Source organism: Aureitalea sp. L0-47, assembly GCF_026126405.1.
GTDB lineage: Bacteria > Bacteroidota > Bacteroidia > Flavobacteriales > Flavobacteriaceae > Pukyongia.
On sequence record NZ_JAFMTQ010000013.1, the window covers coordinates 1 to 57,671 of the forward strand.

Consider the following 57,671-nt stretch of genomic DNA (forward strand, 5'->3'; position numbering starts at 1 on the left):
ATCACTTCCGACAATGGTCTATTAATAAAGAATAACAATAAAGAATAATTAATCAACACCCGACATCCACATCTTCCGAAGCAAACGAAGTTTGCGAAGGGAGACCGACACCCAACATCAATTCCACGATTCATCTCAAACTACAATACTAAATAACTGATATAAAGCACTTTGATGAATATTTTGTATATTTAAGTACAAACAACCACTAATCATGAAAACAAAATACCTCCTGCTGCTACTCACATTATTTTTTGCAACCTCAAACATCTCATCACAGGATATCCTTGGCGGAATACAACAGGTCGCCGCGATGGAGAACGAGGAAAGCGGAGTAGAAAATTCGAATGAAGGTTCCGATGAAGTGCAACAACAGGCTGAAGACTGGTGGGACCAGGAAGTAGATGAAAATGCAGCATTTCTTGCAGGTTTAGAAGACCCGGATGAAAAATGCATTGCTATGTTGATGATCTGGGCTCACGGATATCAGAAATTGAAAAACGAGACGCATGATACCGCAGATTGTAAAAGGAGATACGATCTCTATGGCATGCAGATTTTATCACTTACCGCTGGAAATACCATGATTTACTGCACGGAAGACCTCTACAACTATGGGGAAGATGACTTAGGAGTCATAGCAGAAAAGTTCTTTGATAATTATTTCGAAAACATTGGAGAATATATTGCCAGTAGCACTCCTGATGCCGAGTTGCGCTACGACGGTTATGGGAATAAGGCCTTCTTCGCTAAAAAGTTACACTGGGTATTGGACAATTTTAACGACCGTTCGGTTAAGAATAATAATCTCTCTCATTCAACTTCGCTTTACCTCGGAGCAACTCTTATGGATATCCTCAATTATCTCGAACCCTATAATTATATACATAACGTTGCTCTTTTAGGACGCGCTATGGACGAATTAGGCTGCGGAGGGTAAAGCGACGCTAATCTCAAATTCCAAATCTCAAATAACGAATTCCAAAAATTCAGTTTTCAGTTGTGGGTTATCGGTTAGCGTGATAGGTATGTTCGTATGCCTGCACTGAGCATAGTCGAAGGGTGCGTATGTTCGTATGTTTAAAGGTATCAAAATACCAGTAGTGCAGCGACTCACAATTAAAGACTACATTAGATCGCTGCGCTGTTAGGTTTTTAGATATTAGATTTTAGACTAAAGCCTTCTAACTTCAATCTTCCGACTCACTACTCACCCTTCACCTCTCACTACTGGAAAGTAGCGCTTCGCTCTTAGTATTTTAAATTCTTGGATTCTTAGACTACTTACACCCGGACATCCGACAACTAAAAGTTGGTGAGTTTAAAAGTTTAGGTGTTTAAAAAGTAATGCTCACACTTTGATCATGCCAAGGTATCACTTCCGACAATGGTCTATTAATAAAGAATAACAATAAAGAATAATTAATCAACACCCGACTCTCGACTTCGAACTCCCGACTCCCGACTTTAGACTTTAGACTTTAGACCCTGGTATAATAGTATCGCTTCGCTGTTGGTATCTTAGAATGTTGGAAAAAGACATCGGTCATCCGACATCGGACACCCGACACCCGACACCTAACCCAAAAACTTATCAACAAAGCACATATAATTTGGAATATTTCCATATATTTGGAATAATTCCAATATGTTTATTAATACACACACATATTATAGTCTGCGATACGGTACCATAGCCGTGAAGGAACTGCTGCAACTGGCAAAGGATAAAGGCATTCGTACCCTCGCAGTCACCGATGTCAACAACACCTCGGCCTGCCTGGAGATGCTGCGGGTGGCGCCTGAGTTCGATATCCGGATCGTGATAGGCGTAGATTTCAGGAACGGTGCGCAGCAACAGTTCGTTATGCTGGCCAGGAACAACGAAGGTTTCCTGAATATCAATCGTTACCTCTCCGCTTTCCTGCACGATGATGGAACTATTCCAAACCGGGTCGAAACACTCCCCCACACCTTTGTGATCTATCCCTTCGGAAGTTTTGAAGGCGATGAACTACAGGAACACGAATTCATCGGCGTGCGAAAGGAAGAGCTCAACAAGCTGAAATTCTCTCCCTGGAACAAGCGTCGGGAGAAACTGGTCGTGCTGCAAACCGTCACACATATCAGCAAAAAAGGGTTCAATACCCACCGGCTGCTTCGGGCGATAGACAATAACACCCTGCTCAGCAAGCTCCCGGTTTCCGAACAAGGCAACGAATACGACAGGCTCTGTTCCGAAGAAGAACTCAAAGAGGCCTTCACCGAATTCCCAGAACTGATCAAGAATACAGAAAAGCTACTTCAGTCCTGCTCCATCGAATTCGATTTCTCCAAGGAAACCCCTAACAACCAAAGGTCGTACACAGATAATGAGGAACTGGACTACAGATTGCTAAAGAAACTCGTCTACGAAGGCCTGCCCTATCGTTACGAAACCTCTACCGATACCATCTTGGACCGTATTAAGAAGGAACTGGACATAATTCGGGAGAAGGGGTTTGTCTCCTACTTCCTCATCAACTGGAAGATCCTGAAATATGCCCGCAGCAAAGGTTATTTCTACGTGGGCCGTGGCAGCGGTGCCAATAGCATAGTCGCCTACCTGCTACGCATCACTGATGTGGATCCTATAGAGCTCGACCTCTATTTTGAGCGATTCATCAATCTCTACAGGAAGAACCCGCCGGATTTCGATATCGACTTCTCCTGGTCAGACCGGGACGACATCACCGAGTTTATGTTCCGAAGGTTTAAGAATACTGCCCTGCTCACGGTGTACAACACTTTTAAATACAGGGCGTCCATTCGCGAGCTGGGGAAGGTTTTTGGACTCCCAAAAGAAGAACTGGACAGGCTTTCCAAAGGAGATTACGATTTCCGCAGGCTGGACAAGTTGTCTCAGCTGGTGATCATGTACAGCAGGCGCATACAGGGGTTCCCGAATTACCTGGGGATACATGCAGGCGGCATTCTTATTTCTGAAAAGCCCATCCACTATTACACCGCCACCTTCATGCCCCCAAAGGGATTCCCCACCACTCAGTTCGACATGATCGTAGCCGAAGATATCGGGCTGTACAAGTTCGATATACTGAGTCAGCGAGGCCTCGGGAAGATCAAGGATGCCGTGGAAATAGTGAAATACAACCACCCGAACGATCCGCCTATCGACATACACGATATCAAGCGGTTCAAGGAGGATGAGCGTATCAAATACCTCCTTCGGAACGCAAAAGCAATTGGCTGTTTTTATGTGGAGTCACCAGCCATGAGGATGCTACTGAGAAAACTCCGGGTAGACAACTACCTGGGGTTGGTAGCAGCCAGTTCGGTAATACGGCCGGGGGTATCTCAATCGGGAATGATGCGGGAATACATCCTGCGATACCGCTTTCCCGAAAGACGTAAGGAAGCCCACCCTGTGATGATGGACATCATGCCCGAAACCTATGGGGTGATGGTCTACCAGGAAGATGTGATCAAAGTGGCCCACTACTTTGGCGGACTTACCCTGGGCGAAGCCGATATGCTGCGCAGGGGGATGTCCGGGAAGTTCCGGTCTCGGGACGAATTTGCCAAAGTGAAAGACCGGTTCTTCAGCAATTGTAAGGAAACGGGGAAATCGGAAGAGCTCACCAAGGAGATCTGGCGACAGATAGAGAGCTTTGCAGGCTACGCCTTTGCCAAGGGGCATTCGGCCTCTTATGCAGTGGAAAGCTACCAGAGCCTCTTCCTGAAAGCCTATTACCCTTTGGAATATATGGTCGCCACGGTAAACAATGGCGGCGGATTTTACAGACCTGAACTATACGTACACGAAGCCCGTATGCACGGTGCCAGGATACTGGCGCCCTGTGTGAATTACAGTCGGGCGGAAACGGTGATCTACGGAAAGGATATTTACCTGGGATTTGTATTCCTCCACTCGCTGGAGCGTAAAGTGATCAAGACCATCCTGAAGAACAGGGAAGCTGAAGGGTTCTTTATGAGCCTGGATGACTTCCTGGACCGGGTACCGATCTCCATGGAACAGATCTCCATACTCATTAAGATAAATGCCTTTCGGTTTACCAAGAGAAACAAACGCGAACTTTTATGGGAAGCACATATGAAAATCAATAAAACAACATTCGACGAGAACATTCAGACACTTTTTCAGACTGAAAAAATAAGTTTTAAGACCCCTGAACTGCCCAGCACACCGCTGGAAGAAGCCTTTGACGAGATGGAACTCATTGGGTTCCCACTCTCTAATCCTTTCAAACTGTTACTGGCGCCATCGCGTAGTAAGATACGGGCCAGGCATTTGCCCGATTATGTTGGAAAAACCATCACTATCGAGGGTTACCTGGTAACCGTAAAGAATACGGCTACTTCGGGCGGGAAGCGCATGCATTTCGGGACCTTCGTGGACCGGGATGGTGATTTTTTAGACACGGTACATTTCCCCCCGGTGGCGGCGAGGTATCGTTTCCGGGGAAAAGGGATCTATGGGATCACGGGCAAAGTAGTAGAGGAATTCGACTGCATCACTATCGAAGTAACCAAGATGGTGCGCTATCCTATCATTGAGGACCCGCGCTATTCAGCGAATGATTCCACTGCGAAGTTGCATTCGAAGCGGTATAAGAATAGAGTGTGAATTAATCAATTTCTTTTTGTTTCTCTTCTTTTTTGCATTGCCCAAAAAAGAAGCAAAAAACTCTAGCGCTGCAGAGCACTTGTTCACCCGCCATGTCTTTACCTCGCAACTAAAGGAACTCACCACCTTCGGTGGTTCAAACAGCCTTTAGTTGTCCTCTCGGTTGCATCCGGCGGGTCCCGAAGTCGTCTCTGAGGCGCAGTTTTTAGCTCTGGCCATAGTTAAAACCCTTTTCGTCAGTATAGATGAGTAATTTCCGTGAAGAAATCGCGAAGCCTTGTAGTGATTTTAGGAAATTATGAATGGTTTTGGACCGAAGGACCAAAAATACCTACGAAAAGGCGCCGTTTTCTTTGGTTCGTTTCTTTTGGGCGAGCAAAAGAAATGAACGGAAACTAATTACTGGAAAAAATAAGAATGTTCAATACCCGCAACATAGTCCACATGGACCTCGACACTTTCTTCGTATCCTGCGAGCGCTTGCTCGACAGCCGACTGGAAGGAAAACCCGTGCTTATTGGCGGCACCAGCGACCGTGGGGTCGTGGCGTCCTGCAGCTACGAGGCACGCTCTTTCGGAATACACTCTGCCATGCCCATGCGCCTGGCAAAACAACTATGTCCGGAAGCTATAGTGCTTAGGGGGAATTCAGGGATATACAGTAAATTCTCCAATTCCGTTACCGACATCATCAAGGAAAGTGTTCCACTCTACGAAAAAACCTCGGTAGATGAATTTTACATCGACCTCACCGGGATGGATAAGTTCTTTGGCTGTCATAAACTGGCCAGTGAGATCCGCAAGCGTATCATCAAAGAAACCGGGCTTCCTATCTCCTTCGGATTGTCCATCAATAAAACCGTTTCCAAGATCGCCACCGGAGAGGCCAAACCCAATAACCAGATACAGGTAGTGCACGGCCATGAAAAACCCTTCCTCTCCCCGCTTTCGGTGAGCAAGATCCCCATGGTGGGAAAAGTGACCTATCGCCAGCTGTGCGACCTGGGGATCAAGCGCATCAGGACCATACAGGAAATGCCAGTCGAAATGATGACAAAGGTCTTCGGGAAGAATGGCCAGCTGATCTGGAAGAAGGCCAATGGCATCGACAACAGTCCGGTAGTTCAGTACAACGAACGCAAGTCCATCTCCACCGAACGCACTTTCGACCGTGACACTACCGACGTAAAAAAACTAGAGAGTATCATCATAGGCATGGCCGAAAACCTGATCTATCAGCTTAGGCGGGGCAACAAACTAACCGCTTGTGTTACTTTTAAAATTCGCTATTCCGATTTTCAGACCTACACCCAGCAAAGGCGTATTCCCTACAGTTCGGCAGATCATAAGATCATGCCTGTTGTAATGGAGCTCTACAAGAACCTCTACCAGCGCAGACTATTGGTTCGATTGGTGGGTGTGCGGTTCAGTCATTTGGTAGAAGGAGGCCAGCAGATCGACCTGTTTGAAGACAATGAAAAGATCATTAACCTCTACCAGGCTATGGACCGTATGCGGGAGCGCTACGGCGACCGGGCAGTGATAAAAGCAGCAGGCATGGGAGCCAAAAGTATAAGCAGGTGGAATCCCTTTACTGGTGAACCTCCCCCACTACTGGCGAACAGGCGGCGATAAGACCGTCAGTTCGAGTGATCCGCCAAAGGCGGATTGTATCGAGAACCACCTCTCGATACGTTCTTTTACGCTTCGCTACAAAGAACACTCGAAGTGACAAATTATTTCTAATACGTTTGCATAAAATCTTACATTTACCCAGCAAAACAACCATATGGAAAGCATTAGCGTATTCGATATGCTCAAAATAGGTGTGGGTCCTTCCAGTTCCCATACCCTTGGTCCGTGGCGTGCGGCAAACCGCTGGGTTAAGGAACTAAAAAAAAGCGACCAACTAAAGAACATCAATTCTGTTCAGGTGCAGCTCTACGGTTCACTATCTCTCACAGGAAAAGGACATGCTACCGATATCGCTTCCATCTTGGGCCTCATGGGAACAGATCCCGTAACCTACCCAATTGAGAACATCACTTCGGAAATAGAACTTGTTCGACTCTATAAACGACTTAATCTAGGGGGTGAACACATGATAGAATTTAACCTCGAGGAAAACATTAGGTTCAACCGAAAGTTTCTACCCTTTCATCCCAATGGAATAACTTTCACCGCCATTTTAAAAGATGGTTCAAAAAGGTCCCAAACCTATTATTCAATAGGTGGTGGGTTTGTGGTTCAGAAAGAACGAAAACGCAAGAAAATAAAAATGGAGCAATTCAGTCATTTCCCATACCGCGTTGAATCGGCAACCGAACTGCTCCGTTTTTGTTCAGAAACCAACAAACCAATTAGTGAAATTGTAATGGAAAACGAACTTTCCATGCGTTCAAAAGACGAGATCGAGGCCGGATTAAAATCCATTTGGGATGTGATGCTCAATTCCATGTACACCGGCTGTCATACCGAAGGAACGCTGCCTGGCGGATTGAATGTAAAACGAAGAGCTTTCGAAATTCACAAAAACCTAATCGGTTCCACTCTATATAGCGACCCCTACGAATGGATTCCAGTAATTAGAAATACTGAAGTTAAGTTCAGACAGATACTCAAATGGGTAAGTTGTTTTGCCTTATCGGTTAACGAGGTAAACGCATCGCTGGGCCGAGTTGTTACCGCCCCTACCAATGGAAGTGCGGGAGTAATTCCAGCCGTGCTCATGTATTACCTGGTCATTGAAAATCACGATGGAAACTTCGATGACATCTTCAGATTTCTTCTCGTAGCAAGCGAAATAGGCAGCCTGTTTAAGAAGGGGGCTACAATATCTGCTGCCATGGGAGGATGCCAGGCCGAAATAGGAGTTTCTTCCGCCATGGCCGCAGGAGCACTTGCAGAAATTATGGGCGGCTCTCCGGAGCAAGTGTTGATGGCCGCCGAGATTGCTATGGAACATCACCTAGGACTAACCTGCGATCCGATCGCCGGACTCGTTCAGATCCCGTGTATTGAACGAAATGCCATGGGTGCTATAAAGGCTATCAACGCCTGTGAAATGGCCCTGGATTCCGATCCTAGTCATGCCAAGATCCCACTGGACAAGGTAATCGCCACCATGTGGGCGACTGCTCAGGATATGGGTAAAAAATATAAAGAAACAAGTGAGGGAGGCCTGGCAGTACAGGTAAATATTTCCGACTGCTAAACCTTATTCAGTCTTGCAACTACTTCTTCTGCGAGAGTCGATAAGATGTACGATCTTCCAGCCGTCGTTGGTTTTCGCAAGTGTAAATGCGTTCGCACCACAATGCCTAAAGGATCCGTTTAGCCAAAACTCATAAGGCGTCCATACATGCGCGAGGTTACCATCGATCTGTACTTTATAGTCAAGCAAACGCTCTTCCCATTTTTGTTCGGCTGGCCTATTCCCAATTGCTTTGATAAAATCCTCACCATTGCTATCGTTCACCATATGCTCACCTTCTTTATTTGTAAAAACCGTTTGAGTGGGCAAATCTTTAACCATCACAGACCTCATTTTTACAGTATCTCCTTGGTGGAAGCCTTCAAAAAAGGTATCGATCACACCACGGGCATCGGCTTCAGTGAAATTGCTTTGAGCGCTAATAAATATTGAGGACAGGAAGATTGAAACGTAGACAAATATTTTCATGTGGTGCTATATTATAGGTTGTTCAGTTAAAGAGTTTGAAAATTAGTACTTTTACCCGTCAAATTGTTACACCCTTCTATATGTCGATAGCAAAAAAAGAATACAAGCGGATCACTACCAAGACCCTGGTAGATATGAAACAGAATGGAGAGAAGATCTCCATGCTCACCGCTTACGATTATAGCATGGCAAAGATCGTTGACGGCGCAGGGATCGATGTGATCCTCGTTGGAGATTCTGCCTCGAATGTGATGGCGGGCCATGAAACCACCCTACCAATCACACTAGACCAGATGATCTATCATGCATCTTCCGTGATTCGTGCAGTAAAACGCAGCCTGGTTGTAGTGGATATTCCCTTCGGAAGTTACCAAAGTGACCCCAAAGAGGCCCTACGTTCCGCAATTCGAATTATGAAGGAAAGTGGAGCTCATGCGATAAAGATCGAGGGTGGGAAAGAGATAAAAGAATCGGCCAAGCGAATACTAAATGCGGGAATTCCTGTGATGGGTCATCTGGGCCTGACGCCTCAGTCCATTTATAAATTCGGAACATATACCGTACGTGCCAAGGAGGAAGAAGAAGCCGAAAAACTAAAGGAGGACGCAAGGATTCTCGAAAAGTGCGGTTGTTTTGCCATTGTATTAGAAAAAGTTCCGGCCAAATTAGCTGCTGAAGTAGCTGCAGAGCTAACCATTCCAATTATCGGTATTGGAGCCGGAGGTGGGGTCGACGGGCAGGTATTGGTAACTCATGACATGCTTGGTATGACCCACGAATTCAATCCACGATTCCTCAGGAGATATCTGGACCTTTATGCAGAAATGACCAATGCTTTCGAGCAGTATATCAAGGATGTGAAGAGTCGTGATTTCCCAAATGAGGAGGAACAGTACTAAACGTCTTCGAAGGTATGCACAGTACCAGAAATAATCTTCAGGTTCTCTATGAGGATAACCATCTCATTGTCGTAAATAAGCGCCCAGGCGATATCGTCCAGGGAGATAAGACCGGCGACAAGCCGCTTTCAGAGGTGGTAAAAGAATATATCGCTGAAAAATACAATAAGCCGGGAGCTGTCTTTCTGGGTGTTGTCCATCGACTCGACAGGCCCACAAGTGGCGTGGTCTTATTTGCGCGTACTTCCAAAGCTTTGGGGCGTATGAACAAATTATTTTCAGAAAGAGATACTAGAAAAATCTATTGGGCGGTCGTTGAAAACAGGCCACCCAAAAGGAAAGACACGCTGGTTCATTATATGAAACGCAATCCGAAGCAGAATAAATCTTATGCCCATAAGAATGAAGTTCCGGATAGTAAAAAGGCCATTCTAAATTACTCAATCGTCAAAGAACTGGATAACTACTATTTACTGGAAATTGAACTGGAAACTGGCAGACATCATCAGATCCGGTCCCAACTTTCAGCTATTGGATGTGTTATAAAAGGCGATCTGAAATACGGTGCCAAGCGAAGTAATAAGGATGGAAGTATTCATCTACATTCAAGAGAACTTACATTTATTCATCCGGTAAAAAAAAAGGAAATTAAAATTGTGGCTAAACCGCCTTCAGATGCTATTTGGAATAGCTGCGTTTAGATCTCGATAATATTGTTCTTCAGAGCGTAGATCACCAATCCTACCCTATTCTTTATATGCAGTCGATTAAAGAGCTCTTGTCGGTAGCCATCGATGGTCTTAGGACTCAAATTCATCACGTCGGCGATCTCCTTGTAGGTCATCTCGGAACATGCCAATTGCATGAAAGTTAGCTCGTTCTCCTTGAATTTGACCTCCACCTCCTTATTGGACGGCTGTATGGAATGAAGCAATGTAGCTGCTACCTTTTCTGAATGATAATACCCTCTATCCATTACCTCAGAGAGCGCTATCTTTAGTTTGTCCGGGTGGATATCTTTGAGCAAGTAGCCTTTCGCGCCATTCTGAAGCATCTTCAGAATAACTTTCTCATCGTCCTCCATGGAAAGTGCAAGGAATTTTATTTGCGGGTAGTTTTCGTTTAACCAGGCAGCGGTTTCAAAACCATCCATTACGGGCATATTGATATCAAGGAGTACGATATCCGGTGCAACACCGTTCGCCTTTAGTTTATGCTGAAGTTCTTTTCCATTACTGGCGTGAAATAAAACCTTGAACCCATCAAATGAATTGATCAGCTTTTCGAGAGAACCGGAAAGCAATAGATGATCATCAACAATGGCAACAGTATGCAGACGTTGCTTCATGACTTCAGAGGATATAATAAGTTAAGTTTTGTTCCTTTACCGGGATCAGAGGTTAATTCGTACTCCGCTCCAAGAAGATCTGCTCTACCGCGCATATTGTGCAGTCCGGAATTCCCGGCATTCACCGAAGTATCGAACCCAACTCCATCATCATCAACATTGATCTCCAACTCTTGTTCCCGATAACATAAATGTACAAATAATTTATCGGCTTTGGCGTGTTTTATAACATTGGAGAAGAATTCCTGGAGAATTCGGAAAATAATGATCTCGTCTGCGCTTGGTATAGTAACTGGCTCTCCCTCAATTTTCAAGTCTGCATGAAGAAAATTGAGTCGGTTGAACCGTTCCAATTCTGTACGAACCGATTCGATAAGGCCGTTATTTTGGATCACGTCTGTATTCAAGGTCCTGGAAAGTGCTCTTACCTCCTGTACTGTGGCAGCCACAACGTCCTTGGTCTCTTTGATCTGCGACTTCAATTCTTCTGGGACATGGTTTTGTACCATGTTCAGCTGAATGTTGGCAACAGAAAGTAACTGCCCTACATTGTCGTGTAATTCCCAGGCAATGTTCTTTAGAGTCTGTTCCTGAATCTCGAGTCGGGAGTTAGTGAGCTCTGTTTCGAACTTCTTTTCGGCTTCTAGGCGCTCTATAATCAGTTTATTCTTTCTTCGCTGAAAGGCGATTACAAATATTACCACGAATGCCACCAAAATAAATATGATGACTACAAAGTAGAGTATTAGGAGGAAGTTTTCTTTCTGGAGCATACTATAAATCCGATTGTAAATAATGAGTACATAAAAATGTTCGTGTAAAGGTAGACAGCATTATGCAGCTTGATAAAAAATGTATTTTCCTCACTGAAATATTCCGAAAAAATGTCAACAGGAGTAACACACAAATTAAATACCATTAAGCCAACAGAAATGTACATAGGGAGAAATTTTTTCAGTTTCAAGATTAAGTCGGTTTGTAAGAGTTCAAAATAGAATAGAATAATACACACAATTAATAGGAGCGTACCAACCATTATTGTGTATAAAGCATTAGATTCGAAATAAACACCACTTAAAACTAAATTTATAGCCGCGGAAATACCGAAAATCGACACTGCAGCTTTCAAAGCAAACCTCCATTTCTGATTTCTCAAGAAATGAATAAAATAAAGAGATAAGAAAATATAACTATATAAAACGTATGGATTGTATAACCATTTATGATCCTCGAACACTGTATTTTCAACAAACGAAAAATATTTGAAATCAGAGAAGTGTGCAATTGGTGCGTACGCCCCAATAACTTCAACAAAAAAAGTGATCCACAGAAAAATTACTAAATGCCGATTCATTCCACGTGCCTTTGTCCTAAAAAGAAAGAAACTACCTGCCAATGCGGCAAATAGTTCCATTATGGTAATAGGTAATGTGTTGGCAAGAAAATCGGAAAAACTCAATTCTAATAGACGTTAGGAGGCCATCCATTCGTGCCTCTGTTCAATGGTTCAAGATTGTAGTTGTTTGGGGAATTGGAATTTGCACCATAAGTAGGTGCTAAAAATACTGTCGCTGTACTCTTCGAATCTTCTCCTGTAGCCGCAAAGTAAATTCGAATCCCAGGGTTATCAATATCTGCATCTGCCGATCCGTTCTTTACGTATTCTATAAATTCCTCCATTTCAGCCAAAGTAAAGACAACATCAGATATTTCGGGGTCTTGCCCTCTGACTAACTTGGGGGCTCTTGAATTTTGCCAATTCTGGTAAAGAGTCTTTGCTTCGTTAACAGTAATGCAATTTTGAGGTTTAGCCATTATTGAAATTTTTAAGGATTAAGCTCTAAAAATAAACAATTCCCTGAGGAGGCAATGGATTTGATCACAAATACAGGAAAACTCCCGTAGTTGTATTCAGGTAAAACCCTCTTGAAATACTGGCTCAGATCAAATATATTTCGTTAAATTTCAGATTATGCCTGAAACTAACCAATCCCCAGGTCTATTGAAAAGATTCGATAACCTGATCTCTGCCTTTATTACCTGGGTTTCCAGTGTATTCTCTTCCGTAGTAAAATTTACGAAAGCATCCATATTAAGCTTACTGATCATCGTTTTTATCCTCTTGTTACTCACCAAGATGGATCAGGCATTTACAATGTTCGTAGACCTAATCGAAACGAACGGATTCCGCTGGAGTTTGCTTTTCTCATTCTTTATGATCAATGCACTAGCGCTGGCACTTTCCCACTACCCTATTTACAATTATTACGCGGCCAACCTCAACAATAGCGCAGAATTCACAACATGGGAAGAAGTACACCCAATTAAAAAGTGGAAAATATTTAAGTTCTTTAAGCTGTTTATTTTCCACGAGAAACCAGGTGCCGGATACAAGAAAGACGACCGCGCCCATTATATGCGATATACCATCGGCCTCCTTATTCACGCGGTTTGGATCTACTTTATCATTAAGACCTTCATGCCGAAATTTAACCTAACCGAAGGTCAGACCATTACGGCTATCTGGGTGTTCAGAGGATTGTGTCTTATTCCCCTACTCCATTACATCTACTTAAGAAGAGCTGTTAACAAAGCCAGACAGGACAATAATACCGATGGAATCTATAAAAGACTGGCAAACCGATTTACCCTAATATTATTTGTCACCTTAATCCTTGTGATCACCTGTCTAACCTATGACAGGATGTTCAGCAGGGTTGGCTTCTTTATCCTGGTATTTACCTCCTATTTATTCATGTTCAATTACCTGTATTTCAGAATATTGAGAACCAAACTCAAAGCGGTGACGGAACTGTTTCAGACTACCGGCACAAAACTGGTTCGATGGGTAATGAATTTATTCAGGAGTTTATTGTATAAATCCGAACATTATTTAACGCTCTTTAGCCTTAATTTCATCGTTTCGGTCATAATTATAATCTGGACTACCATAATGGCCATTAACATTGGCCATCTGCCAAATGGCACACCCATACTGTTGGCTTATTTTTACGCATACTATTTCGTAATTGCGGCTACAGGTAAATTCTTCTTTGCCTATCGGAAGATCAGGGAACAGATCAAGGATGAAACGGGAGAATTTCCCAAACACAACCTCAGGTTCAAATTGGTTTCCTTCGGAATTTTTCTTTTGCTGGTCCTTTTTGCCATAGGGATGTCCACTGAAAGCAGTACACATGAACTAAGTCTTGTAGACAGGAATACTTCCGAAGAGATCACGGAAAGCGAATTCCTAAATGCGGTTAAATCCCGTCCGGGAAATACTGTATTTTTCGTGGCCTCGCACGGTGGAGGACTAAAATCGAACGCCTGGACACTTCATGTACTGGAGAAACTACACAAAGAAACAAATGGGAAGCTGATGGATCAAACCGTTGCTTTTTCAGGTGCTTCCGGGGGATCACTGGGACTTGCCTTGTATACAGGACTCTCCAAGGAAACTTCGGGCGTTTTAAAACCCGATTTAAAGTTACTCAACCAACGTATTGATACGATCTCAAGAGGAAATTATACGTCTTCAGATCTTACCCTCACATTCGGTTTGGATTCCTTCAGGAAACTATGGCCTTTTAACCGCGAGTACACACTACAAGATCGCCCCTACTATGCCATGATAAAATATCAGGGATATGTTGAGGGCAAAGGACTTCGAAGCTTATCTAAACAATCTTTTCGGGGATTCTGGAAGGACGTTTACCGAGAAAGGACGTATTTCCCATCGCTTATAATGAATACGGCCGCGACCACCGGACGACGCGGAGTGCTTTGGTCTGTTAAGTCGGAAGATTTTGGCGATATATTCCATTTCTCTGAAGACCTGGCAGAATTGGTTGATTACAACGAGAATGATGGTAAGCAAATCCAAAAAACATTGAGCTTTTATGAAGCTGTCTCGACTACCAACCGATTTCCCGTCTTTAGTCCTGCCGCTAAAATTCCGGGATACGGACATTATATCGATGCCGGCGCCATAGACAACAGTGGTTTGTTGGGATGTCTTGATCTATACCTATACCTGCAATCCAAAGGAAGCATCGGTGAAAAAAATGTAGTGTTCATCGAAATAATTAATAGCAAATCCCTTTACCTGGATTATTTACTGAAGAAATTAGAAACTAAGCACATTCAGAAAGAAGAGAACGAAACCGACAACATCATTGCCGATCTGCAAACAGCTCTGAATTTAGATAAGATCCCCGGTTATGTAAGTGATTTCGTGGATCACAGTGAGCAGTTGGAATTAATCAAGATCTTCATGCCTCACAAAGTGACCATAGTAGATGTTGAAGGGTATCTAAATGGTGAGATTGTTAGCAAAGATCAAAGGGAATCGATTATGGAAGCATTAGCTGAACACAATGCCTACATTGATAGTATAACTGAAAAAGGTCACGGCGCTGATGACGACAATAAATTTTTCAGGAAGTGGAATACCTACGAACCTACTCTTTCCCGTCATCTAAGCGAGAGTAGTCTTCAGTTCATCGAGGATATTCTAGAACATCAGACCATTCAGGAAAAAATTGATATTATAAAGGAACGCCTTGAACAGAAAACCACAGTTTCTTCTGTTATTTCAGTACCGGATTCATTGCAATAATCCAAATCTGAACTTCTTACCCGGGCTAATCCTCGTAATCTGAGAAAATCCAATATCGGACAATTGCAGTACCCTGGAATAACCACCTGTGGTTTGCGCATCGCGCATCAATACTACCATCTTACCCGAAGGTGTAACTTGTACGGTTCCAGGTTGAACAGGTCCTGTTGTTATTTCGGGAACTTTAACGATCCTACTGGTATGAACCAATGTTGCCATCCGATTGCTCTGTGGTGAAACTTCGTATTCGGATTCCAGGATGGCGAGTTTCTGTATTTCGGAAAGCATTGAAAATTCGGGACCCGGGTACACCTGCACTTCAGCGTATATTTCAATTTGGGGTAATTTGTCGCCCCACGCTACCTCCTGGGTCGATAGCTCTGAAAGCGTGGCAACTTCCAGTATATCTCCTGCCTCTATGCGACCGGATTTTGTTACTCCCGGAAAAAAGCTCCTGCTACCAAGGACTTCCGGAGATAAAATTCCTCCTTTTACGGATAAGTAACTCCAAACCCCTGCAGTGGCTCTTCCGAAGGATATTAATGAATTTGTTTCAACTAAAATCGGGCTTTCAGTATTTACCTCCTCACCGTTAACCCGAACTGTAGTCGCTGCTCCGGCAACCGCAATAATTGCAGGTTTTGAGAAGAACAAACGTGGTCCCGGGCTGGCAAATTCAAGAACAGCCGTAGAACCAGGGTTGCCCAGGATCAAGTTGGCAGCAATCGCCATTTCCTTATCCATTACTCCACTCAAAGGAACACCAAATCGGCGATTACCAAATCTACCCAAGTCCTGTACCGATGAGTATATTCCCGGATGTTGAACTTCTATCATAATAGTTTTTTTATTTCGAAATTACCCCGATCAGCTAAGCTGCCAATTCGTTCGAACTCCTCCATTGAAATTGCCTTGAATACAAGCTTATCCCCTGGTCGAAATAAGGAAGGAGGGGAATTGTTTATATCAAATAAGTTCAGCGGACACTTCCCGATGATGTTCCAACCTCCGGGGCTATTCATAGTGTAAATTCCGGTCTGCTTGCCCCCTATCCCTACCGATCCTTTTTCGATAAACTTTCGTGGTTCCTCGATCCTCGGAGTATACAAACGCCTGTCGAGTCCACTGAGATAAGGAAAACCGGGAAGAAAACCGATAAATCGAACATCGTAGGTAACGCTGGTATGCAATAGGATCACTTCCTCTTCCTTCATTCCACAATGCTCCGCCACTCGCGGCAGGTCCATAGCGAAATGGGGTTCGTAACAGACGGGAACAACATAAGTAACTGTTTCAAGATTTACTTCCACAGTATCGAGCTGAGGCCATTCGAAGTCATTGATAAATTCGTCTGTATCGAGGCTCTCTTTAAGAAAGGCCGCCAAAGAGGTATATGCAAGTACCGTCTCATTTATCGCATCACCGTATTTCTTCTGAAGAAATGCATCCAACGACAATATTTCATAGTGAGTCTCCTCATTGAAGGCTTCAGGCCACCTGAAGAGAATTCCATTATCCCCGAATTTTACTATAGTTGGTTGCATTACTCTACTTCCAGGTTTTTATCGGTTAACTGCTTATGAATGTGTTTTAATATCTTTTCTGAATTTGTTGTATCGCTATGGATGCAAAACGTATCCGCTTCAATGGGAATTTCTGTTCCCGAAATTGTAGTTAGCTGTCCTTTATCTACCATTTGCCATAACTGATCCCATGCCTCATCTTCATTTTCGATCACGGCCCCTGGATGCGACCTTGGAACCAGGGCGCCGTCTTCAGAGTAACGACGGTCAATAAAGGCCTCGAATTTCAGGGGGAGCAAGTTCTCCGCCTTTCTATGAAGTACAGAATTAAACGGAACGAACATTTCAGGCCTCCACTTCAAGCGAATGACAGCCTCTAGTACAGCATCCGAAGTTGGTGCGTCTATAGCCGCATAATTGTACAGGGCACCGTGAAGTTTTATATGATTGATCTCCGCCTCTTCCGTCTCGCAAACTGCCAGAAATTCCAGCAATTGGTGAAAAATTGAAGTGGTTAGCTCTTCTTTGGACATGCTCATTATTTTCCTTCCGAAGTTATCCTTGTCGGGAAAGGACGGATGAGCTCCTATTTTGACCTTATGTCTCTTCGCCAAGCGAACGGTTTCCCTCATTGTTTCCTCATTTCCAAAATGACCTCCACATGCAATATTACAGGAAGACAAATAGGGCATTAACACAGCATCCAGGCCAGTGCCCTCACCTAAATCGGCGTTTATATCGATTGTCCGTTTCACAAGCTATTATAGACTTTAACCAGGCTTAGAACCCCCAAACCAATAGTGGCAAGCATAATTATCGAACCCAGAATATTCTGAAAGGTGCTATTACTATAAGCACCCAGTATATTCTTCCTGTTCATGATCCATAAGAGAAATCCAGCAATCACTGGTAGTAACAAACCGTTTGCAACCTGGGCAAGACGAATGACTTCTATCGGACTAAACCCCAATGATGAAAAAACGACACCTATTATGAGAATACTGATCCACACACTTCTGAACCTACCGGATCGAAACCCGGCTTTCCAGCCAAAGCATTCATTGGCAACATAAGCTGCCGCAAGAGGAGCTGTAATGGCCGAGGTGATACCTGCTGCAAACAAGCCAATACCTAAAAGATAGGTGGCATAGTCGCCATACAGTGGCTGCAGGGCTTTGGCAAGATCGGCAGCATTTGAAATATTGTCCTGTTCAATTGCGGCTGCACAAATTATAATTGCCAGGGAAACAATACCACCGAGAACGATCGAAATGTACGTATCCGTTCTGGCGGCACCCAGGTCTTCTTTACTCTTCCACTTTTCTTTTACCAGGGAAGCATGAAGGAACAAATTATATGGCACTACCGTGGTTCCGATGAGCGCCACTACGGTGAGCCAACTCTCTTCCGGAAAACGTGGAATGAATAAACCTTTTATTACTTCTGAAATTTTCGGACCCGTTAAGACGGCAGTTACCAGGAATGAGATACTCATTACTAATACAAGCCCAATGAGAAATCGCTCGATCAATTTATAGTTTCCGAAGAACAAAAGTACAAATGCCACAATGCCAATAACCGGGCTCAGAGTATTAAATTGAAACTCTCCAATTATAACTACAGCATTTGGAATCAAAGTTGCGAGTCCGAGCACCCCCCCGCTTATATTCCCTGCTTCGTATGCAGCGTTTCCTATTATTATGGCCGTTAGAATTAACCCAACAGCGAGTATCTTAAGTAAGGGATTCCGGATCTCCTGTTTCACGGTGCCTGCGAGTCCTGTATGATGAACAATTCCAAGGCGGGCAGCCATTTCCTGAAGCACTATGGTTGCTATAATGGAGAGCACCATTGCCCAAAGCAAGGTAAATCCGAATTGTACACCCGCAAGACTGCAAACAGTAACTGTACCCGGACCTATAAAAGCGGCGGCAACCAATGTGCCGGGTCCGATATTTTTTAAAAAGCGCTTCACAGGATAAAATGAAACCTGAAGTTAAACAAAAAAGGGATACCGAAACGGTATCCCTTACTGATTTATTAGAGTGGAAGAATCTTATTGTGCTACTTCTTCAAGCTTCACTTCTTCTCCCTCTTTATCCATTAACATTACTTCGTCGAAATCCATATCCTTGAACTGCACATACTGTGTAGCAGCATCTCCAACAACCAGGTAAGCCATTTTCGATTCATCAAGATATTTATTCGCGAGCATTTTATGCTGATCTAAGGTCATATCACGGATCACTTTTTCTTCGCCGGAAATGTAATCGGCAGGTAGATCGTACATGCTCATCTCCTGAAGCATTCCAAGCAAGGATCCCTGTGTTTCAAAGCGACGGGCATTGGACTTGATCAAAGCATTCTTCGTGAAATCCAGGTCTTCCTGGCTAATACCTTCTTTGTATTTCATGATCTCTTCCTTGAAGATCTTTACAGACTCTCCTGTTGTATTCGTACGAACAGAAGAAGACGCTGTAAATGTTCCCGGGATCTTAGAACCACTGAACTGGGTACGCGCACCATAGGTGTATCCTTTTTCTTCACGAAGGATAAGGTTCACATTTCCACTAAACGAACCACCCAATTTGTAATTCATTACCTCAACCGGGTAGAAATCCGGATCTGTTCTTGAAAGACCAACATAACCAATATTAATCACCGATTGCTTTGCATTCGGTATATCAACGAAATAAAGTGATGCTTTATCACGGTCATTCTCTGCCGGATATTCAGGAATACTTACGTCTTTCGAAGCCCAGCTTTCTTCCAGCGAAGCCAGGTTCTTTAGCGCATTGTCCTTATTTATCTTTCCAACTACATGAAAAGTAGAGATCGATGGTGAGAAGTTGTTCTCATAGAACGTTTTCAGATCCTCCATGGTGATCGCTTCAACAGATTCCACAGTACCTGACGTTGGATAGGCGAAGATATGATCTTCTCCATACAGCAGTTTATTGTAAACTCTGTTTGCAACGGCGTTAGGGTTCGATTCGGAACGCTTGATATCATTAACAGTTTTAGTCTTTATCCGTGCAAACTCCTCCGCATCCCAACGAGGCTGAAGTAAAATCTCTTCAATAAGCGCCATGGTTTTATCGAAATTTCTTACCAGGGTGTTACCGCGAATTACAATAGATTCTCGAGTCGTGTACATATTTATGCTAGCACCCAGCATCTCGATCTCTTCTTCAAGTTCCTCCGGAGTTTTGTTGGCAGTTCCTTCCATCATGATGTCGGTCATAAGGTTAGCAACACCATTTTTAGTCATGTCGTCCATTAGGTGGCCTCCTTCCATCACCAGGCTGAAGTTAACAGTTGGGATCTCGTTCTGCTCAATTCCATATACTTCCATTCCATTTGCTAATTCTGCCGTCCACGAAGTAGGAATATTCAATTGTGGAGCCGGACCTTGCGCCGGTTCTGCAGACCTATCAAAAGCTGAAGGTGTTTTGGCAACTTCTTCTTCGGAATCGGTCACCGTCTTTTCAACGTTTTCTTTGATCTCTTCCTCCACTACCGGAGCCACCATAGAGTTGGCCGCAATTAGATCGGTTTGCCCCTTCGGAACAAAACTGGTCATTACAAATGGTTTGTCTTTGATATATTCGTTATAGACTCGCATCACATCTTCCTTAGTGACCGCCTTGATATTATTGATATCTTTTTCAATGAATCCGGGGTCTCCGGTAAACACGTTGTACTGTGCCAATTGGAATGATTTCCCCAGCACACTGCTTATTCCATTGTAAAATGAAGTTTCAAGACCTGCCTTAATACGCTCGATGTCACGATCTGTAACACCCTCGGTTTCAAACATAGCAAATGCCTCTTGAATTCCAGCTTCAACGTCGTTCAGGTTCACACCTTCATTCCCGGTAATGATAATATGGAACTCCCCGGCAATCTCTTGTGAATTGTTATATGCTATTGTCCGAGAGGTAAGCTCTTTGTCTTTTACTAACACTTTGTAAAGAGGAGCTTTTTTACCTCTGGAAACGATCTCAGCAAGAAAATCAAGAGCGTATGCGTCATCAGTATACTGCTGAACTGTTGGCCATACCATGTTCAACTGTGGTGCCGTGGCGAAATTATCTTCGTGATATAGACGTTTTGTTTCAGAAATAGTAACCGGTTGAGCTTCTAATTTCGGAACCTCCTGGCGTCTTTTGATCTCACCAAAGTACTTCTCGATAAGTGCCTTGGCATCTACCTCTTCGAAATCACCAGCAAGCACTAAGGTTGCGTTATTCGGACCGTAAAATCTATCGTAGAATTCTCTCACGTCGTCTACCGTTGCGCTCTGAAGATCTACGAGCTCCCCTATCACCTGCCAGTTGTAAGGATGGCCGTCGGGGTAGATATTTTTATCAAGCACCCAGTTTGTATGTCCGTAAGGACGGTTGTCCACTCTTTGTCTTTTTTCATTCTGAACTACTTCCTGCTGATTGTAGAAAGCAGATTCCGTAACCGTGTTAATAAGGTATCCCATACGATCACTTTCGAGCCAGAGTACCATTTCCAGAGCGTTCTTCGGAACGATCTCATAATAGATGGTTCCGTCCTTCCAGGTTCCACCATTCAGTGTACCCCCGGCATCCTGGATCTTTTTGAAAAATTGGTCCTGACCAACGTTTTCAGATTCCTGGAACAACATGTGTTCGAAAAGGTGGGCAAATCCAGTACGTCCTGTTTTTTCCCGGTTGGAACCCACACCGTATTGAATGGCCACCGAAACGATCGGGTCACTCTTGTCCTGGTGCAGGACTACATCCAGTCCGTTTTCCAATTCGTACTTGGTAAATTCGATTGATAAGTTTGCGCTGTCCTCTTTCGATTCTCCACCACAGGACGTGATGAGAACCAAAGTGAAGATCATGATTGATGAAAATCTTAATAGCTTTTTTATACTCATTTTTCTGATTGTTTATACAATCCATAAAGATACGACCGGGGAATTTGTTCGTATCTAAAAAAGTGTTAAATCAATTCAATGGATGGAAACACCTGTAATGTAGGAATAATCTTAGCTGATGAAAATCATATTTTATTTCTTCTGAAATCTACAAATTGCTTAGTCAAATTTCCTGACGTTCAGGAGAAAACTAAACTATGGGCGAGCAAAAAGTTAATCGTTCGTTGACAGAAGAAAGGAAGGCCGTATTTATCAAACATCTTCTGGACGATGTTAAGGCGCTCGAGATCATGCTCGAGAACGACCAAATTGAAAAAGGCATCACGCGAATTGGTGCCGAACAGGAATTTTGCCTGATTACCAAGGACTGGCGCCCTGCGACCAATAACCAGGAGATCCTGGCCGCCATAAACGATCCTCACTTCACTACCGAATTGGCCCGGTATAACCTCGAAATCAATCTTGATCCATTCGAACTCAAGGATGATTGCTTCAGCAAGGTGGAAAACCAGCTGCGTAGCTTGTTGAACAAGGCTACTGATGTTTCAGAAAAACACAACAGCAAAGTGGTTCTAACAGGGATCTTACCTACGATTTCAAAAACCCACCTGTCATTAGACTACATTACCCCTAACCCACGCTATTATGCGCTTAATGATATGCTGATGGGTTTGAGACGATCGAATTTTCAACTTCACCTTCAAGGTGTGGATGAACTTAGTATAGCACATGACTCGGTTTTATTCGAGGCTTGTAATACCAGTTTCCAGTTGCACCTGCAAATTGATCCCGAAGATTTTATTTCGAGTTTTAACTGGTCTCAGGCTATTGCAGGACCGGTGCTCAGTATATGTTGTAATTCACCGCTTCTAATGGGTAGAGAACTCTGGAATGAAACACGCGTTGCACTCTTCCGTCAAAGTATAGACACAAGGCACATATCGGAAGCGTTGAAGGATCAGGAACCACGCGTTGCCTTCGGAAGTAACTGGGCTACAGGAACCGCAGCCAGTATTTACAAGGAGAATATTTCAAAATACAAGATCATACTTTCCAGAGAACTTGATGAGAATTCGCTGGATATCCTAGAAAAGGGAGAAATACCCAAGCTCAAGGCGTTGAATCTTCACAGCGGAACTATTTATCCCTGGAACCGCGCTTGTTACGGCGTGGGCAACGGCAAACCTCATTTAAGAATTGAAAACAGATACATCCCATCTGGCCCGTCATTAATTGATGAGCTGGCGAATTTTGCATTCTGGGTAGGCATTATGCGCGGTAGGCCGAAGCATTTCGACGACATGGCTAAGATCATGGACTTCAGGGAAGCTAAGTCTAATTTTGTTAAGGCAGCGAGAAACGGAAGGGATGCGGTAATGTGTTGGGAAGGAAAAAAGTATTCAGCAAAAAAACTGATCAGAAAAGTATTTCTACCCATTGCCTATGACGGACTTCGTAAGGAAGGAGTTGCCGAAGAAGATATTAAACGATTGCTGAATGTGATAGAGACACGGCTGAAAGGGAACACCGGGGCATCCTGGATGATCTCTAATTACCGCGATCTCATCAAGGTTGTAAAGAAAGATAAAGCACTTCGTATTATCACAAAATATACCTACCTTAACCAGATCAAAGGAATCCCTATTCACGAGTGGGAAGATGCTGATAAGACCGATGCTCTTTCCGAATCATCATTCTGGGTAGGTCATATTATGTCCACCGCCTTATTCACGGTTAAACGCACCGATCTGGCTAGCCTTGCTACCAGCATTATGGAATGGAACAACATTCATCATGTTCCCGTTGAAGACGATGAAGGCAAACTGTGCGGATTGTTAACATGGACACATGCGAACAAATACAGTAAGGAAACAGATGAGAAAGGGTATATGGTTCAGGATATAATGGAAGAAAATGTGATCACGGCAGAATCCACAACCACTATAAAAGAGGCAATCAACATTATGAAAGAAAAGGAAATCGGTTGTCTGCCGGTACTTCAGAACGACGAACTAATCGGAATCGTAACTGCTTATGATGTGAAACCATATGACCGCGATTAGAATACACAGTAAACCTCTTAATAAAACCATAGAAGTGAACCGACTGATCGGTTCTCACAAAGGAAATCCTAACGGCCCCACCCTCATCTTTACAGGAGGAATTCATGGTAACGAACCTGCGGGAGTGTTTGCTTTGAAGTCGGTACTGGAGGAACTAAAACAACTAAACCCCGAATTTAACGGTAATCTTTACGCAATTAGCGGAAATCTCAGTGCACTGGAAAAAGGGGTTCGCTACAACAAAGCGGATCTCAACAGGATGTGGACCAAAGAAAAGCTGGCTGGCCTGGAAGATGATAAGGTGATTTCATTTAATGATGAATTGGTTCAACAGAAGGAGATCTTCGATATTATGCAGGATATCCTCTCAAAGGAAAAAGGGCCGTATTACTTCTTCGACCTGCACACCACAAGTGGGGAAACGGCTCCTTTTATTACGGTAAACGACAGTTTGATAAACCGCAAGTTTACCAGCTTGTATCCCGTTCCTCTCATCCTAGGTATAGAAGAATTCCTGGACGGTCCCTTACTAAGTTATATTAACGAATTGGGTTATGTGGCCTTTGGCTTTGAAGGCGGACAGCACGATTCACCAAAATCGATAGAGTATTGCAGGTCATTTATCTATCTCACACTTTCATTCACAGGTTGTCTCTCCCCGGAAGACGCCAATGAGGCCGAGCATTTAATAAGCCTGAAGAAGGTGATGAATTTCAGAAATAAATTCTTCGAGATTATTTATCGTGAAGAAATAGAGCCGGACGATAAATTTATCATCTGTGACGGCTACCTGAACTTTCAAAAAGTACCCAAGGGAACTATAATCGCTATTAATAATGGTAAACAACTGGAAACTCCTTACCGAGGTTACATTTTCATGCCTTTGTACCAGGGTAAAGGGAATGATGGGTTTTTTATCATTCGCAAAACACCAGTGTTTTTCCTGAAGTTATCTGCCTTTCTGCGCAAGATCTCATTTGATCGCTTATTGGTCGCACTTCCCGGGGTTAACTGGCGCTCAGAAACCAGGGAAGAACTGGTAGTCGACTTAAAAATTGCACGATTCTTTACCCGGAAGTTCTTCCACCTTATGGGTTATCGCAGCAAACAAAAGGATTCCACTCATTTGAAACTTAAGAACCGTGAGGCTGTTTCAAAGGGAGAAGACTATAAAAATGCGCCCTGGAACAAATAAGATTTTGTCCAAGACGCAAAATAATTTCAACCTGGTTTAAAGGCAAATACTATTTAACGATGATAGGCTTACTAGTTGTCCCGTAAGTCGTTTCAAGTTTTACGATATAGGTTCCGGCATCCATAATCACCGGAACCGAAATACGATCACTGTCAAAAGAGTTCTCATAAACACGTTTTCCTAAAATATCGAAGATAGTAAGTGAAGCAGGAACAGCTTCAGGAAGCGCAATGGAGAGGATGCCTTGTGAGGATACAGGATTTGGAGCTATAACAATAGAGTCCATAAATATTGCCTCTTCAATAGCCAAAACACTACACTCCATAGGCGTTGGATCTACACCAGTGGGTAGCGCATTCTCAAAAGTTGAAACTCCGGCAATAGGCCAAATATCCAAAACGATGATCTCGTTGTCGGGATTAATAACGCAATACGTAGGGTAGGCAACAATTCCGAAATCATCATCAACGGCTCCCGCACCTCCATCGGCCGAAACGGCAGGCGCATGGTTAAATGGTCCGCCATAGGTTTGCTCAAAGAGAATTACCTGCTGATCGTTGTCGGTCCCATTATTTACGGACAAACAATATATATCCCCTTCGTTACAGCCGTATTTATCATGAAATTCGTTGAAGATGGGGGTTGTAGTCTGACACGGAGGGCAGGTATCAAAAAAGAAATCTAAAAAAACGTATTTACCTTCCGCGGTAATACTGTAAAGATTATGAATGTTCCCATCAGTATCAGTAAGTGTGAAATCGTTCACAACATCTCCAACATTGTAGTTGTTTACCTGGGAAAAGCTAAGCGAACTTATTATCAAAGCTGCAATCAGTAATGTAATTTTCTTCATATTTAACTCTTATAATCGATTAGAAATGTAAAAGAACAGTTTTTTGGTCTAAAACTCAAATTACCAATAGGGTGTTTAAATAAACGGCGATGATAAAGACGCGTTTTGCAATCAAAAAATTACCCCTTCCGACTTCAATACTATTGAAGTCACCTTCCCCTTTCATGGGAAGGAACCACCTGTTCTTATAAATTGATATTCGCTTCATAATTCATGAATTGCAGATCGTTCTTAAATCCAATGCTATTCGCCAAACTCAGCTTGAATTTGTGCCAGAACAGATGGCAAAAGATCAAATACTATTTTATTTTCGAATCGAATTACTTTGAATCCCTTATCCTCGAGAATTTTAGTTCGCCATTTATCATATTCCTCACCATTTGGAGTAAAATGACCTTGACCATCCAATTCAATTATTAGTTTTTCACTGGCGCAGTAGAAGTCTACAATGAAATTAAGTATACTATGTTGTCTGCGAAACTTCCTACCACAAAGCTGTTTACTTTTTAAGTAGTGCCACAAATATGCCTCAGCAGGTGTGAGATTACTTCTTATTTCCTTTCTTCTAGACCTTAAATATCTTCTGTTATGCGTTTTCATTATTTTTTATAATCTGCTCCTCTCCTTTCAAGGGAGAGGTGTCAGAATCAAAAGATTCTGACGGAGAGGGTTCCAACCCCTTCCGACTTCAATAGCTTTACTATTGAAGCAACCTTCCCCTTGATGGGAAGGAGCCTTTGTTAAACATATTACCCCAACCACCCATCCCGATCCAGACTTCTATACTGGATGGCTTCGGAAATATGCTCTCCTTTAATTTCTTCTGAAAGGGCCAGGTCGGCGATCGTCCTGGCCACTTTCAGTATACGATCGTAAGCTCGGGCCGAAAGATTCAGTCGTTCCATGGCATTCTTCAACAATTCCAACGAAGCTTCCTCCAATTTACAATACTTCCTGATATGCTTCACTCCCATCTGAGCATTATAGTGCAGGTTTTCATTTTTCCTGAATCGAACTTCCTGGATCTTTCGTGCTTTCGTTACTCGTTTTCGTATCTCTATGCTCGCTTCTCCTTTGCGTTCTTCGCTAAGTTTCTCAAAAGGCACGGGAGTTACCTCGATGTGTATATCGATCCTATCCAGTAACGGCCCAGATATCTTGCTGAGATAGCGTTGCATTTCAGCCGGAGAATTCACCACCGGCGCATCGGGATCGTTGAAATAGCCGCCCGGACTCGGGTTCATACTGGCTACCAGCATAAAACTGGCAGGATAGGTTACCGTAAAGCGCGCTCTTGAAATAGTGACATCCCTGTCTTCGAGGGGCTGCCGCATAACCTCCAGTACAGATCGTTTGAATTCCGGCAGCTCATCCAGGAAGAGCACCCCGTTATGTGCTAAAGAAATCTCGCCCGGTTGGGGAAACGTACCACCTCCTACCAATGCAACATCACTGATGGTGTGGTGCGGACTACGGAACGGGCGAGATGTTATAATACCACCGTTCCCAAGCGTGCGACCGGCTACGCTGTGGATCTTGGTGGTTTCCAGTGCTTCAGAAAGTGATAATGGTGGAAGGATGCTGGGAAGTCTCTTGGCGAGCATGGTCTTGCCCGAACCCGGAGGGCCGATGAGAATGATATTATGCCCACCTGCCGCCGCAATTTCCATACAGCGCTTGATGGACTCCTGTCCTTTCACATCGGAGAAGTCGAATTCAGGGTGCTGAAGGTGTTCATAGAACTCAGCTTCCATGTCGACCACAACTTCGGTTAAGGCAGTTTCCTGGTCGAAAAAATCAATTACCTCCCTGATATTTTTCACACCGTACACACAAATACCATCAACGATGGCTGCTTCTTTGGCGTTTTGCTCGGGAAGGATGAAATACTTGAAGCCCTCTTCTTTGGCCTTAATGGCAATGGGCAAAGCTCCCCGAATGGGCTGAAGATTACCATCCAGGGACAATTCGCCCATAATGATACATTCGGATAGAGGTTGTTTCTCCTGTATTTGTCCGGAAGCAATCAGGATTCCCATGGCCAGGGTGAGGTCGTAAGCAGAGCCTTCCTTTCGCATATCGGCCGGGGCCATATTCAGGGTGATCTTTTTACCCGGAATCTTATAGCCGTTGTTCTGCAAGGCAGCTGCGATGCGGTAGTTACTTTCTTTTATGGCATTATCGGGTAATCCAACTAAGTGATACCCCACTCCCTGGTCCACATTCACTTCTACGGTGATAGTGGCCGCGTCCACGCCAAATACGGCGCTTCCATACACTTTTGTAAGCATGGTCTATTTCAGAAATAAAAGGAGGGGAATTAGAAGTGAAGTAAAGCTACGAAATTCTATTTAATATCCGGATAAAGGATGGTATCTCGAAAATTGATTTACATCAAATAGCAAAATACATTTGCCAACCCAATCCCAAAACTCAACAATCAAAAAATAGAGTTTGGCTATTGTGATTTATTTGAAATTTGAATAATTGTGATTTGAGATTTATCCCAAGCTTTTATTCAATAATGATAGGAGGCACAAGGTCGTTCTGAATGGCAAATATCACTAGGCCGGCGATGTTCTTAACACCTGTCTTGATGAGTAAGTTCTTTCGGTGTACTTCAACGGTTCTCGGACTAATAAAAAGCTTCTCTCCAATTTCGGAAGTCTTGTATTGTTTGCAGATGAGTTCCAGTACTTCGCCTTCTCTTTCCGTAAGAAATTCATCGTCGAAAGGGGTTTTCCCCCCTTCATTGGTAGTTGCGTAACGGCAGTTCAGTATATCCATCACGTACTTGTCATAATGAAAACCATTGTAGAACACCTGTTTGATTGTGTGTATCACCTTATTCGGAGGGGAATTCTTCACCAGGTAGGCAGATGCCCCTACATCAATCATATTTCGTATAAATGGTTTGGAATTATAGGTAGTTAATGCAATAACTCCTATTTCGGGATATTGCTGATGAATCACTTTGGTAGTTTCCACCCCATTAAGCAGCGGCATTTTAATATCGGTAAGTACGATATCCGGTAATGGATCCGATCGCTTCAACAGCTCCAACAGTTCCTGACCATTTCCAGCTTCAAAACTAATCTGGATCTCCGAATCCTTCGATAAAATATGAGCGAGCCCGACGCGAAACAATTCTTCGTCATCTGCAATGGCAAGATTGATGTTCAAGGTTTGTTTGGTTTGTTTGGTTTGTTTGCTCCCTAAAGTATAAAATTTAGCTTAAATCTATCTGAATTTGAACGAATAATCCTTTACCGGGACTACTCTCCATACTCAGTTCACCTTTTAGTATTTCTGTTCTGTTCTCCATACCGCTTAGACCGAGACTACGGGCCATTTTCGCCTCCTCCAAATTAAAACCTTTCCCATCGTCCCGATAAGTGAGAAATATGGTTTCGTTCTCCTTAGCCAGACTAAGGTTAATTTTATTTGCTTCGGAATATTTAATAGCATTGTTAAAAAGTTCCTGGGCTATTCGAAACAAATGAAGTTCTTCATCTTTACCCAATATGTCCGATGGATAGCTATAATTTTCGACTATTTCGAACCTGCCGGTTTCGCTGAGTTCGTCACAAAGCTCCTCCAGCGCTGCCTCTAGCCCAAACTTTTCTAAGGTTGGTGGTAAAAGGTCGTGGGCTATCTTTCTCGAATTTTCAAGCACCGTAGATGTAACGTTACGAATGCTCTCAGCTATCTTTTCGGCCTCCTCCAGAGTGTTTGTGGTATCCGAAAGCATATTGGCATTCAAGGAAATCACGTTGAGTTTTGAGCTAATGGCGTCGTGCATATCCTGGGCAATACGCATCCGCTCTTCTTCCTGGGTGATGATTATAGATTGTAGGATCTCCTTCTGATGCTCGATCTCCCGATTGGCTTTTTCGAGTTCGGTCTTAATGATCCGCCGACGAGAAAAGTAGAAAAAAAGCACAATGGCAAAGGCCATTAGAACCAGCAATCCTATTGCATAAAACAATACATTAACTATCTGCAACGCTTCCGTTCCATTCTCTTCCATATGCTTACGAAGTTAGTAATTTGAAGAAACAATCTAGTTTCTAATTGATTTCCTGTAATTGCGAAGCCATTCAATCAAGATCAAGATTTGAAAGATTAGGTAAAGAACAACATTAGCATTGGTTAATAAGGTTGTAATTTCTGATGATAACTGGGGATCAAAGACCATATTCCCGGAGGCGAATATCAAAGAGCTTGATAAAAAATATACTAGAATTCCCACGTTCACAATAGTAAATTCCAATTTGCGGGTAAGTGCTTTGTACAAAAATACAATAGAGTAGACGATGATGATCGTATGAGTAACGAACATGCCCAGTTCGTTGTACTTGCTGTACAATTGCGGGGAAGAAAAATATTGATAGGCTAAAAAAGTGAGTACTAAACCCAAAATCCAATAAATGATCTTGTGTTTTATAAATTCATAGAAGAAAAAGGATAGTAATATGAATTGCCCGATAAAATAGTAATGCGATAAAAACAGATTTGAGAGATCCGTTGTTTTTATAATTACCAGCGACAGAATTTGAATTACTGAAATTAAAAATAAATAGGCAGTAAAAAACCTATAGGCTTTACTATTTCTAGTAAAACCTATAAGATATATGATAAATAAAACCGCTGAAAAATAGAGCGTGAAGTTTATTATGTCTATGAACATAAATTACGATAAAGCACTATTATCGTCGCAGTATGGCGGACAAGGCCTAGTGAAATCCCAAATACTATTTCCACCATCGGTGGTATTTTCGTCTGCCGGAAGAAGGTCGCGGTAGACAGTATTTCCGGCCTTATCAGTTTCCTGGTTTGTACCCACAATAATCAATTTTTCAGTATTATCGGAAGGATCTATCCCCAGGTAAGCACGTGCCATTGGATTACCACCTTGGTTCTGAATCTCAGAAATAGCTCCCTGGAGATCCTGTATGGGTATCAAAAATGCCTTCGCACTGGTTGAAGGGGCATTCCTCCAATTCGCGGTCCATGATTTGGCCGTAGCCAGTGTAATTTTTTTGTCAGCTTGACTCATAATTGGTTTGTTTTATTGTTTAACTTTTTAAAAATAAGAAAACCTTCACTAGAAAGCGAAGGTTTTTAATTTTAATAAACAACTGAATTAAATAGTCTTTTTTATAAGGGAGCGAGTCGATGAATTGTTAGCCATGTCAGGGCTTCCGGACTCAATAGCACCTAAGGTGTTCTTAGCCAGTTTCTTGCCTAGTTCAACACCCCATTGATCGTAGCTAAATATATTCCAAACTACGCCTTGCACAAACAGTTTATGCTCGTACATAGCAATTAACGATCCCAGGTTTTCCGGTGAAAGCTTCTCAATTAAAAGGGTATTGGTTGGCTTATTCCCCTCGAACACTTTATAGGAATTCTCCGCCTCGGAACCGTAAGTTCCTTGCAGCAAAGCTTCTGTTTGAGCGAAACAATTGGCCATTAATTTGTTCTGATGATCTGTTTGCTTGTGAAGCGCTTCAGAAAAACATATAAAATCGGTAGGAATCAATTTTGTACCCTGGTGAATGAGCTGGAAAAAGGCATGTTGTGCATTGGTACCTGTACTACCCCATACGATGGTGCCCGTCTGGTAATTTACCGCATTCCCATTTCGATCGGTGCTTTTACCATTACTCTCCATGATCCCCTGCTGAAGATAGGCAACCAGTTTATTCAGGTATTGGGAATAAGGTACTATACATTCGCTTTCAGCACCAAAGAAGTTATTGTACCAAATGGATAACATGGCCAGGATTACCGGTATGTTTTCAGAAACGGCGCTTTCCCGAAAATGCAGATCCATTTCGTGTGCGCCTCTGAGTAATTTCTCGAAATTTTCATATCCTACAGCACAAGCTATTGAAAGTCCAACGGCACTCCACAAGGAGAACCTGCCCCCTACCCAATTCCACATGGGAAATATGTTTTCCGAAGCAATACCGAATGCGGCTACATCTTCAAGGTTTGTAGATACTGCTACAAAATGACGGGCAATGTCTGTTTCGTCTCGCTCTTCAAGGAACCATCGACGAATGGTCTGAGCGTTTGTAAGTGTCTCCTGCGTGGTAAAAGTCTTGGACACGACGACGAACAGCGTAGTTTCTCTATCCAGGTCTTTTATGGTCTCCATTACATGGTCGCCATCTACATTGGATATAAAATGAACATTCAAATGATTCTTATAGAACTTAAGGGCTTCGCATACCATATCCGGTCCCAGGTCACTACCTCCAATTCCTACATTCACCACATCTGTGATCGACTTACCTGTTGCGCCTTTCCATTCTCCGCTGATAAGGCGATTGGAGAAGGATCTTATTTTCTGAAGGCTCGCATTTACCTCAGGTTTCATATTCCTGAAATCCCTGAGTGCGGTGTGAAGCACGGCTCTTCCCTCCGTTTCATTGATCTCCTTTCCTGTGAATTGTGCTTCGATCGCATCCTTCAAACCCACTTCATCTGCCAGATTTAGCAGCAGGTTCAGGGTCTCTTCGGAAACTCTATTCTTCGAATAGTCCAGGTAGAATTCGTTCCAGGAAACGGCCATTTTCTCTGCCCTTTTTGGATCAGAAACAAACCAATCCTGCATTTTCTGGTTTTTAATCGAATCGAAATGGCGTGACAAATCACTCCAGGACTTAGTAGAAGTTGGATCAATTTTCGGTAGGCTCATGATAATTAATTTTGAGAATTGGATTCAGCTACATCCAGGACATTGTTCCGGTAATATTCAAGGAGACCATCAATAGGACGCCGAATCACATTTCCGAGGTCCAGGTGATAACGCTTCATACAATCCCGAATGATATCCACAGAGAAATGAGCTATAGACCCGATAAAGTGAATTGGGACAGACTGTGCCTCTTTGTAACACATGATGCGATAATCAATGAAGCGGATCATCCCTTCACTAATTAATTTGTAGAAGTAGCCATTCACTTCGTGGCCAGTAAAAATGAATTCCGCAAATGATGCCAGGTAGGTATTTGGATTGGGTCTTCGATATAGATTCTGTTTTATCACGTCTGCATCCAGGTCGAAACGTTCTTCAAACTCTTTCGCCAACTGTTCCGGCATCCGCTGGTAATAGTAATCCCTAATGAGTCGTTTTCCGAAGTAATTTCCACTGGCCTCATCCATCAAAGTATAGCCAAGTGAAGGTATGGACCTGTAGATCTTTTCACCGTCGTAATAACAACTGTTCGAACCTGTACCGAGAATACATACAATACCTGGTTCGGTTGTAGCTGCATATACTGCAGCCATCAGGTCCTCTTTTACGGTTACACTTGTTGCATTAACAAATAGTGATTTTAATATCTTGGTCAATAAGGCTTTGGGTGTGTCTGTACCACAGCCTGCTCCATAAAAATCAACACGTTCTGCAGTTTCGAAAAGGGTGGGCAGTTCGCTATTCTCCCGAATCCGAATATACAATTCCTCTTCGGACACCACGGCAGGATTGAGTCCCCTTGTCCGGGTCTTTAGCACCTGTTCACCCTTGCTGTCCAGAAGTATCCAGTCACATTTGGTGGAACCACCATCCGCAATAATCGTCATATCTTAAATGCTTGCAATATGAACGGCCAGATCGATCAATTTCGCCGAATAGCCGTATTCATTATCATACCAAGCCACTAATTTAAAGAAATTGTCATTAAGCGCAATTCCCGCGTTAGCGTCGAAGTTACAAGTGTTCGGGTCGCTTACGAAATCCTGAGATACCACGGGATCCTCAACATAATCGATTACCCCTGCATAGGCACCGCTCGCAGCTTCTTTGAACATTTGCTTTACCTCATCGTAGGTTGCCGATTTCTCGGTACGTACCGTTAGGTCTACAACAGAAACGTTGGCAGTTGGAATACGAAATGCCATCCCTGTTAATTTACCTGCCAGTGAAGGGATCACCTTGGTCACAGCCACAGCTGCCCCGGTAGATGTTGGTATGATATTATTGAGCGCACTTCTTCCTAATCGGTAGTTCTTTCTGGATGGACTATCAACGGTATATTGCGTAGATGTAGCCGCATGAACAGTGGTCATTAAACCTTCCACAATCCCGAGGTTGTCGTTTATCACTTTAGCCATGGGTGCCAGGCAATTTGTAGTACATGAGGCATTGGAAACAACTGTGTCTTCGGCAGTAACTTCATGATGATTTACACCCATCACGAACATCGGTGCATCCTTTGAAGGTGCAGAGATCACCACTTTTTTGGCTCCGGCAGTGATGTGTGCTCCGGCAGATTCCTTGTCTTTAAAAATTCCAGTACAATCTACTACGATCTCGGCTCCTACTTCGTCCCATTTCAGATCGGCAGGATTGCGTTCGGCAGTAACCCGAATTGTTTTTCCATCAACCACAAGGTTTCCACCTACAACACTTACTGTTCCATTGTACTTTCCGTGTACCGAATCGTACTTGAACATATATGCCAGGTGATCTACTTCGAGGAGGTCGTTTACACCAACTACTTCCACATTGTCATTTTTCGCGGCAATTCTTAGCGCGAGTCTTCCAATTCGGCCAAAGCCGTTAATTCCAATTTTTATCATTTTGTTTGAATTTAAACAGACGTTATATCTGCTACTCGAATTAGTTCTATATCAATCTCATTATCTCCCTGTATCGCTTCAATAAAAGGTACAGAGACAACTTTTTTATGCGAAATACCAATCATAACTCCACGCTCTCCCCTGATCAAGGCATCAACGGCACCTACTCCCAGCCTACTGGCCAATACGCGATCGTAACAACTCGGCGATCCACCTCGCTGAACATGCCCTAGCACAGTTACCTTCACTTCATATTCGCTAAGGTTTTCCTGTATATAATTCGCCAGGCCGAAGATATTCTTACCAATCTGATCCCCTTCAGCAACCACAACTATGGTGGATGTTTTACCCGACTCTTTACTGCGCTTCAAAGACTTTAATAGCTTTTCCCTTCCCATTTCTTCTTCCGGGATAAGTATCTCCTCCGCACCTGCACCAATACCGGCGTTTAATGCGATATCTCCAGCGTCTCTTCCCATTACCTCTATCATGAAGAGCCTATTATGCGAATTCGCCGTGTCACGAATCTTGTCAATGGCCTGCACCACGGTATTCAATGCGGTGTCATAGCCAATAGAGTAGTCTGTTCCGTTAATATCATTATCTATGGTTCCTGGAATTCCCACTATCGGGAAGCTGAATTCATCTATGAAAACATTTGCCCCGGTAAAAGTTCCGTCACCACCTATAACCACCAGAGCATCTATGTTGGCCTTCTTCAAATTATTGTGTGCCTTTTGTCTACCTTCCTTGGTTCTGAAATCAGCAGAACGTGCAGATTTGAGAAATGTTCCACCTCGATTGATGAGGTTCTTTACGGACCTGGGACCTAATTCAATAAAATCACCTTCCACCAATCCCTGAAGACCTCTGTAAACCCCGATACATTCAAGTTTATGAAATGCACAGGACCTAACTACTGCCCTAATCGCGGCATTCATTCCGGGAGCATCGCCCCCGCTGGTAAGCACTGCTATACGTTTGATTTCACTACTCATTACTGTAAATCTATGTCATTAATTTCACAATACAAACCCGAAAAGAAACTATAACGTTTTCGGTTGATATGTTTCTGAAAGGTTGAAGGAATATTCCTCGTAATTGTTACTAAAAGCACACAAAAAGTATCGGTTTTCATGTTCTTGTATCGGGCTATCCCCAGTCTTAATTTGTTTTACGAAGTATCATAAACTGCCAGGGGCCCAACTCCATGGATTTTCCGGGTGCCATCGACAATGTAACTTCAGATAGCAACTCCTTGTAATCGCCTTCGACTTGCAGAGTAAATGTGGCGTCTTTTCCTGAGAGATTCGCAACAAACACTAAAGCATTGTCGTTCTTCTCCCTTTTAAAGGCAAATACCATTTCCGAATTTGTGGATAGCCGCGTATAACTACCCGGCTCTTTCGCCCCGGATAAGGCCGGCTCGTTATTCTTGATACTTCCCAGTTTCTCCATCAATGGCCACATAGTTCCTTTTTCCTTCGGAATGCTATCCTTCTCGAAGAACTTCAAACGGTGATCTAGATCGTATTCCTGTCCGCTGTAGACCAAGGGCATGCCCGGCAGACAATAGGTCAATGCAAGCATGGCTTCAGATGCATCCCCCATACGCTCCCGAACGGTTCCAGCCCAGGAATTCTCATCGTGGTTGGTAAGGAAGTTCATAAGAAATCCTCCACCACGCCATTTCTCCGCCAGATGATTCATATGATTGTCCAAATCCTGAACATTTTTCTCGCCTTTTGCGATGGCGTTCAGCAAGTGATGAGTTTCCCAACCGTAGGCCATCTCGAACAAATTATTCTGAGTGAGTTCCGGGTTGTCCCATTCTGCTAACATAAAAATGTCCTTCTCGGCCCGCAGTTCCGGGATGGCTTTAGACCAAAATTCAGTGGGAACCATTCCCGCCATATCGCAACGGAATCCGTCAATCCCTTCTTCTTTTACCCAGTATTTCATATCGTCTATCATGGCTCGATGCAACGCCTGGTTGGAATAATCAAGGTCCGCCACATCGTTCCATCCTACAGGGGTTCCATCGTCATTGAGAGGATCGGTGATCTCTCCCTGGGCGTTTTTAGTATAGAAATCCGGGTGTTCAGTGATCCACACATGATCCCAACCGGTATGGTTTGGAACCCAGTCGAGGATCACATAAATATCGTTATCATGTGCCGTTTGCAGTAACGCTCTAAAATCATCGATTGTCCCAAATTCAGGATTGATCTCCCTGAAATTCGCCACGGCGTAGTAACTACCCAGGTATTTCTCGCGTTCCTTGGGATCCTGAATATCTTCCACCATTAATTCCTGTGTCGCTTTGCGCTTTGCCTCAGAGATTGGGAAAATTGGCATAAGCCAGATCACTTTCACGCCAAGCTCCTTTAACTTCGGAATGTCACGGGTGAACGCCTCGAAGGTCCCCTCCGGCGAGTATTGACGAATATTGGCTTCGTAGATGATTGCCGACTCTAATACGGCATCGGTAATTGGTGCGATTTCAGTTGAATTTTCTATTTCCACAGTTTCAGTTTTTGTCTCTTCCTTGCATGCAAAAACGCAAAGAATACAAAGGATTAGTATTATTTTTTTTGGTAACATCTAGTCTTCAGATTTTTCCAGCAGTACAATATCGTATTCAGAATTTATAAACACACTTCCATTTTTTACTTCGGAAGTGATTCCGCTGTAAGCATCGCGAATCGTTGTACCATCGGTAAAAGCCTCTCCTACTTCAACCATCTTTTCACCGGCTGCAAGCCCGAGTCCTACTACTACGGCATCCTCTGGCATGTCATCCGCGGTCTTTCTCATAAACGTATAGGGAGTTTCTGTAAACATCTTATGAACTCCGGCACCCACAGCAATATGATCTCTTCGGAATCTACCCAACTTCTGCCAGTGCTCCAATATCTTCTTCGTTTCCGGGTTGTTCTCAATGTCTTCCCAATTCATAAAAGATCGTAAGGTAGCATCTCCATTCGTTCCTTCAATGATCAATGGACGCGCCAACTCATCGCCGTAGTACACTTGTGAAGCTCCGGGTGCCAACAACAGCCTGTTTGCCGTTTCAAATGGTTTCTCTCGTTCCTTATCGAAAGGACTACCGTCGTCGTGTGAAGTGAGATAACTCAATGTGCTGAATCCTTTCAATTCGTTCTGTAAGATCGAATTGTAATTACTGAATACTTCTTCGTAGGTCTTGTCACCACTCGATCGAAGGTTGAAGTTGATAAGTGCATCGAAACTATCCACGAAATAATCCACTTTCCTATCCCCGAAATCATAATATCGGCCACTCAATACGTCGTAGAAGTAGATCTCACCTACCATATAAAAAGGAGTGTTGTCCAGCACTTTATCAGGATTGGCTTGTTTCCATTCAGCAAAAGCATCAACACACACCTTCTTAAATTCCTGCCAGACATATTCTTCGGTATGCTTCACAGTATCCACCCTGTAACCGTCAATTCCGAAGTCGGTAATATAATCACTCAACCACTTCATGATATAGAACCTGGGAGCTCTTGGATGACCGGTCTTTTCGAAGAAGGCGTCCAATTCTGCCATCTCTTCCTCATACCGCCCTTCCGCTTTCCATTTTTCAACAAGCTGTGGTGGAAGTTCTACCGCTTCGTTACTTTCTGTTTTGATATCGGGGAGATTCTCCACTAGTGTACAGGTAACGGTCGACTCATAGTCCTGGAATTCGCATTTGGGCGAGGTTCTCACCCACTCCTCGGGCCAAACCGTATCCATTTCTGTTACCGGCCCAGTGTGATTGATCACAGCATCGAGCAATATTCTTATGCCTTTGGAATGGGCTGCTTCAACCAATTCGGCCAGGTCTTCCCTGGTGCCAAAATTAGGATCCAGGGCTGTCCAGTCTTTGGTCCAGTAACCGTGATAGCCGTAGGTGTAACCCGTACCTTCATCGGTACCATCGTGAACCTGTTCCACAACCGGTGTCATCCAGATAGCATTGATTCCGAGGTCTGTAAAATACCCCTCATTGATCTTCTGAGTAATTCCTTTCAGATCGCCTCCTTCAAACCCACGGAGCACGGCTGAATCATTGGTTCTTTCGTAATTCACATCATTAGACGGATCCCCGTTATTGAACCGGTCTGTTAGTAAAAAATACAGGTTGGCAGCCTTCCAGCTAAATGGGGCCACTTCTTCAGTATTTTCCGCTATAGGATCAGGGTCTTTTTTAGTACTCTCTCCACAACCTGCCAGAAGTAAGGTAGCAAGCGCGCAGATCATTAGCTTCGTCATATCTTTCATTGGTCCTTCTGTTTGTTTATTTCTGAAGTAATTATGCCGATACGGTCATTTCCTCACCATTTACAACTATGGTAAGTGGTTCACCACCGGATAATTCAAATTGATTTCCATTCCGACTCACCTTTACCTTGAGTGTTTGACCTCTGAAATTCACCTTGAAGGCAAACGCATCCCAGTGATCAGGTATCCTTGGGTGGAACTCGAGCCTGTCGTTTCGCACACGCATTCCTCCGAAACCTTCAACAATACTCAACCAGGTTCCGGCCATACTGGTGATATGACACCCTTCTTCAACCTCTTTGTTGTAGTCGTCAAGGTCCAAACGGGAAGTTCGTAAATAGAACTCATACGCCTTTTCCATTCTCCCTAGCTTGGCGGCCTGTATACTGTGCACACAGGGAGAAAGAGACGATTCGTGAACTGTGAAAGGTTCGTAGAAATCGAAATGGCGCTCCAATTCTTCTTCGGAAAAGTGATCCTCGAAGAAATAGAATCCCTGAAGTGTATCGGCTTGTTTTATGTATGGTGATCTAAGAATACGATCCCAGGACCATTTTTGGTTAATTGGGCGTTGAGAACGATCCAGATTGGCCACAGTGATCAGTTCTTTGTCCAGGAAACCATCCTGTTGGAGGTATATATTGTGCTCTTCAGAAACCGGGAAGTACATATTATCGGCTACTTTCTTCCATTCGGCAACCTCATCTTCTGAAAGTTTCGTCTTCTTCATGATGCGATCGTAATCGGAAGAGCTTTCCTCTTTCGCCCTGGCAATTTCTGAAGCTGCATAATTGATACACCAGCGTGCTGAAAAATTAGTATACCAGTTGTTATTTACGTTATTCTCGTATTCATTCGGACCGGTAACACCCAGGATGACGAATTTATTCTTCTGTGTGCTGAAATTCGCCCGCTGATGCCAGAATCTTGCAATACCAATAAGGACTTCCAGTCCTTTTTCAATAACGTAATCGTGATCACCCGTATACCGAACGTAGTTGTAGATCGCGAAGGCAATAGCACCGTTTCTGTGAATCTCTTCGAAAGTGATCTCCCATTCGTTGTGGCATTCCTCCCCGTTCATGGTTACCATAGGATAAAGGGCCGCACCATTTGAAAATCCAAGCTTTTCGGCGTTCTCTATAGCCTTCTGTAAATGGTTGTATCTGTACACCAGCAGGTTTCTTGCTACGTCGTGATCCTTAGTTGCCATATAGAACGGCAGACAGTAAGCTTCAGTGTCCCAATAGGTACTTCCCCCGTATTTCTCACCGGTGAATCCTTTCGGACCTATATTCAGTCGGGCGTCCTTCCCAAGATAGGTCTGATTGAGTTGGAAGATATTAAAACGGATACCTTGCTGCGCTTTCACATCTCCTGCTATAGCGATATCCGCCATATCCCAAATGGTGGCCCAGGCTTTTGCCTGACTCGCTTTCAACGCATCATATCCTTGATCTATACCTGTTTCCAGGGCTTTTTTTGCAGCATCCACCAAGGCATCGGGTTTGTGCTGAAGTGAAACTGTATATCCTGCAAACTTTCTCAAAGTAGCAGTTTCGCCAGAATTCACAGAAACCGCATAGTTCAATTGCACATATTGTTCTTTGGTTTCTGAAGTACTGCTAACCGATTGCTCAGCGCCGTTCACCAATACCTGGGATTGCATGTAGGTACAGATATGAAATTCGGTTTTCATTGTCATAGAACGAATGAACGCCTGGTCATTTTCTTCTGAAACACTAATGGTATCCCAAAATTTATCATCCCAGTTACTGTCTTCGTTGGTAATGCCACCGTCCAGGTACGGACTGAAAACAATATCTGCCGACTGGTTAAGGGGAGTCACTTCATAATTAATGATACCTAGTTCGTCAGTATCGAGGTGCAGAATCCTCGTGCTTCTTACTGAAATTTCTATTCCGTTCGCCATAGTCGCTTCAAAGGATCTTTGGTAGTACCCTTCTTTCATGTTCAGTTCCCTTCGGAAATTTCGCACGTCGGTACAGTTGTTCAGATCCAGGTTTTCACCGTTAACCGAAACCTTAATCCCGATCCAGTTTGGTGCATTCAGCACTTTGGCGAAATACTCCGGATAACCGTTCTTCCACCATCCTACCCTGGTTTTATCAGGGTAATAGACTCCTGCCACATAACTTCCCTGGAAGGTAGGACCGCTGTAATCTTCTTCGAAATTCGCACGTTGCCCCATGGCACCATTTCCAATACTGAATAAACTTTCCGAAGATTTAACTGTTTCCTTATCAAATCCCTCTTCAACGATGGACCATGGGTCCGCTTTGATATAATCCTGATTCATTATTCTGAAATTAATTTTGCAAAAAATTCTGTTGGTATTTCGGTAAAATCTTTAAAAACATACATCGCCTCGCTCAAAACGGAAGGATCTCCTATCCCGATACTGGTCATCCCTGCTGTATTGGCTGCTTTTATCCCTGCAACTGCGTCTTCAAATACGATGCAGTCCTCAGGCCTAACATTTAGCTGCCTTGCTGCTATTAGAAAGACCTCCGGATTCGGCTTTGCTTTGGTTACATTGGTTCCATCAACTATGGTATCAAACACATTCAGCAAACCAACTTCTTTCAGTATGGTCTTTGCATTTTTGCTGGCAGATCCCAGCGCGATGGGCTGTTTGTTCTGTTTCAAGTAGGAAAGTACTCTTGGAACATCGGGAAGTATTTCTTCCTCGTCCATATTTGCTATATAGCTGAGGTAATCGTTGTTCTTTTTATTAAGTAATTCGTCGAATCTTTCCTGGGTAAGGCTAACGTTTCCCCAGTCTAAGATCTTTTCCAGGGACCGTACCCGACTCACACCTTTTAGATGTTCGTTGTCAGTCTCATTAAACGAAATACCTAAGGTGTCGGCCAGTTTTCTCCAGGCCTGATAGTGGTATCGGGCCGTATCTACAATAACCCCGTCCAAATCAAAAATAAATCCTTTTCTACTCATGTAGTTTAATTTCTTTTTTGGAAGTTACTCTTAATGTTAGTAGTCCCGCGACTATCATCCCGATACCTCCAACGATAAGCGCGTACACAGGTTCGTTATTGAAAAATTCCTTTACCAGAAAACCCAATATTGTCGCGGCGATGATCTGTGGGATCACGATAAAGAAGTTAAAGACCCCCATGAAGTATCCCATTTTGGAAGCCGGTAGAGAGCCGGACAACATAGCGTAGGGAATCGATAGTATGCTGGCCCAGGCTATCCCTACACCAATCATAGTCAATAGCAGGCCTACCTTGGAGCTTACAAAAAAGATGGCAATAAGACCTAAACCACCCAGGGTAAGAGCAAACATGTGTGTGACCTTATTACTGGTTTTTTTAGCCAGTACAGGTAGCAAGAAAGCTACGGCAGCCGCTACACCGTTGTATACGGTAAACATCACGGTTACCCAATCTGCTGCGTCGTTGTAAGCTTTTGATGTTGGATCTGTAGTGTTGAAAACATGACCTGTAACCGCTTGAGTGGTGTATATCCACATGGAGAACAGAGCAAACCAGGAGAAAAACTGCACCCAGGCCAACTGTCGCATGGTCTTAGGCATGTTCACCATATCGGTTAAGATTATGGTAAAGGCATTTTTTTGGTTGGCACTTCTCAGGAAGGAATTCAGAATAAATAATAAGCCTACTACAATTAGTCCGATGAAAAGTATATACAACTCTTTCGAAAGCCCTTTTGAGTAAACAAAATAGGTAACCACAGCTCCAATTATCAGCATAAATATCCCGATCATCATCTGTGATCTTACATTCTTTGCATCATAGAAGTAACTGCTGTCTTCTTCGGAAACGCCCGTTTTGGCTTTCTCGAACTCGGCCAGTTCCTCAGGAGAATATTCTTTCGATTTCATTACAGTCCAGAGGACAGCCAGGAAAAAGACAGCACCGCCAACATAGAACGACCACTTCACCGACGGTGGTATTACACCTTCCGGAGCCGTATTATCCATTCCAATTACATTGGTGAACAGGTAAGGTAATAAAGACCCAACCACCGCTCCTATCCCGATGAAAAAACTCTGCATGGCAAAACCCAGAGTTCGTTGTTTGTCGGATAAGTTATCTCCAACAAAAGCTCTGAAAGGTTCCATAGAGATATTGATGGAAGCATCCATAATCCATAACATCCCTGCTGCCACCCATAAGGTTGGCGAATTCGGCATTATGAAGAGTGCAATCGATGCGAGTATAGCCCCTACCAGGAAGTAAGGACGTCGTCTACCTAATCTATTCCATGTTCGATCGCTGAAATAACCTACGATAGGTTGAACGATGAGTCCCGATACCGGAGCCGCGATCCAGAGAATGGGGATCGACTCAATATCGGCACCTAATTTTTCGAAGATGCGAGAGGTATTGGCATTTTGAAGAGCAAAACCGAACTGAATGCCCAGAAATCCGAAACTCATGTTCCAGATCTGCCAAAAACTTAACTTTGGTTTTTCCATATTGACAGCCTTTCGCCTCAATACTTACTACTTCCAGAAAGAAAGTAACAGCATATCAAAACTAAATTATAGAAGGAAGTAAAAATTGAGTCTTGATGCGCGACGGTAAATATAGGGTATTTTTTACTAAAGATCAGTGGCTGGAAGTGGATTCGCGCTCTACTAATCGAGTGGTCACGACCACGGTCTGGTAAGGTGGATCGAAATTATTCTCTTCCAGTCGTTTGATAAGGATTTCAGCGGCCTTTTCGCCCAATTGAATACCGTGCTGACTCACCGTGGTTAGACTGGGAGTAGCGAATTTAGACAGGTCGCCATCAGTAAATCCGATGACCTTAAGTTGATCGGGAATATCGCGGTCAAGTTTTCTTGCCGCTTTCATCGCGGTGAGTGCATATTTCTCATTTACTGCGAATATTCCGTCAACGCCCGGGTTGTTTCGCAAGAAGAGTTCAATCTCCGTCATAAGTCGTTCCTCCTGCCCTTCATCATTAAATTCATCTCGTAATTTCACAACAAGGTTCTCACGATAGGCAATCCCCGATTCTTCCAGTGCTTCTTTGTACCCCTGGGTCCTCAGTTTACCCACGTTCACATGATCTTCAGTGGTGAGTAGGGCTATGTGTTCACATCCCTGAGTAAGTAACTTCAGAACGGCATTGCGAGCTCCTTCCCTGTCATCTACAACTACTTTATCACACTCGATCTCCGGAACATTTCTGTCGAAAAGAACAATCGGCATTCCGTGATCTATGGTTTCGGTAAGGTGATGGTAGTCGTTCTTGAGTTGGGTTTCCCGGGAAACCGAGAGAATAAATCCATCAATACTGCCATTCGCTAATTTCTGCATATTGGTGACTTCCTTCTCGAAAGATTCGTTGCTTAAACCAATAATCACAGTGTATCCTTTCTCATTGGCTACCTTCTCTATGCCACTGACAACGGTAGTAAAGAAGTGATGTACAATTTCAGGAATAATCACCCCAAGTGTTTTCGTCTTCCTGTTCTTTAGGCTAAGTGCGATGGTATTGGGCCGGTAATTGTAAAGTTTGGCAAATGCCTTCACCTTTTCCCGGGTATCTTCACTGATCTCGGGACTGTCCTTGAGAGATTTTGATACGGTGGATATGGAAACATCTAGTTCCCTGGCGATTTTTTTTAGTGTTAGTTTTTGCATGTTCCTTCGGAAATGAATAATTCTACAACGTACAGAATTCAGAAATAAACAAAATAAAGGTCAATCGATTGTGAAATTTAAAATTTCATCAGCTTATTTTGATAAAATGTTAAAGTTAATAAACATATCAACACTATAACGTTTTCGTAACCAAAATTGAAAGCACCGGTTTAGAATGCCGTCATTTTTATTCTACATTTGAATAGGAAGTAAAAATTGGGTCACGCCAGCGTGAACTCATCATAAGAAAGCCATCGATGATTACAGTGTAATGCGTCGATGGTTTTTTATTATCATCCAGCCAATACGACTTTAATCGGAAATCCTAAAGTTATCAAAATACGTGTATGCACGTATGGACTGATTTAGGTACGAACTTTACCTTTGAATAGAATTAGTGAAAATTTTGCCAACGTCAATTTTTTGTGGGGATAGAAAATTCATTTGGCAAGATATTTTAAAAGTACTTCTAAGACTTTTAGAATTTACTAAGTTAGGTTTGTTATAGCATCCCGTGAAGACGGGATGCTTTTTTTATTGCTTCAATATAGTAAATTCTATGGACGAGTCGTTGTAAACGGTATGCGTCTGCTTCTGAAAATCCGTCTCCTTCGCTTTAAATATATTTGGTACATAGGTCTGAGGATTTCTATCGATTAGCGGGAACCACGTACTTTGAACCTGCACCTGGATCTTGTGACCTTTCTTGAAGGTGTGATGCACATCCTGCAATTTAATAGCTACTTCAGTTTTTTCACCCGGAACAAAAGGTTCTGGTTTTGCGAAGTCATTTCGGTAACGGCCACGCATCACTTCGCTGCGCACCATCATGTGGTAGTTGCTCATTTTCAGGTGGTCCTGCGTTTCTTCGGTATCGTCGGTATCGCCGGGAAAAACATCGATCACTTTTACAATCCAGTCGGCATCCGTTCCTGTAGTGGCCACTCTTAGCTTTGCCAGTATGTCCCCGGCCGTGGTGACGTCCTCGGTGAGAATTGGTGTTTCAAATACCAGAACATCCGGACGCCTCGCTGCAAACCGTTGATCATCCGTCATATACTTTCGGGGAGTAAAAACCATCTTTACATCTTCGGAATAAGGCACAGGCTTGGCGGGGTCACTCACAAATGTTTCGAAAGTATAGCTCTTTTCCATCAAGGGGTTAAGTCGTTGTCTGCTTTGAAGCCAATAGGTCTTACTTTCGGTGTTTTTTGGTGGCCATTCAGAAAAAGTATTCCATTCTTTCGCGCCCGAATCGAATACATAAGCTTCAGGTAAGCCTGTATCGCCTGATCCTTCGCCTTTCAGGAAATGATGAAAGAATTTAGTTTCAACGTCGCGTTGATAGTTTTCAGAAATATCATCACCGAAATACACATTCCCTATGGCCTGGCGTTTCCTGGCTCTTGCCCAGTCGCCGTGACTCCAAGGGCCAAAAACCATAGTGTTATAATTGTCACTGTTCTCTTCTATCTTTTCGTAGGTCTCGAAAGGCCCGTACAGATCTTCGGCATCAAAAAGCCCACCAACAACCATTACAGCGGGTTTGATATCCCTTAAATGCTGAATAATACCCCTGGATCGCCAGAATTCGTCGTAATCGGGGTGTTCCTTCAATTGTTGCCAAAAGACATTGTCTTCTTTGTAATACTCATCAAGATTGGACAAGGGACCTACGTCGATGAAGAACTGATACTGATCCTTGGTTCCCAGGCTGGGAAACTTATACCAGGATTTCTTAGATGGTTCACTCTTCATATATCCGAAAACAGCCGTGGCCCTCCAATAACTCAGCAGGTAGGCCCCGTTGTGATGGAAGTCGTCGAAGTAAAAGTCACCAATACATGCTTGTGGCGACGATGCTTTTAACGCCGGATGAGCATCAAGCAAGGAGTAGGTGGCGTAAAAGCCGGGATAGGAAATCCCCCAGGTTCCTACTTTTCCGTTGTTGTTCGGGACGTTCTTTACGAGCCAGTCAATAGTATCATAAGTATCGCTCGCTTCGTCCGTTTGTTTTCCTTTTTTATTCGGAATGTATGCCCGCATATTGTCGTAAACACCTTCGCTCATCCATCTTCCCCGCACATCCTGGTAGACAACGATGTACCCATCTTTCATCAGGAATTCGTTGGGTCCGATCTTAGACCTGAATTGATCTTCGCCATACGGTCTGCAACTATACGGCGTCCGCTGAAATAAGATCGGGTATTTCTTCGAAGTATCCTTTGGTGCATAAATAGTGGTAAACAATCTGGTACCATCACGCATGGTAATATACTTCTCAGTCTTATTGTAGTTATCCTTAACGTAGTTCTCATCAACTTGCGCCTGGACATAGAGACAAGACAGAAAAACCCAGAGGGCAATAATTAAACGATTCATTAACAATTATTTTTTATTTGAAGGCATCGATACCCTTGCGTAGCCATTTCAGGTAGTCGTCCACATCCGGTGTATAGCCCACCGGGGGTATGAGGTTCTCTTCGTTGTGATCCATGAGCACGTAGTAGGGTTGTGCATTTGCTTTGTAGCGCACAATTTGAAAATCACTCCATTTGTTTCCTATGGTTTTGATCTTCTTACCGGTTGTCTCACTGACATATTTTTCACTTTCAGGTAATTCTCGTTTGTCATCAACGTAGAGTGAAATGAGAACGATCTCATTTTTCAGAATCTGAAGCACACGGTCTTTTACCCAAACGTTTTGTTCCATTTTTCTACAGTTAACACAAGCCCAGCCTGTAAAATCAATCATTACCGGTTTGTTTACTTCCTTGGCGTAGGCCAGCCCTTTTTCATAGTCATTAAAGGCTAGAATATCATGTGGTGCTAATAAATGAGCCCCGTCAGGTAAGCTGGAATGATCACCTCCGCCTCCACCATCTCCTAACTTGGAATAACCTACACCGTATGGAGATTCACTGTACTCCAATGGCGGCGGAAAGGCGCTTATAAGGTTTAAAGGCGCTCCCCATAGTCCTGGGATCATATAGATCACAAAAGACAACGTAAGCAGAGCCAGCAATAATCTTCCTACTGAAATATGCGTAAGCGGACCGTCATGTGGCAGTCGTATCTTTCCGAAGAGATATAAGGCCAATGCACCAAATACCGCGATCCAGATAGCAATAAATACTTCCCGTTCCAGCAGATGCGTTTGCAAAACAAGATCAGCTTGTGACAGAAATTTAAACGCCAGAGCCAGTTCCAGGAATCCAAGAACCACCTTTACCGTGTTCATCCATCCGCCACTCTTGGGCAGCGAATTGAGCCAACCCGGGAACATGGCGAAGAGTGCAAATGGCAATGCAATTGCAATTGAGAACCCAAGCATTCCTACTATGGGAGCAATACCACCTATAGACGCAGCTTCCACCAGTAAATAACCAACTATTGGGCCGGTACAACTGAAAGAAACAATCGCAAGCGCAAGTGCCATAAAGAAGATACCGATTATTCCTCCCCTGGTTGATTTGGAATCCACCTTGTTCGCCCAACTTTGTGGCAACACGATCTCAAAGGCTCCCAGGAATGATATGGCGAAAACAACAAGTAGTAAAAAGAAAATGATATTAAACCAGACGCTCGTAGATAGTGCGTTCAATGCATCTGCCCCGAATATACCGGTTACCAGGGAACCCAGTACCACATAAATCACAATAATAAAAATACCATAGAGAATAGCATTCTTGATCCCTTTGGCCCTATTCTCACTTTGTTTGGTAAAAAAGCTTACCGTAAGCGGAATCATAGGAAAAACGCAGGGCGTGAGCAAAGCCGCAAAGCCGGATAGAAAAGCAATAATGAAAATAGCCCACAATCCACGATTCGAATCATCACCACCTGTAACCAAGTCTTCGTCTTCCGCTTCAAGGGTAGCACTGCCTCCCTCGGAAACCTCAAAGACAAACTCGGCCAAATCGAAAATACACTTCTCGTCATCGCAGGATTGAAAATCCACCGACCCATTGATCACATTTAAGTCAGGGTTGAGGATCTTCACCTTTTGTACAAAGGTCGCCTCTCCACTGAAATACGCCAGATCCATTTCGAAGATCTTGTCAAACTTTCGGTCCGGATTGCTTTCTTCCACATCACCAATCAACTCAAAGTCGTTGTTTTCGTTTTCAAAAGTAAAACTTGTTGGGATCGGACCTCCATCCGGTATGTCCTGTGAATAAAGGTACCAGCCCATTTCAATGGTGGCAGTCATTATCAATTCCAGGGTATCGTCACCGGTCTTTTTTACGTCATTCGACCATTTTACTGGTTGCAATACCTGTGCAAAACTTGTCGTAGTGAGTACGAGTAGCAATATTGAAATGTGGAGGAACTTTTTCATCTATTTCGGTTAAGTGTAATTTGCAAAATTCGGTCTGTATCCCCATCTACTTTGAAACGATCGTCCGAACGATATCCAATAATCCAAACGATTTGACCATCGCTTTCGAGCAGCCAAATTTTTTCTTTAGCCACCAAAGATAACTTTTCGTCTTTAAAATATTTACTCAGCTTCTTCTTTCCTTTCATTCCGAAGGGAAAAAAATAGTCACCGTCCTCCCATTTTCTAACAATCAGTGGATATTTAAGTTTTGCGGCATCTACGAAGATTTTATCGGTAGTACCTGTTCCAAGCTCACTAACCTCACGAAAGATGATGGGAAGCGGTTGGTCTATCCGGGTAGTCCGATTGTCAATTTCGAAGGCTTGTTCGTTCTGTTCTGCAGGAATTTCGGTGATCAATAGCCTATTGCGATCTTTTATAATTCGATGAGTAGGCGAAGTAATGGTTTTACCACTCTGGGCTTCAGGTAACGCTGTTATATCCTTCCAGGCAGTGAATCCGAAAGGATTCAGCAATTCGTATAACAGTGCATCGGGATTCGGAAGCTCACTAAGTTTTTCGATATCAAGGGCATAGCCATCTTCAGTTTCAGAAATAACCAACTGTTGGACCAAGGCCATATAATCTTTTACCAAAGCTTCACTCTCTCTTAGATGAGCCTGGGCAGTCGCAACTTGATCGAGCAAGCCCTTCACCAGATTCTTCATGGGTGGAATCACCTCATGGCGCAATGCATTTCGGAGGTAGTCTGATTTTGCATTGCTACTATCTTCTCTCCAGAAATAACCTTTTTCCTTTGCATAAGTAAGGATCTCTTCCCTGCTGAATGGCAACAAAGGCCTCACAATGTAGTCTGTTATAGCAGGAATTCCTGTTAAACCCCTAATACCAGAGCCCCTGGAGAGGTTGATGAGAAAAGTTTCCAAACTATCATCGGCATGGTGGGCGGTAAGAATATGATCATAGTCGAAATCCTCACGGATCTCTTCGAACCAGGCATATCGAAGTTCCCTCGCGGCCATTTGAATTGAAAGTTTCTCTTTTTTTGCGTAAGACTCGGTTTGAAATAGTTCTTCATAGAAAGGAATAGTAAGCATTTCTGCCAGTTCAGAGACAAATTCAGCATCACCATCACTCTCTTTTCCACGTAGTCCGAAATTACAGTGAGCCAGTCCCAGCTCATAGCCGAGTTCGTGAAACGACCTTGCCAGGAAAACACTATCCAATCCCCCACTGCAGGCAACCAGCAATTTCTTACCCTCAAGGAAGGCCATGTTTTTAGCAATATGTTCTCTTAGTTTTTCCAGCATCTACAATAGTGAGAGTTCACAAAGATAGGAATCGGCTAAATATGTCTCTCCAGTGCCTCACGCATCGCTTTAGCTTTCAGCAGGCATTCTTCGTATTCGTTTTCCGGAACCGACTTCGCCGTAATGGCTCCGCCTACGGAATAGCTAATGTATTTCAATTTCGAATTGTAAAGAATACTTCGGATGACCACGTTGAAATCGAAGTCATTATTTGGTGAAAAGTAGCCGATAGCACCACTATACAGACCGCGACGGGCATCTTCCAATTCTTCTATGATCTTCATGGCAGAGACTTTCGGTGCGCCAGTCATACTACCCATTGGGAAGGTATCTCGCAATAATTCGGCGGGTTTGGCTTCTTCAGAAACCGTACAACGAACGGTGGAAATGAGCTGGTGGACTTGTTCGAAAGTATAGACTGCACACAGTTCTTCAACCACCACGCTGCCCTTTTCGGCAAAACGTGAAAGATCGTTGCGTACGAGATCGGTGATCATAATGTTCTCACTTCGCTCCTTAGGATCGTTCTTTAATTTGGAAATAATCTCCTTATCCAGGACTTCATTGTGAAATCGCTTGGCGGTTCCTTTAATGGGTTGGGATATTACTTCCCTCCCATTTTTTCTTAAGTAGCGTTCCGGTGATGCCGACATAGCGTAGTGTTCACCGCGTTTCATGTAAGTGGCAAAAGGCGGACGAGAAATGTCGTTAAGGTGTTTGAAAGTACCAATGGGATCGATCTCAACATCTTCGGAATAGAACTCCTGGCAGAAATTAGCTTCGTAAATATCTCCGCGCTCAATATGTGCCAGCATACGATTCACCTTTTCGAAATAACTGTCTTTCGATGTACGCAGTCTTATTTTGATAGGTTGAGCTGATGGTTGTTCAGCATCCGGCAATTTAAAATCAAGGATCTGCTTCCAATCGCTTTCCAGCTCATCGGAGATCATATTCAAATATTTGATTTCAACCGAGGTTTCAGAAAAAAGGAACAACCGCTTCGGTTGAAAAAAGAAAAGATCCGGAAATCCCAAACCATCGTGATTGTTGGAACTAAGCCTCTCGACATCATTCTTCAGATCGTAGGTAAGGTAACCAAACAGCCAGTCATTTATGCCGCTCTGATATTCATCCAGATCCTGAAAGGCATTTTCGCAATCGGTTTTTATTGAAGTAAGCGCATCAACAGCCAGGATTGCATGGTAACTGCTGTGATCTTGAGCATACTCATTAGAATCGAGCCAGGCGACTTCGTAAAACTGTTCAGCCCAGTGAAGCAATTTTCGCTTCAACATTTCGTCCAGTTCGACAGTATATGTAACCGAGGTTCGGGTCATTAAAGTGATTCGAGCAGCGTTTTGATAGCATTATTGAGCTCGTTAGAAAGTTCGTCGTTTGTGATCCTTCCTTCTGAAAAGTTCTCTCCAAAAGACGGAAATGGCATAGAGGCCACTACCTCGCCATTGTATCTTGGAAGAACTCCTGTCGTATACTCAAGTGCCGTTAAGGCGCCTCTTCCGCCCGGAGAGCTGCTAAGGCACAGAACTTTCTTTCCGTCAAGGAATTTGTACTCTATACGTGAGAGCCAATCGAGAATATTTTTAAAGAAGGCCGAAATCCCCCCGTTGTGTTCATTGACTGAAATTATAAGCCCATCGTGCGACCTAATTATATCGAGCAATTCGGCCAATTTATCCGGATAACCTGATTCTTTCTCCAGGTCCTCGCTAAAAATAGGGAGCGGATAATCCGTAAGTTTTATGAGTTTTACCTCTGCCCTCTCGACCAGGGAAGAAGCATAAGTAACCAGTTGGTGATTTATGGAAGTACTGCTGTTACTTCCGGCAAAAGCAATGATTTTTTTCATGTGACAAAGATACCCTTTTTGATAGTACATTTGGAAGTGAAAAACAGCTGAATCGCATTAAAAACATTCAAAAGATCATCGACGCCCGGTCTATTTGGGTCGATGACAAAACAAAAACCATCCGCTCTGCCGGATGGTTTTATATTTATAATAAAAGTTCTGTTTTAAACGTGAAGTGGCCTGTTTTCTGTAGCAGCAAGCGCAGCTTCCTTAACCGCCTCAGCGTAGGTTGGGTGTGCATGGCTCATTCGTGCAATGTCTTCAGCACTCGCCCTGAATTCCATCGCGGTTACCGCTTCAGTAATTAGGTCGGCTACCCGGGCACCTACCATGTGGACACCCAGCACCTCATCGGTTGAGGCGTCAGAAAGTATCTTTACGAATCCGTCAATATCGCCACTGGCACGTGCACGTCCTAGCGCACGCATTGGAAACTGTCCGGTTTTGTAATCAACGCCTTCCTCTTTAAGTTCTTCTTCAGTTTTTCCAACTGAAGCCACTTCCGGCCATGTATAAACGACACCCGGTATTAGATTGTAATCGATATGTGGTTTTTGTCCTGCAAGTATTTCGGCTACGAGCACACCTTCTTCTTCGGCTTTGTGTGCCAGCATTGCGCCGCGAATCACATCGCCAATTGCGTAAATATTAGAAACATTTGTTTGAAGGTGATCGTTCACTTCCACTTGCCCGCGTTCATTTACTTTAACCCCTGCATTTTCGAGCTTTAAGCCGTCTGTATATGGTCTTCGTCCAACAGATACCAGGCAATAGTCCCCTTTGAATGTAACTTCTTTGTCCTTCTTATCGGTTGCTGTGATAACTACCTCGTTCTTCTTTCTTTCTACTGCGGAAACTTTATGTGAGAGATGGAATTTTACTCCTTGCTTCTTCATCACCTTCATAAGTTCCTTGCTCTGGGCCGAATCCATGGTAGGTATGATACGATCCATATATTCCACAACAGAAACTTCGGCTCCCAGACGGCGGTATACCTGTCCGAGTTCTAATCCGATAACTCCTCCTCCGATTACGATCATGTGTTTCGGGATCTCCTTCAGACTTAATGCTTCTGTTGAAGTTATGATTCGTTCTTTATCGACAGTTATAAATGGTAATGTAGCCGGTTTACTGCCTGTTGCGATAATCACATTCTTTGTCTCAATTTCTTTAGTTTCCTTTTCTGAAGTGATCTCGATATGGGTAGCATCTTTAAACGATCCCAGTCCCTCGTAGACATCGATCTTGTTCTTATTCATTAAAAAATCGATCCCTTTCGTAGTTTGGTCCACTACAGCCTGCTTGCGTTCGATCATCTTCTTGAAGTTCAATTTAACCTCACCAGGAATTTCAATCCCGTGATCTGCAAAGTGTTTCATGGCATCTTCGTAGTGATGAGAGGAATCCAGTAAGGCTTTACTGGGTATGCAGCCAACGTTAAGGCAGGTACCACCAAGTGTACTGTATTTCTCAATTATCGCGGTTTTCATTCCCAACTGGGCACATCGAATGGCCGCAACATAGCCTCCCGGCCCCGAACCGATTACAGCAACGTCATATGTATTCATAGAAAGAGATTTGAATTTTTAGAAGTACAAAGGTACAATACTCCTATACAACAGCCAACGAATTCAGAATCCTAAAAAGAGAGCGCCGTAGTGTTCTTTACTTCGTTTATGGTGAACGAACTTTGAGTGCTTCCGATATGATCCAACTTGGTAAGTTTTTTCACCATGAAATCACGAAAATGATCCATGTCTTTAACCAAAACCTTCAAAAGGTAGTCGTATTCACCACTAACGTGATAGCATTCCATTACTTCACTAAGTTTAACGATTTCCCTTTCGAATTCCACCACCGATTTGTGGACGTGTTGCACCAGTTTAATGTGACAAAATACGGTAAAACCGAGGTCAACTTTAGCGCGATCTATAAGGGCAACATACTTACGAATAATTCCTGCCCGCTCTAATTTTTTAATTCGTTCATAAATAGCAGTAACCGAAAGACTCAGTTTCAGTGAAAGCTGCTTATTCGTTTGTTTGGCATCTTCCTGGAGATTTTCCAATAAAGCGATATCTATCCTATCCAAAACCATCGCAGAATAATTTTCTTAAAGATACGGTATTTCAGGTAGATCGTAAACATATTTTCTACATATTTTACAATAGTTTGTATAATATTCTAATTATGATAAACATCATTGATTAATATATTGTATAAGTCTAGATTTGAGTAAATTAAAACTATACGCTATGTCTTTCAAGCCTGCTAATAAGATCCAGGATCTTCAGTATTTCGGGGAATTTGGTGGTGTAAACCCTTCTATCTCTGATTCTTCCACTTATACGTTTATTTCAGCAAAGACCATGTTCGATACCTTCGAGGGCAACGCTGAAGGATGCTATTTGTATTCACGGCATAGTTCTCCTTCCAATTTGTACCTGGGTGAAGCACTCGCGGCCATGGAAGACACGGAAACTGCAACGGTAACTGCAACGGGAATGGGAGCCATAGTTCCGGCCATCCTTCAAATATGCAACGCGGGCGACCACATCGTAGCAAGCAGGACCATTTACGGTGGTACCTATGCCTTCCTCAAGAACCTGGCACCTAAATTTGGAATTAAGACGACCTTCGTTAATATCACCAAACTCGAAGAGGTGGAAGCTTCGATCACTTCAGACACTAAGATCATTTTCTGTGAAAGCGTGAGCAATCCATTGCTTGAGATAGCTGATATCCGGGGCATTTCAGAAATAACAAAGCGACACAACCTGAAACTTTTGGTAGATAATACCTTCTCGCCTATGTCTATCTCACCTGCCAAATTAGGAGCGGATGTGGTACTGCACAGCCTAACAAAATTCATAAACGGTGCCAGTGACACTATGGGTGGTGTGATATGCGGAACCCAGGAATTTATAGACCAGCTAAGAAATGTAAACGATGGCACCTGCATGCTAATGGGAGCCTCCATGGATAGTATGAGGGCCGCATCCATACTTAAGAACCTTCGCACCCTTCATATTAGAATGAAACAGCACAGCGAGAATGCTATGTACCTGGCGAAGAAATTCCAGGACGACGGTTTCAGAACGGTATATCCCGGGTTGAAGTCGCATCCCGGGCATAAGCTGATGACCTCAACAATGAACCCAGACTATGGATATGGCGGTATGATGACCATAGACGTAGGTAGTCTTGAGAAGGCCAACGAACTCATGGAACTCATGCAGGAGCGAAATCTTGGGTACCTGGCAGTGAGCCTCGGATTCTACAAAACCTTGTTCAGTGCTCCGGGAACCTCAACTTCAAGTGAAATTCCCGAGGAAGAACAAAAGGAAATGGGGCTTTCAGACGGACTTATTCGATTCTCAATCGGACTCGACAACGACATCGAACGCACCTATCGCAGTATGCGACAGTGTATGTATCATGTAGGCATTCTTAACCCGGAGACCAATAAGTCGCTGGTTGTTTAGGACTAATTGTTTTTTATCATTTGTTTGATCTGTTCGATTTATACTTCGGAACAGCAACAATGTTTTCTATTTAACATACTGAAATTAAATGCTAACACTAATTCGAGTATGGATTGAATGTTTGCATTCGGATTTCTTTGGTCATTTGCATAGCCAAATTCAAAATCGTAACATTACAAGGCAAAAATCAAAAGCTGCATGGAGGACAAAGACAATATTTCAGAATATAAGATCCAGGACCAAAAAATTGTTGAAAATATTGAGCTTAACATATGGGAAGCCTTAATTCCCGTAGTCGCATTGGTCGGAATGCTATTCTACAATGTTTATGTCTTTGGAGATGATGCCTTAAGCGGAAGTAACCAATTCATCCTGCTTATGGGAGCGGCCGTAGCTGCCATCGTAGGCACCTTCAATAAAGTAGGCTATAAACGAATGGTGGAAGAGGTTGCCGAAAATGTGAAGTCGACCACCGGTGCCCTTCTCATCCTTCTCATGGTGGGTGCCCTGGCAGGTACATGGCTTGTAAGCGGTATAATACCTACCATGATCTATTACGGACTTCAAATTTTAAATCCTACCATTTTCCTCGCTTCCTGTGTGATCATTTGCGCTATTATTTCGATTGCCACCGGTAGTAGCTGGACCACATCGGCAACCGTAGGTATTGCGCTTATCGGCATTGCAGAAGCTTTGGGTATCTCCCTGGGTATGACGGCCGGTGCCGTGCTTTCGGGTGCGTATTTTGGAGATAAGATGTCACCTCTTAGTGACACTACCAACCTCGCCCCGGCCATGGCAGGAACGGATCTGTTTACCCACATAAAATACATGTCCTATACCACGGTCCCTACCATTTTGATCACACTTATTGTATTTATCATAATAGGTTTCGGACTAGATCCGGAAGGGGCTGCGGACACAGCCTCTATCTTAGCATCGATAGACTCCGCCTTCAATATTAACCCATGGCTTTTCGTAGTACCTGTCCTGGTGATCGTGATGATCATTAAAAAAACACCGCCACTTATCGCCTTACTCGCTGGTACTCTTTTGGGCGCCATTGCGGCCTTGATATTTCAACCGAACATAGTAACCACTCTTGGTGGAGGAACTTCTCTGGATTTCGTAACGGGATACAAGGGAGTTTTAAATGCAATTACTATAGATTCGGCCATCCCAACGGATAACGAAGCCCTGAACGACCTGTTCTCTTCGGGGGGAATGGCGGGGATGTTGGGTACTATCTGGCTAATCGTTTGCGCCATGGTGTTTGGTGGAGTAATGGACGCTATTGGAGCACTCGCGCGCATCAGCAGGGCGCTTCTGTCTCTATTCCACACAACCTTCGGATTATTCGCAAGTACTGTTTTCAGCTGTCTTGCGCTCAACGTAACCGCTTCAGATCAATACCTGGCCATTGTGGTACCCGGAAAAATGTACAGTAAGGCCTTTGCCGATAAAGGCCTGGCACCGGAAAACCTTTCGAGAACCCTTGAGGATGCAGGAACGGTTACTTCGGTACTGATCCCATGGAACACTTGCGGGGCTTATCAGAGCGGGGTTTTAGGAGTACCTGTACTGGATTATTTCGCTTTTGCGATATTCAACTGGTTAAGCCCATTCACAACCCTGGTCTATGCAGCCTTCAGAATTAAGATCCGGGAATTGACGACATCAGCTTCAGCATAAATAAATAGAATATACTTGTTAACAATGCGTAAAAAGCAGTGTTTCTTCCCCAAAGCTTTGCTAATTTTGCAGTTCTAAAAAAGGAAACTATGGCAAAAATAACTTTAGGTGGAAATCCCGCCGAAACAATGGGTGAACTACCCGCCGTTGGGTCTAAAGCACCCGATTTCAAATTGACTGCAACCGACATGAGCACTAAAACCATGAACGATTTTGCGGGTCATACACTGTTGCTGAATATCTTCCCTAGCGTGAATACCGGCATTTGTGCCGCTTCCGTGAGAAAGTTCAACGAAGACGCTGCCAAAGCAGACAATGTAAAGGTACTTTGCATCTCCAAAGACCTTCCTTTCGCGCAACAACAGTTCTGCGCAGCTGAAGGAATTGAAGATGTAGTTATGCTATCCGATTTCAAAACCGGGCAGTTCGGAAAGGATTACCAGGTAACGGTAGTTGGAAGTGCTTTTGAGGGGCTGCATTCGAGAGCGGTGGTCGTTGTAGATCCTAACGGTATGGTTACCTATACCGAACAAGTTCCTGAAATTGGTCAGGAGCCCGATTATGAAGCCGCTTTAAGCGTACTATAAAATGTGGAATACATATCTGGGAAAACGCCTTCTCGGCTTTAAATACGCTACCAAAGGAGCCTGGATGTTGCTTAAAAACGAAGCCAGCATCCA

At 43.5% G+C, this 57,671-nt stretch carries 46 protein-coding genes (1 of these 46 running past the window's edge); 13 read left to right on the forward strand and 33 right to left on the reverse strand.

The window, feature by feature from the left end; translation table 11 throughout:
- Positions 1 to 214 precede the first annotated feature (214 nt).
- The 4 genes from J1N09_RS12010 (at position 215) to J1N09_RS12025 (ending at position 7,859) form a co-directional block, all read left to right on the forward strand.
- Positions 215 to 940 (forward strand): hypothetical protein, encoded by a 726-nt coding sequence (locus J1N09_RS12010; protein ID WP_265200478.1) that lies wholly within the window; start codon positions 215 to 217, stop codon positions 938 to 940.
- Between the two features lie 708 nt (positions 941 to 1,648).
- The gene (locus J1N09_RS12015) at positions 1,649 to 4,645 is read left to right on the forward strand and encodes a DNA polymerase III subunit alpha (RefSeq protein WP_265200479.1); all 2,997 of its coding nucleotides are present in this window, start codon (positions 1,649 to 1,651) and stop codon (positions 4,643 to 4,645) included.
- Positions 4,646 to 5,062: 417 nt separating this feature from the next.
- Positions 5,063 to 6,280 (forward strand): DNA polymerase IV, encoded by a 1,218-nt coding sequence (gene dinB, locus J1N09_RS12020; RefSeq protein ID WP_265200480.1) that lies wholly within the window; start codon positions 5,063 to 5,065, stop codon positions 6,278 to 6,280.
- A gap of 154 nt (positions 6,281 to 6,434) precedes the next feature.
- Positions 6,435 to 7,859, forward strand: a complete 1,425-nt coding sequence (locus J1N09_RS12025; RefSeq protein ID WP_265200481.1) for an L-serine ammonia-lyase — start codon at positions 6,435 to 6,437, stop codon at positions 7,857 to 7,859.
- A gap of 3 nt (positions 7,860 to 7,862) precedes the next feature.
- Here the strand turns inward: J1N09_RS12025 and J1N09_RS12030 are convergent, their stop codons facing one another.
- On the reverse strand, positions 7,863 to 8,327 hold the full coding sequence (locus tag J1N09_RS12030) for a nuclear transport factor 2 family protein (protein ID WP_265200482.1): 465 nt from the start codon (positions 8,325 to 8,327) through the stop codon (positions 7,863 to 7,865).
- Between the two features lie 80 nt (positions 8,328 to 8,407).
- Between J1N09_RS12030 and panB the strand changes: the two genes are divergently transcribed.
- Both panB and J1N09_RS12040 read left to right on the forward strand, forming a co-directional pair.
- The gene (gene panB / locus J1N09_RS12035; protein WP_265200483.1) at positions 8,408 to 9,226 is read left to right on the forward strand and encodes a 3-methyl-2-oxobutanoate hydroxymethyltransferase; all 819 of its coding nucleotides are present in this window, start codon (positions 8,408 to 8,410) and stop codon (positions 9,224 to 9,226) included.
- Positions 9,227 to 9,240: 14 nt separating this feature from the next.
- Positions 9,241 to 9,927, forward strand: coding sequence for an RluA family pseudouridine synthase (locus tag J1N09_RS12040; RefSeq protein WP_265200484.1), 687 nt, complete (start codon positions 9,241 to 9,243; stop codon positions 9,925 to 9,927).
- On the opposite strand, the gene J1N09_RS12045 is transcribed toward J1N09_RS12040, so the two are convergent.
- The 3 genes from J1N09_RS12045 to J1N09_RS12055 form a co-directional block, all read right to left on the reverse strand.
- Positions 9,924 to 10,574 carry a response regulator transcription factor gene (locus J1N09_RS12045; protein ID WP_265200485.1) on the reverse strand — a complete coding sequence of 217 codons (651 nt, stop codon included), beginning with the start codon at positions 10,572 to 10,574 and terminating at the stop codon, positions 9,924 to 9,926. The two genes, J1N09_RS12040 and J1N09_RS12045, sit on opposite strands and share 4 nt — an antisense overlap.
- Positions 10,571 to 11,347: a sensor histidine kinase gene (locus J1N09_RS12050; RefSeq protein WP_265200486.1), complete on the reverse strand. Its 777-nt coding sequence runs from the start codon at positions 11,345 to 11,347 to the stop codon at positions 10,571 to 10,573. Before J1N09_RS12050 ends, J1N09_RS12045 begins: the two co-directional genes overlap by 4 nt.
- Before the next feature lie 688 nt (positions 11,348 to 12,035).
- Positions 12,036 to 12,254, reverse strand: a complete 219-nt coding sequence (locus tag J1N09_RS12055) for a hypothetical protein (RefSeq protein WP_265200487.1) — start codon at positions 12,252 to 12,254, stop codon at positions 12,036 to 12,038.
- A gap of 292 nt (positions 12,255 to 12,546) precedes the next feature.
- Between J1N09_RS12055 and J1N09_RS12060 the strand changes: the two genes are divergently transcribed.
- Positions 12,547 to 15,195, forward strand: a complete 2,649-nt coding sequence (locus J1N09_RS12060) for a patatin-like phospholipase family protein (protein ID WP_265200488.1) — start codon at positions 12,547 to 12,549, stop codon at positions 15,193 to 15,195.
- On the opposite strand, the gene J1N09_RS12065 is transcribed toward J1N09_RS12060, so the two are convergent.
- The 5 genes from J1N09_RS12065 to J1N09_RS12085 form a co-directional block, all read right to left on the reverse strand.
- Positions 15,184 to 16,032 carry a biotin-dependent carboxyltransferase family protein gene (locus J1N09_RS12065; protein WP_265200489.1) on the reverse strand — a complete coding sequence of 283 codons (849 nt, stop codon included), beginning with the start codon at positions 16,030 to 16,032 and terminating at the stop codon, positions 15,184 to 15,186. The two genes, J1N09_RS12060 and J1N09_RS12065, sit on opposite strands and share 12 nt — an antisense overlap.
- Positions 16,029 to 16,739 (reverse strand): 5-oxoprolinase subunit PxpB, encoded by a 711-nt coding sequence (gene pxpB / locus J1N09_RS12070; protein ID WP_265200490.1) that lies wholly within the window; start codon positions 16,737 to 16,739, stop codon positions 16,029 to 16,031. Before pxpB ends, J1N09_RS12065 begins: the two co-directional genes overlap by 4 nt.
- Positions 16,739 to 17,473, reverse strand: a complete 735-nt coding sequence (gene pxpA, locus J1N09_RS12075; protein ID WP_265200491.1) for a 5-oxoprolinase subunit PxpA — start codon at positions 17,471 to 17,473, stop codon at positions 16,739 to 16,741. The genes pxpB and pxpA overlap by 1 nt, the downstream gene beginning before the upstream one ends.
- Entirely contained in the window at positions 17,470 to 18,693 is a 1,224-nt protein-coding gene (locus tag J1N09_RS12080) for an Nramp family divalent metal transporter (protein ID WP_265200492.1), read from the reverse strand. The genes pxpA and J1N09_RS12080 overlap by 4 nt, the downstream gene beginning before the upstream one ends.
- 81 nt (positions 18,694 to 18,774) lie before the next feature.
- A complete protein-coding gene (locus J1N09_RS12085) occupies positions 18,775 to 21,597 on the reverse strand; it encodes a M16 family metallopeptidase (RefSeq protein WP_265200493.1) in 2,823 nt (940 codons plus the stop codon).
- Positions 21,598 to 21,830: 233 nt separating this feature from the next.
- Here J1N09_RS12085 and J1N09_RS12090 point away from each other — a divergent pair, with 233 nt between their 5' ends.
- Entirely contained in the window at positions 21,831 to 23,696 is a 1,866-nt protein-coding gene (locus tag J1N09_RS12090) for a CBS domain-containing protein (protein ID WP_265200494.1), read from the forward strand.
- Positions 23,683 to 24,891, forward strand: coding sequence for a succinylglutamate desuccinylase/aspartoacylase family protein (locus tag J1N09_RS12095; protein WP_265200495.1), 1,209 nt, complete (start codon positions 23,683 to 23,685; stop codon positions 24,889 to 24,891). Before J1N09_RS12090 ends, J1N09_RS12095 begins: the two co-directional genes overlap by 14 nt.
- Positions 24,892 to 24,940: 49 nt before the next feature.
- Here the strand turns inward: J1N09_RS12095 and J1N09_RS12100 are convergent, their stop codons facing one another.
- The 24 genes from J1N09_RS12100 to J1N09_RS12215 form a co-directional block, all read right to left on the reverse strand.
- Entirely contained in the window at positions 24,941 to 25,744 is an 804-nt protein-coding gene (locus J1N09_RS12100) for a redoxin domain-containing protein (protein ID WP_265200496.1), read from the reverse strand.
- Between the two features lie 55 nt (positions 25,745 to 25,799).
- Positions 25,800 to 25,952, reverse strand: a complete 153-nt coding sequence (locus J1N09_RS12105) for a hypothetical protein (protein WP_265200497.1) — start codon at positions 25,950 to 25,952, stop codon at positions 25,800 to 25,802.
- Positions 25,953 to 25,987: 35 nt separating this feature from the next.
- The gene (locus tag J1N09_RS12110; RefSeq protein WP_265200498.1) at positions 25,988 to 26,344 is read right to left on the reverse strand and encodes an endonuclease domain-containing protein; all 357 of its coding nucleotides are present in this window, start codon (positions 26,342 to 26,344) and stop codon (positions 25,988 to 25,990) included.
- Between the two features lie 149 nt (positions 26,345 to 26,493).
- Positions 26,494 to 28,035, reverse strand: coding sequence for a YifB family Mg chelatase-like AAA ATPase (locus J1N09_RS12115; RefSeq protein ID WP_265200499.1), 1,542 nt, complete (start codon positions 28,033 to 28,035; stop codon positions 26,494 to 26,496).
- 223 nt (positions 28,036 to 28,258) lie between these two features.
- Positions 28,259 to 28,927, reverse strand: a complete 669-nt coding sequence (locus J1N09_RS12120; protein WP_265200500.1) for a response regulator transcription factor — start codon at positions 28,925 to 28,927, stop codon at positions 28,259 to 28,261.
- Positions 28,928 to 28,973: 46 nt separating this feature from the next.
- Entirely contained in the window at positions 28,974 to 29,774 is an 801-nt protein-coding gene (locus J1N09_RS12125) for a sensor histidine kinase (protein ID WP_265200501.1), read from the reverse strand.
- 663 nt (positions 29,775 to 30,437) lie between these two features.
- Positions 30,438 to 30,803 (reverse strand): hypothetical protein, encoded by a 366-nt coding sequence (locus tag J1N09_RS12130; protein WP_265200502.1) that lies wholly within the window; start codon positions 30,801 to 30,803, stop codon positions 30,438 to 30,440.
- An 87-nt stretch (positions 30,804 to 30,890) separates the two neighbouring features.
- Positions 30,891 to 32,453: a glucose-6-phosphate isomerase gene (pgi, locus tag J1N09_RS12135; protein ID WP_265200503.1), complete on the reverse strand. Its 1,563-nt coding sequence runs from the start codon at positions 32,451 to 32,453 to the stop codon at positions 30,891 to 30,893.
- A 5-nt stretch (positions 32,454 to 32,458) separates the two neighbouring features.
- Entirely contained in the window at positions 32,459 to 33,340 is an 882-nt protein-coding gene (locus J1N09_RS12140) for an N-acetylglucosamine kinase (protein ID WP_265200504.1), read from the reverse strand.
- Positions 33,341 to 33,343: 3 nt separating this feature from the next.
- A complete protein-coding gene (gene gap / locus J1N09_RS12145; RefSeq protein WP_265200505.1) occupies positions 33,344 to 34,339 on the reverse strand; it encodes a type I glyceraldehyde-3-phosphate dehydrogenase in 996 nt (331 codons plus the stop codon).
- A gap of 11 nt (positions 34,340 to 34,350) precedes the next feature.
- Positions 34,351 to 35,337 carry a 6-phosphofructokinase gene (pfkA, locus tag J1N09_RS12150; RefSeq protein ID WP_265200506.1) on the reverse strand — a complete coding sequence of 329 codons (987 nt, stop codon included), beginning with the start codon at positions 35,335 to 35,337 and terminating at the stop codon, positions 34,351 to 34,353.
- A gap of 166 nt (positions 35,338 to 35,503) precedes the next feature.
- Positions 35,504 to 36,865, reverse strand: a complete 1,362-nt coding sequence (locus J1N09_RS12155) for an alpha-amylase family glycosyl hydrolase (protein WP_265200507.1) — start codon at positions 36,863 to 36,865, stop codon at positions 35,504 to 35,506.
- Between the two features lie 78 nt (positions 36,866 to 36,943).
- Positions 36,944 to 38,620: an alpha-amylase family glycosyl hydrolase gene (locus J1N09_RS12160; RefSeq protein ID WP_265200556.1), complete on the reverse strand. Its 1,677-nt coding sequence runs from the start codon at positions 38,618 to 38,620 to the stop codon at positions 36,944 to 36,946.
- 40 nt (positions 38,621 to 38,660) lie between these two features.
- Positions 38,661 to 40,949 carry a glycoside hydrolase family 65 protein gene (locus J1N09_RS12165; protein WP_265200508.1) on the reverse strand — a complete coding sequence of 763 codons (2,289 nt, stop codon included), beginning with the start codon at positions 40,947 to 40,949 and terminating at the stop codon, positions 38,661 to 38,663.
- Positions 40,949 to 41,605, reverse strand: coding sequence for a beta-phosphoglucomutase (gene pgmB, locus J1N09_RS12170; RefSeq protein WP_265200509.1), 657 nt, complete (start codon positions 41,603 to 41,605; stop codon positions 40,949 to 40,951). The genes J1N09_RS12165 and pgmB overlap by 1 nt, the downstream gene beginning before the upstream one ends.
- Positions 41,598 to 43,112, reverse strand: a complete 1,515-nt coding sequence (locus J1N09_RS12175; RefSeq protein WP_265200510.1) for an MFS transporter — start codon at positions 43,110 to 43,112, stop codon at positions 41,598 to 41,600. The genes pgmB and J1N09_RS12175 overlap by 8 nt, the downstream gene beginning before the upstream one ends.
- A 133-nt stretch (positions 43,113 to 43,245) precedes the next feature.
- Positions 43,246 to 44,289 carry a LacI family DNA-binding transcriptional regulator gene (locus tag J1N09_RS12180; protein ID WP_265200511.1) on the reverse strand — a complete coding sequence of 348 codons (1,044 nt, stop codon included), beginning with the start codon at positions 44,287 to 44,289 and terminating at the stop codon, positions 43,246 to 43,248.
- Positions 44,290 to 44,823: 534 nt separating this feature from the next.
- Positions 44,824 to 46,671, reverse strand: coding sequence for a CocE/NonD family hydrolase (locus J1N09_RS12185; protein WP_265200512.1), 1,848 nt, complete (start codon positions 46,669 to 46,671; stop codon positions 44,824 to 44,826).
- Positions 46,672 to 46,684: 13 nt separating this feature from the next.
- Positions 46,685 to 48,631 (reverse strand): protein-disulfide reductase DsbD family protein, encoded by a 1,947-nt coding sequence (locus tag J1N09_RS12190; RefSeq protein WP_265200513.1) that lies wholly within the window; start codon positions 48,629 to 48,631, stop codon positions 46,685 to 46,687.
- Positions 48,628 to 49,944, reverse strand: coding sequence for a tRNA lysidine(34) synthetase TilS (tilS, locus tag J1N09_RS12195; protein ID WP_265200514.1), 1,317 nt, complete (start codon positions 49,942 to 49,944; stop codon positions 48,628 to 48,630). The genes J1N09_RS12190 and tilS overlap by 4 nt, the downstream gene beginning before the upstream one ends.
- Positions 49,945 to 49,979: 35 nt before the next feature.
- The gene (locus J1N09_RS12200) at positions 49,980 to 51,284 is read right to left on the reverse strand and encodes an anthranilate synthase component I family protein (protein WP_265200515.1); all 1,305 of its coding nucleotides are present in this window, start codon (positions 51,282 to 51,284) and stop codon (positions 49,980 to 49,982) included.
- Positions 51,284 to 51,814, reverse strand: a complete 531-nt coding sequence (locus J1N09_RS12205; protein WP_265200516.1) for an NADPH-dependent FMN reductase — start codon at positions 51,812 to 51,814, stop codon at positions 51,284 to 51,286. Before J1N09_RS12205 ends, J1N09_RS12200 begins: the two co-directional genes overlap by 1 nt.
- Positions 51,815 to 51,978: 164 nt before the next feature.
- Positions 51,979 to 53,382 (reverse strand): dihydrolipoyl dehydrogenase, encoded by a 1,404-nt coding sequence (gene lpdA / locus J1N09_RS12210; protein WP_265200517.1) that lies wholly within the window; start codon positions 53,380 to 53,382, stop codon positions 51,979 to 51,981.
- Positions 53,383 to 53,453: 71 nt separating this feature from the next.
- A complete protein-coding gene (locus tag J1N09_RS12215) occupies positions 53,454 to 53,912 on the reverse strand; it encodes an Lrp/AsnC family transcriptional regulator (RefSeq protein WP_265200518.1) in 459 nt (152 codons plus the stop codon).
- 157 nt (positions 53,913 to 54,069) lie between these two features.
- Between J1N09_RS12215 and J1N09_RS12220 the strand changes: the two genes are divergently transcribed.
- The 4 genes from J1N09_RS12220 to J1N09_RS12235 all read left to right on the forward strand — a co-directional run.
- Positions 54,070 to 55,299 carry an aminotransferase class I/II-fold pyridoxal phosphate-dependent enzyme gene (locus tag J1N09_RS12220; RefSeq protein ID WP_265200519.1) on the forward strand — a complete coding sequence of 410 codons (1,230 nt, stop codon included), beginning with the start codon at positions 54,070 to 54,072 and terminating at the stop codon, positions 55,297 to 55,299.
- A gap of 198 nt (positions 55,300 to 55,497) precedes the next feature.
- A complete protein-coding gene (nhaC, locus tag J1N09_RS12225; protein WP_265200520.1) occupies positions 55,498 to 56,991 on the forward strand; it encodes a Na+/H+ antiporter NhaC in 1,494 nt (497 codons plus the stop codon).
- Between the two features lie 89 nt (positions 56,992 to 57,080).
- Positions 57,081 to 57,578: a thiol peroxidase gene (gene tpx, locus J1N09_RS12230; RefSeq protein WP_265200521.1), complete on the forward strand. Its 498-nt coding sequence runs from the start codon at positions 57,081 to 57,083 to the stop codon at positions 57,576 to 57,578.
- 1 nt (position 57,579) lies between these two features.
- Positions 57,580 to 57,671 carry the beginning of a diacylglycerol kinase gene (locus J1N09_RS12235; RefSeq protein ID WP_265200522.1) on the forward strand. 268 nt of this gene lie beyond the right edge of the window, so the window shows 92 of its 360 coding nt (coding positions 1-92); the start codon lies at positions 57,580 to 57,582; its stop codon lies off the right edge, out of view.

Coding starts and splice junctions, on each gene's coding strand:
- J1N09_RS12105 (WP_265200497.1), bottom strand. CDS start 25,952: ATGAAGCGAATATCAATTTATAAGAACAGGTGGTTCCTTCCCATGAAA.
- J1N09_RS12095 (WP_265200495.1), top strand. CDS start 23,683: ATGACCGCGATTAGAATACACAGTAAACCTCTTAATAAAACCATAGAA.
- J1N09_RS12185 (WP_265200512.1), bottom strand. CDS start 46,671: ATGAATCGTTTAATTATTGCCCTCTGGGTTTTTCTGTCTTGTCTCTAT.
- pfkA (WP_265200506.1), bottom strand. CDS start 35,337: ATGAGTAGTGAAATCAAACGTATAGCAGTGCTTACCAGCGGGGGCGAT.
- J1N09_RS12025 (WP_265200481.1), top strand. CDS start 6,435: ATGGAAAGCATTAGCGTATTCGATATGCTCAAAATAGGTGTGGGTCCT.
- J1N09_RS12190 (WP_265200513.1), bottom strand. CDS start 48,631: ATGAAAAAGTTCCTCCACATTTCAATATTGCTACTCGTACTCACTACG.
- J1N09_RS12090 (WP_265200494.1), top strand. CDS start 21,831: ATGGGCGAGCAAAAAGTTAATCGTTCGTTGACAGAAGAAAGGAAGGCC.
- pgmB (WP_265200509.1), bottom strand. CDS start 41,605: ATGAGTAGAAAAGGATTTATTTTTGATTTGGACGGGGTTATTGTAGAT.
- J1N09_RS12010 (WP_265200478.1), top strand. CDS start 215: ATGAAAACAAAATACCTCCTGCTGCTACTCACATTATTTTTTGCAACC.
- J1N09_RS12065 (WP_265200489.1), bottom strand. CDS start 16,032: ATGATAGAAGTTCAACATCCGGGAATATACTCATCGGTACAGGACTTG.
- J1N09_RS12045 (WP_265200485.1), bottom strand. CDS start 10,574: ATGAAGCAACGTCTGCATACTGTTGCCATTGTTGATGATCATCTATTG.
- J1N09_RS12220 (WP_265200519.1), top strand. CDS start 54,070: ATGTCTTTCAAGCCTGCTAATAAGATCCAGGATCTTCAGTATTTCGGG.
- J1N09_RS12015 (WP_265200479.1), top strand. CDS start 1,649: ATGTTTATTAATACACACACATATTATAGTCTGCGATACGGTACCATA.
- J1N09_RS12125 (WP_265200501.1), bottom strand. CDS start 29,774: ATGGAAGAGAATGGAACGGAAGCGTTGCAGATAGTTAATGTATTGTTT.
- J1N09_RS12100 (WP_265200496.1), bottom strand. CDS start 25,744: ATGAAGAAAATTACATTACTGATTGCAGCTTTGATAATAAGTTCGCTT.
- J1N09_RS12110 (WP_265200498.1), bottom strand. CDS start 26,344: ATGAAAACGCATAACAGAAGATATTTAAGGTCTAGAAGAAAGGAAATA.
- J1N09_RS12160 (WP_265200556.1), bottom strand. CDS start 38,620: ATGACGAAGCTAATGATCTGCGCGCTTGCTACCTTACTTCTGGCAGGT.
- J1N09_RS12060 (WP_265200488.1), top strand. CDS start 12,547: ATGCCTGAAACTAACCAATCCCCAGGTCTATTGAAAAGATTCGATAAC.
- J1N09_RS12200 (WP_265200515.1), bottom strand. CDS start 51,284: ATGACCCGAACCTCGGTTACATATACTGTCGAACTGGACGAAATGTTG.
- dinB (WP_265200480.1), top strand. CDS start 5,063: ATGTTCAATACCCGCAACATAGTCCACATGGACCTCGACACTTTCTTC.
- J1N09_RS12030 (WP_265200482.1), bottom strand. CDS start 8,327: ATGAAAATATTTGTCTACGTTTCAATCTTCCTGTCCTCAATATTTATT.
- panB (WP_265200483.1), top strand. CDS start 8,408: ATGTCGATAGCAAAAAAAGAATACAAGCGGATCACTACCAAGACCCTG.
- pgi (WP_265200503.1), bottom strand. CDS start 32,453: ATGAGCCTACCGAAAATTGATCCAACTTCTACTAAGTCCTGGAGTGAT.
- J1N09_RS12055 (WP_265200487.1), bottom strand. CDS start 12,254: ATGGAGGAATTTATAGAATACGTAAAGAACGGATCGGCAGATGCAGAT.
- J1N09_RS12050 (WP_265200486.1), bottom strand. CDS start 11,347: ATGCTCCAGAAAGAAAACTTCCTCCTAATACTCTACTTTGTAGTCATC.
- J1N09_RS12205 (WP_265200516.1), bottom strand. CDS start 51,814: ATGAAAAAAATCATTGCTTTTGCCGGAAGTAACAGCAGTACTTCCATA.
- J1N09_RS12115 (WP_265200499.1), bottom strand. CDS start 28,035: ATGCTTACAAAAGTGTATGGAAGCGCCGTATTTGGCGTGGACGCGGCC.
- J1N09_RS12040 (WP_265200484.1), top strand. CDS start 9,241: ATGCACAGTACCAGAAATAATCTTCAGGTTCTCTATGAGGATAACCAT.
- J1N09_RS12180 (WP_265200511.1), bottom strand. CDS start 44,289: ATGCAAAAACTAACACTAAAAAAAATCGCCAGGGAACTAGATGTTTCC.
- gap (WP_265200505.1), bottom strand. CDS start 34,339: ATGATAAAAATTGGAATTAACGGCTTTGGCCGAATTGGAAGACTCGCG.
- lpdA (WP_265200517.1), bottom strand. CDS start 53,382: ATGAATACATATGACGTTGCTGTAATCGGTTCGGGGCCGGGAGGCTAT.
- J1N09_RS12140 (WP_265200504.1), bottom strand. CDS start 33,340: ATGACGATTATTGCGGATGGTGGTTCCACCAAATGTGACTGGATACTT.
- pxpB (WP_265200490.1), bottom strand. CDS start 16,739: ATGCAACCAACTATAGTAAAATTCGGGGATAATGGAATTCTCTTCAGG.
- J1N09_RS12130 (WP_265200502.1), bottom strand. CDS start 30,803: ATGAGTCAAGCTGACAAAAAAATTACACTGGCTACGGCCAAATCATGG.
- nhaC (WP_265200520.1), top strand. CDS start 55,498: ATGGAGGACAAAGACAATATTTCAGAATATAAGATCCAGGACCAAAAA.
- tilS (WP_265200514.1), bottom strand. CDS start 49,944: ATGCTGGAAAAACTAAGAGAACATATTGCTAAAAACATGGCCTTCCTT.
- J1N09_RS12085 (WP_265200493.1), bottom strand. CDS start 21,597: ATGATCTTCACTTTGGTTCTCATCACGTCCTGTGGTGGAGAATCGAAA.
- J1N09_RS12215 (WP_265200518.1), bottom strand. CDS start 53,912: ATGGTTTTGGATAGGATAGATATCGCTTTATTGGAAAATCTCCAGGAA.
- J1N09_RS12175 (WP_265200510.1), bottom strand. CDS start 43,112: ATGGAAAAACCAAAGTTAAGTTTTTGGCAGATCTGGAACATGAGTTTC.
- tpx (WP_265200521.1), top strand. CDS start 57,081: ATGGCAAAAATAACTTTAGGTGGAAATCCCGCCGAAACAATGGGTGAA.
- J1N09_RS12165 (WP_265200508.1), bottom strand. CDS start 40,949: ATGAATCAGGATTATATCAAAGCGGACCCATGGTCCATCGTTGAAGAG.